The organism is Ideonella sp. BN130291 (genome assembly GCF_036231905.1).
Classification (GTDB): Bacteria; Pseudomonadota; Gammaproteobacteria; order Burkholderiales; family Burkholderiaceae_C; genus CAMLIZ01.
This window is the reverse complement of the sequence record NZ_JAZARE010000002.1, coordinates 602,303-658,198: the sequence shown is the minus strand read 5'-3', so window position 1 is coordinate 658,198 and position 55,896 is coordinate 602,303. Positions and strand designations below refer to the sequence as shown.

Here is a 55,896-nt window from a genome sequence, read left to right as displayed (position 1 = left end):
GAACCGGAGGTGCCTCTGGCGTCGGACCAGGCGCGCTACTACACGCGGCGAGGGTTGCCAGGATCAGTACCGGGCAGGCGGCAACGGTGGTGCGCATGGTGCCTAACGTTCGACATGAGCGGCAGCCGAAGGCTGTCCGCTCGATGGAGGGGTTAGACGCAGCGGTTGAGCACCATGGAGCGATGGTGGCTTACCACGCCAACCGTCGATGAACTCGGGACCAAAACCGTTGCGCCTCATGGCCGACGAGTTTGCCGCCTCAGCGGACTGCGAGACAAGCCAGCATTCGAGGGAGCAGCGACTTCTTGCCAGACAACGCCAGGTTGCTGCGCGCTCGGGACGCTGCGCGAGGACGAATGCAGTGCACAAGTGGTGAGCCGGCCGCCAGCGGACGGATGGCCCGTGCGGGCCTGGCCTCGAACTCTTGCTCGACCGACCGGGGATGAGCAAGCGCAACAGACCTTGCGTGAAGTGCTATTTGCTCGGGCATGGACCGAAAGCTCGCAACGCCAACATGAACAACCTCGACATGGCCCGGTGCTCGAAGGCGGAGGCGTCTAACGTTCGACATGAGCGGCAGTTGGCGGCTTGCCGACAACTGTCCGCTCGATGGAGGGGTTAGGTGCCGGCTTCATTGCGCCACCTCGGTACCCCAACCGTCATACTCCCCACCTTCCGTTTCGCATAGCGCGGATAGCTGTGCACGCAACTGCAGTAGTTCATCCACCCTTGGAACCATAGCTCGCTTTGCAAGGGTGAGCCAATCGCTATTGCCGCTTGCGGAAGGCTTGACCTCCACCATGAAGCCTTGAGCTTCGAGCTTTGCAGCAACGCGCCGCGCAGCCGCCTCACCTGGCAAGTACAGGAAGAACTCGATGTTGTGTGGTTTGTCCAGATTCGACCCAGCTTGCCGGAGCTGAGACAAAACAGCTCCATCCGGAGCCGGCGCACTACGCGCATTGCGGAGAAGGAGGAAAGCTCCTACTGCAAGGACCAAGACGGCCACGAACACTGCGAGCACTTTGGACGACACGAGGCACCTAACGTTCGACATGAGCGGCATGACCCGGCTTGCCGGGGCATGTCCGCTCGATGGAGTGGTTAGGCGTCTCACTCACGGTGAGCCTTACCCTTATGCAAGTGCGCTTCGCAGCGCACTTTGAAGCTCGGGCGATACGCCAACCCATTCGGTTTGATCTGAGAAGTACAGCTCTTCGTCGCAACTGCTTTGGAGTGTGGCCGCCATGTGTTGCAACAACTCCTCGGGCTTCCACCGAGACGGCTCATAGGCCGACAGCGCACGTTTCACCCGATCCCAGCGTAGACCGTTTGCCTCGCGATAGATGTATTCGTAGCCGACTGGCTCGTCGCACCGTGGACAGACAAGCAGCGCTCCGGACGGCTCGAGGATGACTTTCGCGATGGCACGCTGCCGCATGAGACGCCTAACGTTCGACATGAGCGGCATGACCCGGCTTGCCGGGGCATGTCCGCTCGATGGAGGGGTTAGGTTCTGCTATTCGCACGACAGGCCGTACTGACGCATGAAGGCGGCGGCTTGTTCAAGCGGCTCCTTAGAGAGTAGTGCGCAGGCAGTGAAGTTTCCGACAGTCCTTTTGTTCACCGTGTCGATGTACGTCCAATCGACGACCTGTGCACGACGGAAGATGATGCGCTCACCCAGTTTGTACTTCTTCACCAGACGCGGCTCATTGTTCAGAGTTCCTGTAAACACTTCGCCCTCGCCACTAAAGGCGTTGACCCAGAAGTACTCCGTATTCCGACCGTCGGATATAGCGACTTTCAACGCGTAGCTCGATGTGCCTTCTTTCGGCTTCGCCGCGAGCTCAAGGAATGTGGGCAGCGTCTCCGCGGCTCGCGCAAACGCCTTCCGCATGGCCGGTTCTTCTTGACTCATGTCGATCACTTCATCCTTCGTTGCCTTGTCAGAGATGCTCTGCGCAAGAGCACCGGACGCAATCACGGCGAGCGCGACGGCAAGGAAAGCTTTGTGATGTGACACGGCGACGTATTTCTGCGGGACTGTGAACGGGAGGAACCTAACGTTCGACATGAGCGGCGGCTTCCGGCTTGCCGGAAGACGTCCGCTCGATGGAAGGGTTAGGCCGCACCTGAACTGCGCCTGAATGAACACCTACAAGGATGTGGTGAAGACCAGCTTCAGACTTAGGCAGATAGGTGGTCGACGCGGCGTCGTCGTTGAACATAAGAACCTTGTATGTTGACTCAGGCCCGTGCGCTCTTAGCTTTCTAAGTGCAGATCGCTTCTTAACTTGGAAGAAGGACGGTGCGACATTGAATGCCTCCCCTACGAGCGTCGTATTCCTAGAGGTGGCTCGAATGTCGAAGCCGTTCTTGTTCTCGTTTCCAAACTCCACGGTGTACGAAGAAAAGGGGAAGTGCTCTTCCTTAAGAAGGCCAGCAACGCCTCGAAGAATTACGAGGTCGGACATGATGCGGTTCGCTGCTTCAAAGAGAGAAACCCCGGGATATGGGCCGCCTACCAGCTTGTCCCTCTTTAAGGCCGTGAATAGAGCTACGCCTCTCATGCCATGGATCGATTCGCCTATTGCAGCGAGGCTCTCGATGAATTCATTAGCAATCTCATCGACATTCGCTTGGGTGAGCACTCTTTCGATTTGCTTCATCTTGCGCGCACGTGCGGCCTAACGTTCGACATGAGCGGCAGCCGAAGGCTGTCCGCTCGATGGAGTGGTTGGGCGCCGAAGCGACCCGGCCGCCGACAACCAACGACGCGCCAGTGTGCAGCAATGCGGCAAAGCCAGACAACCCTGAACCGATGGGTGGCCGCCCGCTGCCCCGAGGACACGGAAACGACCCGTGCCGAAGCGAGGACGACAACTGCCCCGCGCTACGCGGCGGAAACCGCTGCTGCTTTTTACGCAACGGACCGACGAGCACCAAGGAACAACCTCACTGACAAACCCGTCGCCCGCTGGCCGCCGCAGGACGGACAGCCCATCTTGGCGTTGCCTTCTTCGCGCACACCCACCCTCACCCACGAGGTGCCCAACGTTCGACATGAGCGGCAGGCGCCGGCTTGCCGGCGACTGTCCGCTCGATGGAGGTGTTAGGCGCCACGGTGTGACGCCCTTAGCTGAGCTGCGACTGCCGCTGCGCCGCTCTGCTCTATGAGTGCCGCGTCAACTGCGCTGGATACTGTGCAACCGGGCGACAAAGCGAGCGTGAACCAAACTTGCTTGTCGCTCCATGGGCTGATTAAGTATCCGTCGCGCACTAGGGCGAGACTAAATTCCATGGTTCTTCGCGCCTCGGAGTGCTGCTCAGTGGAAAGTGCCTTCTTAAGTGCGGGAAGCGCTGGAGTTAAACCAAGACGAAGTACCCAGTCGGCTGCTTTGATTCGGACCTTTGAGCTTCGATCTCCGAGACTCTTGGTTATGACATCAAGTGAAGTTGCTTGGGGCGTTTTCTCTGACAGGCAGAGGATCGCGTTGAATCGCTCCGTGGCCTTTTGACTATTGGAGAGATCAACAAGCAGGTCTATCGCTTGTGGGTCAAACGCCAAGGCATCGGCGAGGACGTAGCTGGCTGTCTCATATAGCAGCGTGCGACTGCTGGACAGCGCCGCTCTAAGGGACGCCAACGCAGAGGAAGAGAGGGGGCAACCCACTGCATTGCTTGACACGGCATCGAGCATGGGGGCTACAAGATCCGGCCACTGCGCCGACAACGCATGAACGCCGCGACGCTGAATGTGCTCAGGGAGTGTCATGGCGCCTAACGTTCGACATGAGCGGCATGACCCGGCTTGCCGGGGCATGTCCGCTCGATGGAGAGGTTAGGTGCCGGCCTCACGCGAGCGCTCCCTGCACGACTGCCGGACCGAAGACAAACGACGCGCTCTGGATAAGCCCTTGCTCGACCAAGTAGATGCAGACGAGCTCAATGTTGCCTGGGCCTTCTGGGAACGTCCGCGTTACGTCCTCGTGGTCGATGACCACACTGCCCATGACCGCACGCTTGATGAGCTTGGCATGCAAATTCAGCTCGGTGAAGCGAGGGGCGGTGCGAGCCCGGATCTCAGCGCGACCGGAGGCGAGCAACTTCCCGGGATGCTCGTATTGCTTTGCGTCCGGCGCGTAGGTTGCGAGCCAGGCGTCAAGGTCTTTGGCGTTGTAGGCGTCGAGCTGACGTTGAACGACGACCTCAGGGGAAGACCAGCTTGGCATCGGAATGCTCGGAGTAACGAGGCTCGGATCGTAGCGCCGACCTGAGGCACCTAACGTTCGACATGAGCGGCAGCCGAAGGCAGTCCGCTCGATGGAGGGGTTAGGAGACCCGTTGGACGGACGCTCCATACGAATTACCTCAATGTTCACAGCGGGATCGCCGCGCACAAGCGCCACGCGCTCAACCGGGCGGAACCCGTACCGCCGATAGAGCGGAGCGGAGTTTCGTGTGGCAACGACCAAAAGTTGACCAACGAACCCCTGGCTTGCTTTGGAAAGGCCTCGCTCGAACAACGCGCGACCGAAGCCGCGCCCGGAGTGCACGGGATCAACGAAGAGCAAGGTGACCTCACCAGGGATTGCGCCAACAAAGCCGACTACTTGCCCGGCGATGCAGGCTACCTCAATCTCGCCGCTGGAAAGGCCGGATTGATAGATGTCTGGCGAGCGCCCGAAGAACCAAGCACTGAGCTCAATTTCCGAATACGCGTGGCGACATAACTGGAACACAGAAGCCTTGTGTAACGCATACATCGCCTCGGCATCGGCTCCAACAGCCTGGCGGAACTTGATGCTCTCGGGTGGCACTGGTCTCCTAACGTGTTGTAGACGCCGCTGTCCATAGACAGCGACATCCCAGACTAGTGTCCATTCCTGTGTCCCCTTTCCCCGCCGGAGTTCGCTAAGTCATTGTCAGCGAATATCAGACGCCGGCGAACTCCCCCGTTAGTGGGACAGCGAAAGTGGACAGTGGGGTGTTTGCAAAGTGGACGGTGTCCAGGAAGTTGTGGCCCTGGCGGTTGGATCGCGGCCTCCGTGGCGTGGCTTGCGCGGCCAACCTGCTCCACTGCTGCGGGCCGCGCAGATGCCAAAAAAAGGGCCTGACGCGAGTCAGGCCCTTGTTCATTGGTGCCGGTGAAGAGAGTCGAACTCCCGACCTTCGCATTACGAATGCGCTGCTCTACCAACTGAGCTACACCGGCATTGCCACGCTGGCGTGGCAAAACCGGCATTCTAGCAGCGGATTTGCGCGCCCTGAGCGCCTGCCCGGTGGCGCCGCCCGGCGCCCGCGTGGGCACCCGCTTGCGGATAAGCTCGCCGGTCCGCCTTGTCTGCAACCTGCATCGTCCGCATGAAATTCGCCTTCCTTGCCTCCGCCCTTGCCGCGCTCGCCGGCTGCGCCACGCCAGCGCCGGTGTCCGTTCCCGACGAGGCCCTGAACCCGGATGTCACCCCACAGACCCTGGAGCGGACGATCTGCGTTCCGGCCTATGCCAACCAGGCGCAGGCATCGGCGACGTGGCGAGAAGCGCTGAAGCTGCAGATGATGCAGCGCAGCGGCATCGAGGCCACCATGTCGCCCTATTACGAACTGGACCAGGTGGTGCCGGTGGAGCTGGGCGGCCACCCTACGCACACGGTGAACCTGAAGCTTCAGGAGATGGAGGGTGAGTACGGCGCCAAGCGCAAGAACGTGCTCGAACGGCGGCTGCGCCTGATGGTGTGCGACGGCAAGATCGGCCTGCGGGAGGCGCAGGCGGAGATCTACAAGGACTGGCAGGGCGCGTACCGCCGCTACGTCAACCCGTAACGGCGGCAGACCTGCCGTTCAGGCGGCCTGGGCCGGCTGGGAGGCGGCTTCCGCCCCGGTGTCGCGGTGGTAGTCGGTGACCCGCTGCACCTCGTTCTTGGAGCCCAGGATCACGCTCACGCGTTCGTGCAGCTTGCCCGGCTGCAGATCCATGATGCGGTCGTGCCCGTTGGTGGCCATGCCCCCGGCCTGTTCCACCAAAAAGGCCATCGGGTTGGCCTCGTACATCAGGCGCAGCTTGCCGGCCTTTTCAGGCTCGCGCTTGTCCCACGGGTACATGAAGATGCCGCCGCGGCAGAGGATGCGGTGCACGTCGGCCACCATGCTGGCGATCCAGCGCATGTTGAAGTCCTTGCCGCGCGGGCCGTCCTTGCCCGCCAGGCATTCCTCGATGTAGCGCTTCACCGGCGGCGCCCAGTGGCGCAGGTTGCTCATGTTGACCGCAAATTCCTTGGTGTCCGCCGGAATCTGCACGTTCTCTTCGGTCAGCACGAAGCTGCCGGTCTCGCGGTCCAGCGTGAACATCGCCACGCCATCGCCCACCGTGAGCACCAGCGTGGTCTGCGGGCCGTAGATGCAGTAGCCGGCGGCGGCCTGGAAGCGGCCCGGCTGCAGGAAATCCTGCTCGCTCACGCCGTGGTGGTGGCCCACCTTGCGCAGCACGCTGAAGATCGTGCCGATGCTCACGTTGACGTCGATGTTGCTGGAGCCGTCGAGCGGGTCGAACAGCAGCAGGTATTCGCCCTGCGGATAGCGGTTGGGCACCAGGTGGATGGTGTCCATCTCCTCGCTGGCCATGGCGGCGAGGTGGCCGCCCCATTCGTTGGCCTCGATCAGCACCTCGTTGCTGATGACGTCCAGCTTCTTCTGCACCTCGCCCTGCACGTTCTCGGTGTCGGCGCTGCCCATCACGTCGCCCAGCGCGCCCTTGTTCACCGAGATGGCGATGCGCTTGCAGGCGCGTGCCACCACCTCGATCAGCAGGCGCAGCTGGCTGGGGATGCGGCCGTGCTCGCGCTGCTGCTCGACCAGGTACTGGGTGAGGGAAATGCGTTTCACGGGCGGCATGTCAGTCCTCCAGTGCGCGTGAGACGATCTCGCGCACGTCGTTGCTCAGGTCGGGCTTGGCGGCGACGCGGCTGATGGCCTCGCGCGCCGCGCTGCGATACGGCTCCGCCAGCTTCTTCCAGCGGTCCATCACACGCGCCAGCCGTGAGGCCACCTGCGGGTTGATGGCATCCAGCTCCAGCACACGGTCGGCCCAGAACACGTAGCCGGCCGCATCGGCGCGGTGGAAGCCGGCCGGGTTGTACATCGTGAAGCTGAAGATCAGGCTGCGCGCGCGGTTCGGGTTCTTCATCGAGAAGTCGGGGTGCTGCATCAGCGCCTTCACCCGCTGCAGGCTGCGCCCTGCGCCCTGTCGGCCCACCGGCTCCGGTGTGCGGGCCTGCAGCGCGAACCACTTGTCGATCACCAGGTCCTCGCCCTTGAAGATGGCGTGGAAGCGTTCCAGCGCCGGCTGGGTCAGTTCATGTCCGGCGTCCAGCAGTGCGCTGAGCGCGCCCATGCGGTCGGTCATGTTGCCGGCGTCCTTGAAGCGCTGGTAGGCCTTGCCCGGCCACACCGAGTCGCCGCGCGCCTGGGCGTCCAGGCACAGCATGGCGAGCGCCAGGTTGGCCAGCGCGCGCCGGCCGGACGACACCGGGTCGGGCGAATAACCGCCAATCGTCTGGTGCTCGTCCCAGGCCCACACCCAGTCGTCGCGCAGGGCTTGCGCCAGCTGCAGCTTCATCGACTCGCGCGCCGCGTGGATGCGCTGCGGGTCCACTTCCTCCAGCTGCTCGGCGATGTAGGTTTCGCTGGGCAGGGTGAGCACCAGCTCCTTGAAGGCCGGGTCCAGCGTGGGGTGGCGCAGCGCGCCACGCATCGCGTCGATGAAGGCCGGGTCGGCGTCCGGCGTGGAGTCGGTGCGCACCGCGGCCAGCAGGCGGTTCAGCGCGAGGCGCTGGCCGGCCTCCCAGCGGTTGAACGGGTCGGCATCGTGCTTCAGCAGCACCAGCAGTTCAGCATCGCCCAGCCCGTCCACCAGGTTCACCGGCGCGGAGAAGCCGCGCAGCAGCGAGGGCACGGGCTCCGCGTCCACGTTGACGAAGGTGTAGTAGGCGTGTTTTTCGTCCAGCACCAGCACGCGCTCGTTGCCCACGGGCGCGGCTTCGCCTTCCAACTGCAGGGCGATCGCCCGCCCGTCGTGGCCCACCAGGCCCATGGCCACCGGGATGACGAACGGCTGCTTCACCGGCTGGCCGGGCGACGGGTCGCTCTGCTGTTCCAGCCCCAAGGTGTAGGTGCGGCTGGGGGCGTCGTAGCGGCCACGCGCCACCAGGCGCGGGGTGCCGGCCTGGGCATACCAGCGCTTGAACGCGTCCAGCTTCTCGGCCAGCGCGCTGCCCGGGTTGGCATCCGCCACCGCCTGCGCGAAGTCGTCACAGGTGACGGCCTGGCCGTCGTGGCGCTCGAAGTACAGCGTCATGCCGCGTTCGAAGCCGGCGCGGCCCACCAGCGTCTGCATCATGCGCACGACTTCGGCGCCTTTTTCGTAGACGGTGGCGGTGTAGAAGTTGTTGATCTCCACGTAGCTGTCCGGGCGCACCGGGTGCGCCATCGGGCCCGCATCCTCCGGGAACTGCATCTGGCGCAGGCCGCGCACATCCTCGATGCGCTTGACCGCCCGGGCCGACGCGCTGCCGGCCATGTCCATGCTGAATTCCTGGTCGCGGAAGACGGTGAGGCCTTCCTTCAGGCTCAGCTGGAACCAGTCGCGGCAGGTGATTCGGTTGCCGGTCCAGTTGTGGAAGTACTCGTGGCCCACCACGCTCTCGATGCCCGAGTAGTCGGCGTCGGTGGCGGTGGCCGGGTTCGCCAGAACGTACTTCGTGTTGAAGATGTTCAGGCCCTTGTTCTCCATGGCGCCCATGTTGAAGTCGCCCACCGCGACGATCATGAAGCGCTCCAGGTCCAGCGGCAGCTTGAAGCGGGCCTCGTCCCACACCACCGAGGCGATCAGCGAGTTCATCGCGTGTTCGGTCTTGTCCAGGTCGCCGCGGCGCACGTACACCTCCAGCAGGTGCTCCTTGCCGGCACGGGTGCGGATCTTCTGCTGCCGCGCCACCAGGTCGGCTCCCACCAAGGCGAACAGGTAGCTGGGCTTGGGGAAGGGGTCGTGCCACTTGGCGAAGTGGCGGCCGTTGTCCAAGTCGCCCTGGTCCACCAGGTTGCCGTTGGACAGCAGCACCGGGTACTTCTTCTTGTCCGCCTTCAGCGTGACGGTGTAGACGGCCATCACGTCCGGCCGGTCCAGGAAGTAGGTGATGCGGCGGAAGCCCTCGGCTTCGCACTGCGTGAAGAAATTGCCGCAGCTGGTGTACAGGCCGCTCAGCTGCGTGTTCTTCTCCGGCGCGCAGGTGTTGCGGATCTCCAGCGTGAACGTGCCCTCGGGCAGGCTGTCGATCACCAGGCAGCCGTCTTCATGGCGGAAGCTCACGCTCTCGCCGTTGGCCAGCACGCGCAGCAGGTTCAGCTCCTCGCCATGCAGCTTCAGGGGCTGGGGCGCGACCGCGCTGTTGCGCTCCACCTGCATGCGGCTGGCGACGATGGTCTTGGCCGGGTCCAGGTCGAACGTCAGGTCGACGGTCTTGATCCAGTAGGCCGGCGCGACATAGTCCTCGCGGCGGATCAGGGTGGCAGGTCCTTCACGCATCATGGTGTTGTCTCTCTGGTGTTATGGGGTGAGGGCGGAAAGGTCGAGCGCGGTGAAGTCGGGGATCGCCGCGATCAGGTTGTCGAATGATTCGAAGTCAGTGGCGGCCAGCGAGGTGGTGAGCGCCACCGCCTTCATGCCGGCGCGGCGGGCCGCTTCCACACCCAGCGGCGCATCCTCGAACACCACGCAGGCGGCCGCAGGCACGCCAAGGCGGCGCGCGGCCTCCAGGAAGATGTCGGGGTGCGGCTTGCCGCGCAGGCCATCGGCCGGGCTGACGATGGTGTCCACCTGCTGGTCAAGGCCGAAGCGCGCGTTGGCCACGGCGATGTTCTCCAGCGGTGCGGCGGTGCAGATGGCGAGCTTCAGCCCGCGTCCGCGCGCTGCGCTGCGCACGCGCTCGAACCCGGCGATGAGTTCCAGCGACCGCGCCGCAATGTCGCGATACAGGCGCTCCTTCTCGTCGCCCAGCGCCTTCAGTTCCTGCTCGCTGGCGCCGGGCAGCATGTCGGCCAGGATCTCGGCGTTGGTGCGCCCGGCGGTGCGGGCGAAGAAGCTGTCTTCGTCGAAGGGCAGCCCGCGCCGGGCATGCCACTGCGCCCACGCGCTGCCATGGTGCGGCATGCTGTCGATCAGCGTGCCGTCGAGGTCGAACAGCAGGGCCTGCACCGCCATCACAGGCCTTGTTTCAGGCTGGCCGTGATGAAGGCGTCGAGGTCGCCGTCCAGCACCTTCTGGGTGTTGGAGATCTCGACGTTGGTGCGCAGGTCCTTGATGCGGCTCTGGTCCAGCACGTAGCTGCGGATCTGGTGGCCCCAGCCGACGTCGGTCTTGGAGTCTTCCAGCTTCTGCTGTTCGGCCATCTGCTTGCGCATCTCGTGCTCATAGAGCCGGGAGCGGAGCATTTGCCATGCCTCGTCGCGGTTGCGGTGCTGGGAGCGGTCGTTCTGGCACTGCACCACGATGCCGGTCGGGATGTGCGTGAGGCGCACCGCCGAGTCGGTCTTGTTGATGTGCTGGCCGCCCGCGCCGGACGCGCGGAAGGTGTCGGTGCGCACGTCGGCCGGGTTGATCTCGATCTCGATCGAGTCGTCCACTTCCGGGTAGACGAACAGCGATGCGAACGAGGTGTGGCGCCCGCCGGAGGAGTCGAACGGGCTCTTGCGCACCAGGCGGTGCACGCCGGTTTCGCTGCGCAGCAGGCCGAAGGCATAGTCGCCTTCCACCTTGATCGTGGCCGAGCGAATGCCGGCCACGTCGCCCTCGGTCTCTTCCATCACCTCGGTCTTGAAGCCCTTGCGCTCGCAGTACTTGAGGTACTGGCGCAGCAGCATGCTGGCCCAGTCGCAGGCTTCGGTGCCGCCGGCGCCGGCCTGGATGTCGATGAAGCAGTTGCTCGGGTCGGCCGGGTTGCTGAACATGCGGCGGAACTCGAGCTCCTCCACGATGCTGTTCAGCTTGGCCGCCTCTGCTTCGATGGCCATCAGGCCGTCGATGTCGCCGTCGGCCTTGCTCATGTCGTAGAGCTCGGTGTTGTCGGCCAGGTTGCTCTGCAGGTGGTCGATGGTCTGGACCACGGTTTCGAGCGACTTCTTCTCGCGGCCCAGCTCCTGGGCGCGCTTGGGCTCGTTCCAGACGCTGGGGTTCTCCAGCGCCGCGTTCACTTCGTTCAGCCGCAGTGCCTTGCGGTCGTAGTCAAAGATACCCCCTTAGCGCGTCGGTACGCGCTGTCAGATCGGCGAGGGCGGTTCCGATCGCGTTGATGCGTTCGATGTCCATGTGTGTCTTGGGGTCAGAATCCCGGGGAAGCCGCGGATTTTCTCATGTCCCATCCTTCCCCCTTGCGCCTGCTGCTCGTCGACGACCATCCCCTGGTGCGTGACGGGCTGCGCGCCCGGCTGGGCGCCGTGCCCGGCTTCGAGGTGGTGGGCGAGGCGGGTGGGGCGGACGAGGCGGTGGCCCAGGCGGCGGCCTGCCGGCCCGGCATCGTGCTGATGGACGTGGGCATGAAGCAGGTGAACGGCATCACCCTCACCGAGCAGCTGCTGCAGCGCCAGCCCGAGCTGAAGGTGCTGATGCTCAGCATGTACGACAACCCGGAATACGTGCAGCGCGCCTTGTTGGCCGGTGCCCGGGGTTACGTGCTCAAGGACGCGCCCGCCAGCGAGATCGTCGCCGCCATCGAGGCGGTGGCTGCCGGGGGCACCTTCCTGAGCCCGGCGGTGTCGCGCCGGCTCTTCCGCGGGCAGGCGCCCAAGCCGGTGCTGTCCGCACGCGAAAGCGAGATCCTGTCCGCCCTGGGGAAGGGGCTGTCCAGCAAGCAGATCGCCCGTGAGCTCGACCTGAGCGTGCGCACGGTGGAGGCCCACCGCCAGAACATCAAGCGCAAGCTGGAGCTCGAGGGCCAGGCGGAGCTGATCAAGTACGCGGTGGAACACGCGCGCGAACACGGCGGCTGAGCCGCTTCCCCCCGGACGGCGGCCACGCCCGCGCCCCGCGCAGTGCGGGTTATCCATTAAGTGAAGCCGCGTGCCGCAGCACGCACTGCGACGGATGCGGCGGCGGCGCCGGTTGCGCAGACTTCCGGGCAGATCCGGCGGCATGCACGCCGGGCGCCAGCTTCGCAGGAGACACCGTCATGGACATCGTTCGCCGCCACTTGCCGTGGCTCATCGTCGCCATCCTCGGCGCTTTCGGCCTAGCCACCGTGGCGCTCAGCCGCGGCGAAGCGGTCAGCGCCTTGTGGATCGTGGTGGCCGCCGTGTGCGTCTACCTCATCGCCTACCGCTACTACAGCCTGTTCCTCGCGCAGAAGGTGCTCGGCCTGGACGCCAGGCGCCTCACGCCGGCCTGGGCCCACAACGACGGGCTGGACTACGTGCCCACCAACAAGTACGTGCTCTACGGCCATCATTTCGCGGCCATCGCGGGCGCTGGGCCGCTGGTGGGGCCGGTGCTGGCGGCGCAGATGGGCTACCTGCCCGGGCTGCTGTGGATCCTGGCGGGCGTGGTGTTCGCAGGTGCCGTGCAGGACTTCATCGTGCTGTTCATCTCCACCCGGCGCGACGGCCGCTCGCTGGGCGACCTGGTCAAGCAGGAAATGGGCGCGGTGCCGGGCGTGATCGCACTCTTCGGCGCCTTCATGATCATGATCATCATCCTGGCCGTGCTGGCGCTCATCGTTGTGAAGGCGCTGGCCGGCTCGCCCTGGGGCACCTTCACGGTGGCGGCCACCATCCCGGTGGCGCTGTTCATGGGGGTCTACCTGCGCTACATCCGCCCCGGCCGCATCGGCGAGGTGTCGGTCATCGGCTTCGTGCTGCTGATGCTGGCCATCGTGGGCGGGCAGGCGGTGCATGAGAGCCCGGCGTGGGCGCCGCTGTTCACCTTCGACGGCAAGGCGCTCACCTGGATGCTGATCGGCTACGGCTTCGTGGCTTCGGTGCTGCCAGTGTGGCTGTTGCTGGCGCCGCGCGACTACCTCTCCACCTTCCTGAAGATCGGCACCATCCTCGCGCTGGCAGTCGGCATCCTGATCGTCGCGCCCAACCTGGAGATGCCGGCGATCACCAAGTTTGCGCAAGGCAACGGCCCGGTGTGGTCGGGCAACCTGTTCCCCTTCCTCTTCATCACCATCGCCTGCGGCGCGGTGTCGGGCTTCCATGCGCTCATCTCCTCCGGCACCACGCCCAAGATGCTGGAGAACGAAACCCACGCCCGCTTCATCGGCTACGGCGGCATGCTGGCCGAGAGCTTCGTGGCGGTGATGGCGCTGGTGGCGGCCTCCGTCATCCAGCCGGGCGTGTACTTCGCGATGAACGCACCGGCCGCGCTGGTGGGCAGCACGCCGGAGGCGGTGGCGCACACGCTCTCCACCTGGGGCTTCGTGGTCACGCCCGAGGTGCTGATCCAGACCGCCAAGGACGTGGGCGAGAACACCATCCTCGCGCGTGCCGGCGGCGCGCCCACGCTGGCCGTGGGCATGGCGCACATCCTGCACCAGGTGATCGGTGGCAAGGCGATGATGGCCTTCTGGTACCACTTCGCCATCCTGTTCGAGGCGCTGTTCATCCTGACCGCGGTGGACGCCGGCACGCGCGCCGGCCGTTTCATGCTGCAGGACCTGCTGGGCACCTTCGTGCCCGCGCTCAAGCGCACGGAATCCTTGCCCGCCAACCTGATCGCCACCGGCCTGTGCGTGGCCTTCTGGGGCTACTTCCTCTACCAGGGTGTGGTCGATCCGCTGGGGGGCATCAACACCTTGTGGCCGCTGTTCGGCATCTCCAACCAGATGCTGGCCGCGGTGGCGCTGATGCTGGGCACGGTGGTGCTGTTCCGCATGAAACGCGAGCGTTATGCCTGGACCACGATGTTGCCGGCCGCCTGGCTGCTGGTGTGCACGCTCACCGCCGGCTGGCAGAAGATCTTCTCGCCGGATGCCAAGGTCGGCTTCCTGGCGCATGCCACCAAGTACGCCGATGCGCTGGCGCAGGGCCAACTGCTGGCGCCGGCCAAGACACCCGAGGCCATGAGCCGCGTGATCTTCAACGATCGGCTGGACGCGGCGTTGTGCGCCCTGTTCATGCTGGTCGTGGTGAGCGTGCTGGTCTATGCGGTGCGCGCGGTGCTGTCGGCGCGCAGCGCCCAGCGCCCCACGGCCAACGAGACGCCCTTCGCGCCGCTGCCGGAGGGCGCGCGGTGAAGCCGGCCCGGCTCACCGCCCAGGTGGGCCAGGCCGGCCGCTATGTGGCGCAGTCGCTGCGCCTGATGGTGGGCGTGCCGGACTACGGCGCCTACCTGCGCCACATGCAGGCCACCCACCCGGCGCAGCCGCCGCTGAGCTACGAAGCCTTCTTTCGCGAGCGCCAGCAGGCGCGTTACGGCAGCCGCACCGGCCGCTGCTGCTGAGCCCGCCCGCGCTCCGGGCCAACGCGGCGCGGCGGACAATGGCGCGATGCGACTCAAGGCCAAGCTGCTGATCCTCGCGGCGGTGCCGCTGCTGCTGTCGCTGGCGCTGATTGCCGCGGCCGTGCTGCACCAGCAACGCGAACTCGCGCTGCGCGAGCACCAGCTGGTGGAGCGCGAGTACATGGCCGCGCGCCGGGCGGAGCTGCGCCACTACGTGGAACTGGCGGTCAGCACGGTGCGCCCGCTGTACGAGGCGGGCGCTGACGAGCCCACCCGCGCCCAGGCCATGGCCCGCCTGTCGTCCCTGGACTACGGCAGCGACGGTTATTTCTTCGTCTATGACCTGCACGGCACGGTGCTCATGCATTCGCGCCAGCCCGAGCTGGTGGGCCGCAACCTGTGGGACCTGCGCGATCCCAAGGGCCGGCCGACCATCCAGCAGCTGATCGCCCAGGCGCGCAACGGCGGCGGTTACGTGGACTACCTGTGGCGCAAGCCCTCCACCGGCCAGCTGGCGCCCAAGCTGGGCTATGTGGTGGCGCTGCCCAAGTGGAACTGGATGGTGGGCACCGGGCTGTACCTGGACGACATCCAGGCCACCGTGGCGCAGGTGGACCGGCAGGTGGCTTCCAACATCGAGACCACGCTGCTGTGGATCGCCGGCATCGCCTTCGGCGGCGTGGCGCTCATCAGCGTGAGCGGCCTGTGGCTGAACCTCAGCGAGCACCGCGTGGCCGACGCCAAGCTGCGCCTGCTGGCACGCCAGGTGGTGCAGTCGCAGGAGGACGAACGTGCCCACCTCGCGCGCGAGCTGCACGACGGCACCAGCCAGACGCTGGTGTCCGCCAAGCTGCTGGTGGAGTCGGCGGTGGACCAGATGGAGCGTGAACAGACTCGTACACCCGCCTCGCTGGCCAAGGCGCTGGCACGGCTGAATGAATCGCTCACCGAAGTGCGCCGCATCTCGCACCGGCTGCGCCCGGCGATGCTGGACACCCTGGGCCTGCCGGCCGCCTTGCAGCTGCTGGGGCGCGAGTTCGGCGAGGACGGTGGTGCGGACGTCAACGTGGCGGTGCAGGGCGTGGCGGTGGAGCTGCCGGAGGAGGTGAACACGGTGCTGTTCCGCGTGGCCCAGGAGGCGCTGGCCAACATCGCCAAGCATGCGGCGGCGCGCGCCGTGCGCGTGGTGCTGGGTTTTGGCGCCGGCGGCGTGACGCTGCGCATCGAGGACGATGGCCGCGGCTTCGACCTTCAGGCGGTGCAGCTCGATCCACGGCGCGGCATCGGGCTGCGCAACATGCGCGAGCGCCTGGGCTCCATCGGCGGTCGCTTCGAGGTGCAGGCCGCGCCCGGGCAGGGCACGCTGCTGTCCGCCCAGGTGCCGGCTGAAGCGCTCGAGCGCTTCAGCGCAGGAACGCGGTGATCAGCGCGGCCAGCGCTTGCGGCTGGTCGTGGTGCAGCATGTGGCCGCACGGGGACAGCGTGTGGCGCTCCACCTTGGGCACCACCGCCAGGCGCGCTTCGAAGTCACTGCGGGGGTAACGGTCGCCCCACCACTTGGTGACGTCGGTCTGGTCGCCCTCCACCCACAGCAGCGGCGCAGTGATCAGCTGCCAGCACGCGAGCGCTTCTTCCTTGCGGTAGAGGATGGGGTTGGCGCGCTTGTGGGCCGGGTCGCCCAGGATGTGCCAGCGGCCGTCGTCACCCTGGCGTGACCAGTGGGCGCTGAGCCAGGCCGCCTTGTCGGCTGGCAGCAGCGGGTTGGTCTTGCGCAGGCGCGCGGCCACCTCGGCCAGGCTGTCGTAGGTCTTGAGCGCCACCGGCTCCTTCAGCTCGTCCAGCCACTGCCGGAAGCGCCTGGGCGCCTGCTCTGGCCGGGTGGCCGGCATGCCGAAGCCCTCCAGGTTGACCAGGCGGCGGATGCGTTCGGGCCGCACGCCGGCATAGAGCATCACCACGTTGCCACCCATGCTGTGGCCCAGCAGGTCGATGGCGTGGCCGGGGACCACGGCGTCCAGCAAGGCATCCAGGTCGCCCAGGTAGTCGGAGAACCAGTAGGTGTCTGCGGCCGGCGTGTCGGTGAGGCCGAACCCGCGCCAGTCCGGCGCGATGACGTAGCGGTCCTCGTGCATCGCATCGACCACGAACTGGAAGGACGCGCCCACGTCCATCCAGCCATGCACCATCACCAGCGGCGGGCGCTCGGGTGTCACCAGCGAGGGGTCACCCCAGACGTTGAGGTGGTAGTTCAGCCCCCGGATCCTGAGGAACTGGCTGCGCGCCTGGCGGCGGGCGGCATAGGCTGGGGCGTGGGAGACGGAATGGCTCATGGCAGCACTGTAGGGGAGCCCCGCGATTTGCGCTGTCGGGGCGGTGACAGAATCGGCCGCATGACCATTGCTGAACCCTTGCTGCGCGCTGCCGAGCCGCGGGACGTGCCGGCCATCGTGAGCCTGATCACCGAGCTGGCCGAGTTCGAAAAACTCACCCACCTGCTGCAGGTGACCCCCGAAACGCTGCACCCGCACCTCTTCGGCCCCCGGCCGGTGGTGGAGGCCCAGGTGGCGGAGGTGCGCGGCGAGGTGGTGGCCTTTGCGCTGTACTTCACCAACTTCTCCACCTTCCTGGCCAAGCCCGGGCTCTACCTCGAAGACCTGTACGTGAAGCCGGCGCACCGCGGCAGCGGGCTGGGCAAGCGGCTGCTGCGCCGCCTGGGCCGCATCGCCGTCGAACGCGGTTACGGCCGCTTCGAGTGGAGCGTGCTGGACTGGAACGTCAACGCGATCCGCTTCTACGAGCAGATGGGCGCCACCGTGATGCCGGACTGGCGGATCTGCCGGGTCACCGGCGAGGCGCTGCAGGCCTTTGCCGCTTGAGGGCGCGGCGGGCGGAGGAACCATGCACGACCGCTACGACGAGATCTACCGCAACTTCCGCTGGCATGTGCCCGAGCGCTTCAGCCTCGCCGAGGTGTGCTGCGCCCGCTGGGCGCGCGACGAGCCTGAGCGGGTGGCCATCCGCTACGAGCACGAGGACGGCCGCATCGAGACCCTGAGCTACGGCGCGCTGCAGCAGCAGGCCAATCGCCTGGCCCACGCCCTGCAGCGCCTGGGCGTGGCACGCGGCGACCGGGTGGCCATCGTGATGCCGCAGCGCTTCGAGACGGCCATTGCGCACATCGCGCTGTACCAGCTGGGTGCGGTGGCCATGCCCTTGTCCATGCTGTTCGGGCCGGACGCGCTGGAGTACCGGCTTCAGCATGGCGAAGCGCGGCTGGCGATCGCCGACGAAACCGGCATCAACAACCTGCTGGCCGCGCGCAAGACCTGTCCGGAGTTGCAGACCATCATCGCCGTGGGCAGGGCCGCCGGGCAGGGCGACATCGACTGGACCGCCGCGCTGCAGCGCGAGTCGGCCGAGTTCACCGCGCTGGCCACCCATGCCGACGACCCCGCGGTGCTGATCTACACCAGCGGCACCACCGGCCCGCCCAAGGGCGCGCTGATCCCCCACCGCGCACTCATCGGCAACCTGACCGGCTTTGTCGCCAGCCAGAACTGGTTTCCCCAGGACGACGCGGTGTTCTGGTCCCCCGCCGACTGGGCATGGACTGGCGGGTTGTGGGACGCGCTGATGCCCACCCTGTACTTCGGCCGCACCATCGTGGCGTACCAGGGGCGCTTTGGCGCGGAGAAGGCCTTTGAGTTGATGCAACGCCACCGGGTCACGCACACGTTTCTTTTCCCGACCGCGCTCAAAGCCATGATGAAGGCAGTGCCGCATCCGCGCGAGGGCTACGACCTGGCCCTGCGGGCCATCATGAGCGCGGGCGAAGCGGTGGGCGACGCGGTGTTTGCCTACGGCGAGCGCGAGCTGGGCGTCACGATCAACGAGATGTTCGGCCAGACCGAGATCAACTACGTGGTGGGCAACTGCGCGCTGCACTGGCCGGCACGCCCCGGCAGCATGGGCCGCGCCTATCCCGGCCACCGCGTGGCGGTGATCGACGACGGGGGCAAGGAATGCCCGCGCGGCACGCCGGGCGACGTCGCAGTGCACCGGCGCGACATCCATGGCCATCCCGACCCGGTGTTCTTTCTCGGCTACTGGAAGAATCCCGAGGCCACACGCGCCAAGTTCACCGGCGACCCGGCCGACTCGTGGTGCCGCACCGGGGACACCGCGATGATGGACGAGGACGGCTACCTCTGGTACCAGGGCCGCAGCGACGATGTGTTCAAGGCCGCGGGCTACCGCATCGGCCCGAGCGAAATCGAGAACTGCCTGGTCAAGCACGAGGCGGTGGCCAATGCCGCGGTGGTGCCCAAGCCGGATGCCGAGCGGGGCGCCGTCGTCAAGGCCTATGTGGTGCTGGCCCCGGGCTTCGAAGGCACGGCCGCGCTGGTGGAGCAGCTGCAGCGCCATGTGAAGGGCCAGCTCGCGCCTTATGAGTACCCCAAGGAGATCGAGTTCATCGAGGCCCTGCCGATGACCACCACCGGCAAGGTCCAGCGCCGCGTGCTGCGGCTGCAGGAGGAAGAGCGCGCCCGCGGCACGGCCGCCGGCTGAAGGCAGCCCCTGACTGCGTGAACGGCTGCCCGGTTTCAGGGAACTCACCGACCTGTGCGGCCGGGGCGGCAGGTCACACTCGCCCTCGTTGATGAAGCCGCCACCCCCCATCGCCGAATCACCGGCCGCCGACGCCTTGCCGGGCGGCGTGTGGTCCGCCCGTCCTCGCGAGCCCCTGCCGGCCGAGCCACCTGCGGTCTTGCCCGAGAGGCTGCCCCTGGGCGACGGCGCACCGGCGGTCCAGGTGTCGGCGCCCTTCCTCGGCATCGGGCGCCGCCTGCTGCTGGCGATCCTGCTGGTGAGTTCCGCGGTCACCGTGCTGCTCACCGCGCTGCAGCTGTACGTGGACTACGAACGCGACGTCGGCGCCATCGAAGCCCGTGTGCGCGAGATCAGCAGCGGCTACCACGACAGCCTGGCGCGCAGCCTGTGGAACGTGGACGCCGAGCAGATCCGGGTGCAGCTCGAAGGCATCATGCGCCTGCCCGACCTGCGGGCAGCCAGCGTGGTGGAGACCACACAGCCGGGCGTGAAGACGCCGGTGCGCGTGGCGCTGGGCCAGCCCGACAGCGGCGCCCCGCTGGTGTGGCGGGTGCCGCTCGTCTACACCGACCGTGGCGGCGCGCGCACGCTCGGCGTGCTCACGCTCGAGGCCACGTTGGACGAGGTGTACCGCCGCCTGCGCGACAAGGTGCTGGTGATCCTGGTCACGCAGGCGATCAAGACCTTCATCGTCTCGCTGTTCATCCTGTTCATCGTGCACCGCCTGGTCACGCGCCACCTGATGGCACTGGCCACGCACCTGGATTCGCTGGATCCGCGCCGCGCCATGGCGCGGCTGCAGCTGAAGCGCCGCACGCCGTCCGCGCCCGACGAACTGGACCGCGTGGTCGGCGCGGTCAACGGCATGGTGGGCCAGCTGGAGCGCAGCTATGACGAGCTGCGCGAGGTCAACCTGGCGCTGGAGCGCGACATCGCTGCGCGCCGGAGCGCCGAAGCGGAAGCCGCGCGCCTGGCCTTCCACGACGCACTCACCGATCTGCCCAACCGCCGCCTGCTGCTGGACAGGCTGCAGCAGGAGGTGACCATGGCGGCCCGCCTGGAACGCCATGGCGCGCTGATGTTCGTGGGGCTGGACCATTTCAAGCAGCTCAACGATGCGCTCGGCCATGCGGTGGGCGATGCGCTGTTGCTGGAGGTGGCGCGGCGGCTGCAGCGCGCGGTGCGCCGCACCGACCTGGTGGCCCGCCTGGGCGGGGACGAGTTCGCGGTGCTGCTGCTCGGCCTGGGCCGCGACAGCCCGGCGGCAGCCCGGGGAGCACTCGACATGACCGACAAGCTTGCCGAGTCGCTGCGGGCGCCCTACGACATCGCGGGCCAGCGCCTGCACGTCACCGTCAGCATCGGCGTCACCCTGTTCCCGGCCGACGAAGCCGAAGGCGAGGCGCTGATGCGCCATGCCGACACCGCGCTGCACCATGCCAAGGCCGAGGGCCGCAACTGCGTGCACTTCTTCCAGCCCGCCATGCATGCGGCCGTGCTGTCGCAGCATGAGCTGGAAAGCGACCTGCGCCAGGCGCTGGTGGAGCAGCAGTTCTCGCTGGCCTACCAGCCTTTGGTGGACGGGCACGGCGGCCTGGTGGGCGCCGAGGCGCTCCTGCGCTGGCAGCATCCGCTGCGCGGTGCCGTGTCGCCCACGCAGTTCATCCCGGTGGCCGAGGCATCCAGCCTGATCCTCGATGTGGGCGACTGGGTGCTGGCCGCCGCGGCGCGCCAGCTGCGCGCCTGGTCGGAGAAGCACACGCTGGCCGACGGCTTCTACCTGTCGGTCAACGTCAGCCCGCGCCAGTTTCAGCAGCAGGACTTCGTGCAGCGGGTGCGGCGCATCTTCGAAGGGGCCGGTGCGGACCTGCGCCGCCTGGTACTGGAGATCACCGAAGGCGTGCTGGTGCGCGACACCGCCGCCGCCAGCGCCAAGATGCAAGGCCTGCGAGAGCTGGGCGTGCGGTTTTTCATCGACGACTTCGGCACCGGCTATTCATCCCTGGCCTACCTGAAGCGCCTGCCGGTGGACGGCCTGAAGATCGACCAGTCCTTCGTGCGCGACCTCTCCACCGACCCCAACGATGCCGCCATCGTCGAAACCATCCTGGTGATGGCACGCCGCTTCGGGCTGGAGGTGGTGGCCGAAGGCGTGGAAACGCCCGAGCAGCTGGCCTATCTGCAAGGGCACGACTGCCGCTACTTCCAGGGCTTCCACTTCAGCCGGCCGGTCGAGGCGGGGCAGTTCGCCGGGAAATACCTCGCCTGAACCCAGGCCTCAGTCGCAGGACTTCGCCGCCCCCGGCCATTTGGGGCCGTAGGGGTCGATGGTGCTGGCACGCGAATCCATCACGATGGTGCAGGAGCTCCCCTTGCGGATGATCCTGCCGCCTTCGATCTGGGTCACGCGCTCGGTGAGGTCGGTGCCCAGCGTGGCGGCAAAGCGCTCGGAGTAGGTCTGGCGGGTGTTGCTGCGCGGGTCGTTGAGCGCGCTCTCGCGCATGGCGCGCGGCGCGGAGGCGGCCTGCGGTGGCAAGGTCAGTACCAGCGGGCCCGGCGTGCCGGGGGGAGCTGGTGGCGATGGTGCGGCCGTGCCAGTGGCAGCCTCCGGTGCTGGGGTGCTGACGGCTGCGGGCGGCGCGGCGGGCGCTGAGCGCAGCGATGGCACGGCCACCGCGCCGGGCAGCGCCACCGGTTTGTCTGGCGGCGGTGCGATGCGCGGCTGCACCGCAGGCCACAGCAGCCGCACCAGCAGCGGCGGGCGTTCCGCGGCCGCTGGTGCGCGCCGGGGCAGGCCTTGCGAACGCAGCAGCAGGAACACGCCCAGGTGCAGCAGCAGCACAAGCGTGAACCAGCCCAGCGCGCGCGGGTCACGCCGCTGGATCATCGGCCTCGCTCTCGTCGCCGGGCCGCCACTCCAGCAGGTCACCTGGCTGGCACTGCAGCACCTCGCAGATGCGCGACAAGGTGTCGAAGCGCACGCCGCGCACCTTGCCGGACTTGAGCAGAGAGATGTTCTGCTCGGTGATGCCCACGCGCTCGGCGAGTTCGCGCGAGCGCATCTTGCGCTTGGCCAGCATCACGTCGAGGTTGACCACGATCGCCATGTTCCCAGCCGCCTACACGAACTCGGCGTGTTCTTCAGCCACCCGCACCGCTTCGGCCATCACCGTGGCAATGGCCAGCAGCACGGCGCCCAGCAGCAGGTTCATGTAGTCGTCCCACGACACGCCGATCACCAGCATGCGCTGGCCGGGCGGGTTGCCGAGCGACAGCACCAGCACCAGCAGCGTGCGGGTGATCGGCGCCACGGCGGCAGCCGCGAGCACGCCCAGCGCGAAGCCGCGCAGGTGCCGTTGTGCCCTGCGGCTGAACACGCTGCCGTCGGCGTACTGGCCGAACAGCCGCCACAGCTGCCACAGCGTGAACAAGCCCACGCCCACCGGCAGCAAGGTGACCGCGGCGCCCAGCCACATGGCCCGCTCGTCCACGGTGAGCATGCCGCCGGCGCCGGGCACGTTCTGCACCAGCGAACGCACCCGTTCGGCCGAACTCCACATCCAGACCGGCACGGCGGTGAGCACCACCGCGCCCACGCCGATGAGCACCTGCACCAGCAGGCACAGGCGCCGCAACGCAGGGGACACGAGGCCGGGGGCAGGGTGGGGCAGCGGCAAAGGCGTCATGAAAAGAAGTGCTTGCAGGACATGCAAAACTTAATGTAAAACAATAAATAATGAACGTCAACAAATCATCCCTCTACATGGCGACACTGATTGCCTCGGTGCTGGCGGTGTCGGTGCTGCTGATGCTGTCGGGTTGCCACGGCGTCGCGCTCTGAGCCGCTTGCGGCACACTCGGCGCACCCATGTCCGCCATCGCCTTCGACCTGAAATCGCTCGAGGTCTTCGTGGCCATCGTCGAGGCCGGCGGCATGACGGCGGCGGGCCAGCGCCTGGGCATGACGCAGTCCGCGGTGTCGCAGAGCGTGGCCAACCTGGAGCAGCAATTACGCGTGCAGTTGCTGGACCGCTCGCAGCGCCCGCCCATGCTCACGCCGATCGGGCGCCAGTTCTACGCCCGCGCCACCGGCCTGCTCGATTCGGCGCGCCAGGTGAGCCTGGACTTCCGGCGCCAGGAGCGCACGCTGCTCAAGCATGTGCGCATCGCGATGGTGGATTCGCTGGCCACCAGCGTGGGCCGCGAGCTGATCGACGTGGTGCGCGGGCGCACGGCGCACTGGTCGCTGGTGACCGGCCGCTCGCATGAACATGCCGAAGCCCTGCTCGCGCGCAAGTTCGACATCGTCATTTCCGACGACGCAGTGGCCAACCACCCTGAGCTCTACCGCCGCCGCATCCTGCGCGAGCCTTTCGTGCTGGTGGTGCCCAAGGGCTTCCAGGGCCCGACCGACAGCCTCAAGGCGCTGAGCGGCGCGGCCGACTTCATCCGCTACAGCCAGGGCACGGTGATCGGCTCGGTGATCGAGCGCCAGCTCTCGGCCTGGAACATCAACCCGCCGCTGCGGGTGCAGCTGGACAACTCCTTCGCGGTGCTGTCCCTGGTGATGGCCGGCGCCGGCTGGTCCATCACCACCCCGCTGTGCCTGCTGCAGGCCGGTGTGCTGGACGGCGAGGCCGAGTGCCTGAAGATCGCCGAGGGCGACTTCCACCGCGAGCTCACGCTGGTGGCCCGCGCCGACGAACTCGGCAGCCTGCCCGCACAACTGGCCGACGACACCATCCAGGTGCTCAAGTCGCGCTGCCTGCCGCAGCTGCAGGCGCGCGCGCCGTGGCTGGCCAATTCGATCGAACTGGGCGCCTGAGCAGGGCTGAACCCCTGGCGCCAGCACGCTGCGCCGGCCGCGCTTATCCTGCGCGCTCGTCTGGTCCACAACGAAAGAGTTGATCCATGAGCGTCATCGATTCGAAGGTCGCCAACATCCATGAGCTGGCCCTGGAGCATTCGGCGCAGGGCGAGCGCTACGAGAGCCGGTCCGTGCGCATCGGCAGCTTGCTCGGTGCCAAGGACCTCGGTTATTCCTATGACGTGGTGCCGCCGGGCAAACGGTCATGCCCCTTCCACAGCCACCGCGGTGAAGAGGAGATGTTCTTCATCGTGCGCGGACGCGGCTCCTTGCGCTACGGCAACGAGACACGCGCCATCCGCGCCGGCGACGTGATCTGCTGCCCCACCGGCGGGCCGGAGACTGCGCACCAGATCGTGAATGACTCCGACGAGGAGCTGGCCTACCTGTCGGTGAGCACCATGATGCCGGTGGAGGTCTGCGAGTACCCGGACTCCGGGAAGATCGGTGCCTATGCCGGCGAGCTGCGCCACATGACGCGGCCGGGCGACGCGGTGGACTACTGGGTGGGCGAGGCTTGAGGCCAGCACCGCGCGGCCGCGCGGCGTGCGCTGTGCGGCCGGCTCAAGAAACCGCGCCGCGGGCCGATATGGGGCGATGGACCGCTTTGCCTTGTTCGCACCCGAACGCACCGTGCCGGGCGAGGCCCCCGCGCTCAAGCTCTCCGAGCTCATCGGCTCGCTCAGCCATGCGCTGGACATCACCGAAGGCCAGCCCAGGGGCCATTGCATCCGCGTGTGCTGGATCGGCATGCACCTGGGCCAGGCGATCGGCCTGGACATGCGCACGCTGCGCGAGCTGTACTACACGCTGCTGCTCAAGGACCTGGGCTGCAGCAGCAATGCCGCGCGCATCTGCGAGCTCTACCTCACCGACGACCTGAGCTTCAAGCGCGACTTCAAGCGGGTGGGCGACAGCCTGCCGCAGGTGCTGCGCTTCGTGTTCAGCCACACCGGGCTGCATGCCGGCCTGTCCGACCGCCTGCGCGGCGTGGTGAACATCCTGCGCAACGGCACCCAGATCGCGGACGAACTCATCCAGACCCGCTGCACCCGGGGCGCGGACATCGCGCGCCAGCTGCGCTTCGGCGATGGCGTGGCCAATGGCATCGCCAGCCTGGACGAACACTGGAACGGGCACGGGCGGCCGCAAGGCCTGAAGGGCGCTCACATCCCGGTGCTGGCGCGCATCGCCTTGCTGGCCCAGGTGGTGGACGTGTTCCAGCTCACCGGCGGCCCGGCGGCGGCGCTGGCCGAGGCGCAGGCGCGCGCCGGCACCTGGTTCGACCCTGAACTCGTTGCCGCGCTGCACGGCGTGGCCCGCGCGCCGGAGTTCTGGCAGACGCTGGCGTCGCCGGCGGTGGAGCCCCGGGTGTTCGCAATGGCACCCGGCTGCGGCGAAGTGGAGGTGGACGAGGACTACCTCGACGACATCGCCGCCGCCTTCGGCCAGATCGTGGACAGCAAGAGCCCCTTCACCAGCGGCCACAGCGCGCGCGTCGCGCAATACGTGGACGCGATCGCCCACACCCTCGGCCTGTCGCAGCCGCGCCGGCGCTGGCTGCGGCGCGGCGCCTTGCTGCACGACGTGGGCAAGCTGGGCGTGAGCAATTCGGTGCTGGACAAGCCCGGCAAGCTCGACGCGCAGGAGTGGGCCCAGGTGAAGCTGCATGCGCAGTACACCGAGGACATCCTCTCGCGCATCGGCGCCTTCGCCGAGCTGGCGCGCGTGGCCGCCGCGCACCATGAGCGGTTGGATGGTGGGGGCTATCCGCGCGGTCTGGCGGCCGACCAGATTGCGCTCGAAACCCGCATCATCACCACGGCCGACATCTTCGACGCCATTTCGGCGCAGCGCCCGTACCGCGGCGCCGTGCCGGTGGAGCAGACCCTGGAGATGATGGCCGGGACGGTGGGCACGGCGCTCGATCCGGTGTGCTTCGACGCGCTGAAGCAGGCGATCGAGGCGGCCTGAAGCGAACCGCCGGTCGCTCGCACCGCGGCGCTACGATGCACGCTTTGCACATCGAAAGGCGGGCAACATGGCAAGCGTGCGAGAAGGCAACCAGGGCGTCCTCGTGGTCGTCGATGTGCAGGTCGGCGTGATGCGCGGCACCTGGGACACGGCCCGCGTCATCGCCAACGTGGCACGCACCGTGGCGCGGGCGCGCGCGCAGGGCGTGCCCGTGTTCTGGGTGCAGCACAACGACAAGGACCTGCCGATGGACAGCGCCGACTGGCAGTGGGTGCCCGAGCTGGTGCCGGCGGCCGGCGATGTGCGGGTGCACAAGCGCTTCGAGTCCTCCTTCGAGCAGACCTCGCTGGAGCAGGAGCTGCAGGCCCGGGGTTCCACGCACATCGTGCTCGCGGGCGCCGCCACCAACTGGTGCATCCGCGCCACCGCCTATGGCGCGCTGGACCGCGGCTACGACCTCACGCTGGTGAAGGACGCGCACACCACCAAGCCGATGGACCTGGGCCAGGGCGAGCAGGTGGCCGCGGCCGGCATCGTGCATGACCTCAATACCGTGATGACGTGGATCAGCTACCCCGGCCGCACCAGCGGCACGGCCACCGCGGCCGAGGTGGATTTCGGCGTGCCCGGCGGCAGCCGCTGACCCTGGGGCCGCAGCAGGCGGCCCGCCCCCGCCATGCCGGCCAGCATTCGCCGCGCCCATCGCCACCATTAGCCGCGACGATGTTCGTTGCGTGAGGCCCGTCACCGGCCGATAGTCGCTCGCCACACCACCGGAGGCGGACGATGACGGAGCGGGTCAAGCGCGAACTCAAGCGGTCTCTCAAGACGATCCACCTCTGGGGCATCGCCGTCGGGCTGGTGATCTCGGGTGAGTACTTCGGCTGGAGCTATGGCTGGAGCAGCGCCGGCACGCTGGGCTTCCTGGTCACCGCGCTCGTGATCGCGGCGATGTACACCACCTTCATCTTCAGCTTCACCGAGCTGACGACCTCCATTCCCCACGCGGGCGGCCCTTTTGCCTATGCCTGCCGCGCCTTCGGGCCCAGCGGCGGCTACATCGCCGGCATTGCCACGCTGGTGGAGTTCGTGTTCGCGCCACCGGCCATTGCGCTGGCGATCGGTGCTTATCTCAACGTGCAGTTTCCGGCGCTCAACGCCAAGCATGCGGCGGTGGGCGCGTATGCGGTGTTCATGGTGCTCAACCTCATCGGCGTGTCGATCGCTGCGACTTTCGAGCTGCTGGTCACCTTGCTGGCGATCTTCGAGCTGCTGGTGTTCATGGGCGTGGTGGCGCCCGGCTTCTCGTGGGCCAACTTCGTGGCGCACGGCTGGGCTGGCAACGACAGCTTCACCCCCGCGGCCTTCAGCGGCATGTTTGCCGCGGTGCCGTTTGCGATCTGGTTCTTCCTGGCGATCGAAGGCGCTGCCATGGCGGCCGAAGAAGCCGAGGATCCGCGCCGCACCATCCCCAAGGCCTACATCGCGGGCATCCTCACGCTGGTGGCGCTGGCCATCGGCGTGATGGTGGCGGCCGGCGGCGTGGGCGACTGGCGCAAGATCAGCAACATCAACGACCCGCTGCCGCAGGCGATGAAGATCGTGGTGGGCGAAGACTCCGGCTGGCTGCACATGCTGGTGTGGATCGGCCTGTTCGGCCTGATCGCCAGCTTCCACGGCATCATCATGGGCTACTCGCGCCAGATCTATGCGCTGGCACGCGCGGGCTACCTGCCGCATGCGCTGGCTGCGGTGAACCACCGGTTCCAGACGCCGCACTGGGCCATCCTCACCGGCGGCGCCATCGGCATCCTGGCGATCTTTTCCGACGAGGCGGTGAGCTACAACAACAGCTCGCTCACCGCCAACATCGTGACGATGTCGGTGTTCGGCGCGATCGTGATGTACATCGTGTCCATGGCGGCACTGTTCAAGCTGCGGCGCAGCGAGCCGGCGCTGGACCGGCCCTACCGGGTGCCGTTCTATCCGCTGTTTCCCGCCGTCGCGCTCGGCCTGGCCGGCGTGGCCCTGGCCGCGATGATTTACTACAACACGGTGCTCTTCGGGGTGTTCGCGGCCATCGTGGGGATCGGCTATGTCTACTTCCGTTTGACCAAGGGCGCCCGCGACGACGCGCCCCTCGACGAGATGCTGCAGGTGGGCGGCAGCGTCGTTGCTGAGTGAGAGGGACGAGCATGAACATCACACCATTCGGCAGGCGCTGGGCTGCGCGCTGCTTGGCCTTGCTGTGCCTGGCCGCGCTGCAGGCGCAGGCCGCGCCGGCATTGCGGGAGGACCTGGCCTGGCACGGCGACAACCGCGCCAGGCTCAACGAGATGCTGGCCCAGCACGGCCGCGGCAGCCCGGGTTACCGGGCGAGCGCGCCGCCCGTGGCGGTGTTCGACTTCGACAACACCACGATCAAGAACGACGTGGGCGATGCGCTGGTGTTCTGGATGCTCGCCAACAACAAGGTGCTGCAGCCGGCGGCGCGCGACTGGAAGGGCGTGAGCCCGCTGTTGACCGACGCCGCCGCGGCGGCGATCAAGGCCGCCTGCGACGGCCAGGGTGATCCTGGCCAGCCGCTGCGCACCGACGACGGCAGCGCGGCCTCGCGCGCCTGTGCTGACGAACTCGTGGCGGTGTACGACACCGACAAGACGGTCGCCGGCCAGCCGGCCTGGACGCGCGGCGCCGACGACTTCATCAACCCGGCCTACGGCCTGGCGGTGCAGTTGCTGGCTGGCTACACGCCGGACGACGTGCGCGTGATGGCTGGTGCCGCCATCGACCAGAACCTGGCTGCTCCCGTGGGGGCCAAGCAGCGCGTGGGCAACCGCAGCGTCAATGGTTATGTGCGCCGTTATGAGCAGATCGACGACCTGATGCGCAACCTGCGCCTGGCCGGCTTTGACGTGTGGATCGTGTCGGCCTCGCCGCAGCAGCCGGTGGAGGTGTTCGGCGGCTATTTCGGCGTGCCGCCGCAGCGGGTGGTGGGCGTGCGCTCCGTGCTGGACAGCACCGGCCGGCTCACGGCCCGTTTCCAGGGCGCGGGCCGGTTTGCCGAGGGCAATGCCGAGCTCATCACCTACCGCGACGGCAAGCGCTGGTGGATCAACAAGGTGGTGTTTGGCGAGCGCGATCCGGCACGCCAAATGCTCCGAACGCCGGAGGTGACCGACCGCCTGGTGTTCGTGGCGGGTGATTCCGACACCGACCTGTCGATGCTGAAGGACGCCAAGGTGAAGCTGGTGCTCAACCGCAACAAGGCCGAGCTGATGTGCAACGCCTTCCACAACGACGGCGGCAGCGGCCAGTGGCTGGTCAACCCGATGTTCATTGAACCGCGGCCCCGCAAGGAAACGCCTTACGCCTGTGGCAAGTGGAACCTGCCCGACCAGGCCGACAAGGTGCACTGAGCGCGCCGCAGCAAGCACCGAGGAGCGACATGCGAGCACGCGACATCCGCACGCCCGAAGAGGCGCTGGGCCTGATCCAGGACCGGGGCCTCACGCACATCAAGATCGGCCTGTCCGACATCGACGGCATCCTGCGCGGCAAGTACCTGCGGCGCGACAAGGCCGCCGGTGTGATGAAGGACGGGCTGGGTTTCTGCAACGTGGTGCTGGGCTGGGATTCCAGCGACCAGCTCTACGACAACATCCAGTACACCGGGTGGCACACTGCCTACCCCGATGCCTGGGCCCGCGTGCTGCCGCACACCTGCCGCGAGCTGCCGCTGGAGCAGGCCAACGGCCACAACATGCTGTTCTTCCTGGCGGAGTTTGCCGACGAAAAGTCGGCCCAGATCTGCCCGCGCCGGCTGCTGCAGCGCGTGATCGCCAAGGCGGAGGCGATGGGCTACGACCCGTATGCCGCGCTGGAGTACGAGTTCTTCGTGTTCGAGGAAACGCCGCACTCGGTGCGCGAGAAGGGCTATCGCAACCTGAAGCCCTGGACGCCGGGTTATTTTGGTTATTCGGTGCTGCGCTCCACCGTGAACGCGGACTTCTATCAGCAGCTGATGGACCTGTCCGAGCAGATGGACATGCCGATCGAGGGCCTGCACACGGAGACGGGGCCCGGCGTGCTGGAAGCCGCACTGGGTTTCGACCGGGCTGCCGACATGGCGGACAAGGCGATCCTGTTCAAGACCTTCACCAAGGCGCTGGCGCAGAAGAATGGCCTGATGGCGACCTTCATGGCCAAGTGGTCGCACGAGTATCCGGGGCAAAGCGGCCACATCCATGTGTCGCTGAAGGACAAGGCCACCGGCAAGGGCGTGTTCTACGACGGGGACGCGCCGTACAAGATGAGCGCGGTGCAGCGCCAGTTCATGGGTGGCGTGCAGCGCTATCTGCCGGAGTTCTTTGCGATGTTCGCGCCCACGGTCAACAGCTATTCACGGCTGGTTCCGGGGTACTGGGCGCCGCTGGACGCCACCTGGGGAGTGGAGAACCGCACGACCGCGTTGCGGCTGATTCCGGGGTCGGAGAAGTCGCAGCGGGTGGAGGTGCGCATCGGCTCGGCGGATGCCAACCCGTACCTCGCGGTGGCGGCGGCGCTGGCGGCGGGGTTGCTGGGCATTGAGCAGAAGCTGGATCCGCTGCCTATTGTCGAAGGCAATGCGTACACGCAGAAGTTTGATGAGGCGCTGCGGTTCCCGGCGACGCTGTGGGATGCGGCGCAGCGGCTGAAGGGTTCTGAGGCTGCGCGGCAGGTGTTTGGGGTGCCGTTTGTGGAGCACTTTGCTGCGACGCGCGAGTGGGAGGAGCGGGAGTTCCGGCGGCATGTGACGGACTGGGAATTGGCTCGGTATTTCGAGATCATTTGAGGCTCGCTGATGTTGTTGTCGTGCGAAGTGGGGGGCTTGCAAAGGTGTGGACGGGCAGCCGTCGGCGCTTCATCTGCTCGCCCTCGCTGCGCGAGGGTGCCCTGCGATGCTCGGCATTGCGGCTCCGTGGCTCAACTCGCTGCGTTCACTTCGTTCACTGCGCTCAAACAGTCGCCACGAGTCAGTTCACGAAGCGCGCTGAAGCGCGCAGCCGCAATGCCTGCGCTTCTCGGCTTCGCAAGGCGCGCCGCCGTCTGCCCGCCCACACCTTTGGCGACACGCTCGTGGTGTTCATGGAATGCAAACGCCTTGGCTTTGAACAACTGATATGACACAGCAGATCACCCTCAGCCCTATCGACGGCAGCGAGTTCGTGCGCCGGGATCTTGCGACTGCCGAGCAACTGGCGGCTGCGGTGGCCCGGGCGGGCAAGGCGCAGATGGGGTGGCGCGAAATGGCGCTGTCGGAGCGCTGCCGCCTGGTGTCCGCGGGCGTGGACCGCTTCGTGGCCAGCAAGGCGCCCATCGCGGAAGAGCTGACCCGGCAGATGGGCCGGCCGCTGCGCTACACGCCTGGCGAGGTCGACGGCTTCGCGGCCCGTGCGCGCCACATGCTGTCGATTGCCGAGGAGGCGCTGGCGCCGATCAAGCCCGCGCCCGTCAGCGGCTTCACGCGCTACATCGACAGGGAGCCCTGGGGTACCGTGCTTGTGGTCGCACCCTGGAACTACCCGCTGCTCACGGCGGTGAATGCGGTGGTGCCTGCCCTGGTGGCGGGCAATGCCGTATTGCTCAAGCATTCCGCGCAAACGCCGCTCGCCGCCGAGCGCATGGTGCAGGCGTTCACCGAGGCGGGTGTGCCAGCGGACGTGTTCCAGTTCATCCATTGCGACCACGATGCCACCCAGCGCCTGATCAGCTCGGATGGCATCGACTTTGTCTGTTTCACCGGCTCCGTGCAGGGTGGCGCGGCGGTGGAGCGTGCTGCCGCCGGGCGCTTCATCGGCGTGGGGCTGGAGCTGGGCGGCAACGACCCGGCCTATGTGCGGGCCGATGCGGATTTGAAGCAGGCGGTCGAGACTGTTGTGGACGGAGCCTTCTTCAACTCCGGCCAGAGCTGCTGCGGCATCCAGCGGGTGTATGTGGAGCGCTCGCGCTATGACGAATTCGTGGAGGCTGCGGTCGCCTTGACAAACCAGTACGTGCTGGGCGATCCCTTGCAGGCGGACACCACGCTGGGCCCGCTGGTGCGAGCCGCGGCGGCCGACGCGGTGCGCGCGGTGGTGGACGAAGCGGTGAGCCAGGGTGCGCAGCCGTTGATCGACGTGCGCCGTTTCGAGCGTGACCGTGCCGGCACACCCTACATGGCGCCGCAGATCCTGCGCAACGTCAACCACTCGATGCGCGTGATGGCCGATGAGTGTTTCGGGCCCGTGTTCGGCGTGATGCCGGTGGATGGCGACGAGCAGGCGCTGCAGCTGATGAACGACAGCCCCTATGGCCTCACCGCGGCCATCTTCACGCGCGACGAAGGCGCTGCCGCCTCGCTGGGCCGGCGCCTGCAGACGGGCACCGTGTTCATGAACCGATGCGACTACCTGGACCCAGCCTTGGCCTGGACCGGCGTCAAGCACACCGGGCGCGGCGCCACCTTGTCGGTGCTGGGTTATGAGCACCTGACGCGGCCCAAGTCCTACCACCTCAAGCACCTGTGAGGCCCACCGTGACCGACACGCTCGCCCGCTACACCGTCAACTGGAACTACCCCACCGCCGTGAAGTGCGGCGTGGGCCGCATCGCGGAGCTGCCCAAGTGGTGCGCCTCGCTGGGCATGAAGCGGCCCCTGCTGGTCACCGACCCCGGCCTGGCCGAGCTGCCGATGGTGCGCGATGCCATCGCCTCATGCGAAGCGGCCGGGCTGCCAGCACAAGTGTTCAGCCGCATCAAGGGCAACCCCACCGGCCGCAATGTAGACGACGGCGTGGCGGCCTACCGGGCGGGCGGGCACGACGGGGTCATCGCCTTCGGCGGCGGCTCGGCCCTCGACGCCGGCAAGGCGATCGCGCTGATGGTGGGCCAGGAGCGGCCGCTGTGGGACTTTGAGGACATCGGCGACAACTACCTGCGCGTCAAGGTGGAGGGCATGGCGCCGGTGGTGGCGGTGCCCACCACCGCGGGCACTGGCTCAGAAGTGGGCCGTGCGTCTGTCATCACCGACGAGGGCGCGAAGTTGAAGCGCATCATCTTCCACGCCCGCATGTTGCCCGCCGTGGTGATCCTGGACCCCGCGCTCACCACCGGCCTGCCGGCCAAGCTGACGGCGGCCACCGGCATGGATGCGCTGTCGCACAACCTCGAGGCTTATTGCTCGCCGTTCTTCCACCCGATGGGCGCGGGTATCGCGCTGGAGGGCATGCGCCTGGTGAAGGACTGGCTGCCCCAGGCGGTGAAACACGGCGACGACCTAGCCGCGCGCACCGAGATGCTGGTGGCGTCCGCCATGGGGGCCACCGCTTTCCAGCGTGGCCTGGGTGCCATGCATGCGCTGGCCCATCCGCTGGGGGCGCGCCACGACGCCCACCACGGCATGCTCAACGCCATCCTCATGCCCTATGTGCTGGACGCCAACCGCGAGGCGATCGAGCCGCAGATCGCGGCGGCCGCGCGTTACCTCAACCTGCCCAGCCCCTCGTTCAAGTCTTTCCTCGACTGGGTGCTGCACCTGCGGGAGGAGATCGGCATCCCGCACACGCTGGCGGCCATCGGCATCGACGCCGCCGAAGCCCAGCTGATCGGCGAGATGGCGGTGGCTGATCCATCGCACGGCACCAACCCGATTCCCTTCACCTCCGCGCAGTACCACGCGATCTTCGAACGCGCCGTCTCCGGGCAGCTGTAGGGGCAGCGGCCACAAACCAAGCCATGGCCCGCATCGGCATCGCCGGCCTCCAGCACGAGACCAACACCTTCGCCGACAGCCGGGCACGGTTCTGCGACTTCGTGCTGGCCGATGCCTGGCCGGGGCTGCTGTGGCGCGGCGACCTTCCGGCCGGCTTGCAGGGCACCCAGCTGCCTGCCGCCGGCATGCTGCAGGCGCTGCAGGCTGCCGGCCATGAAGCGGTGCCGCTGCTGTGGGGCAATGCCAACCCCAGCGGCCCGGTGACCGAGGACGCCTTCGAAGCACTCTGGTGGCTGTTCGAGCGTGCGCTGGCCGAAGCCGGCCCGCTGGACGCGCTGCTGCTGGAGCTGCACGGTGCGATGGTCACCGAGCACCTGCCTTCGGGTGACAGCGAATGGCTGCGCCGCACGCGTGAGCGCGTGGGCGAGCGGCTGCCCATCGTGGCGGTGCTGGACTTCCATGCCAACCTCACGCCCGCCATGGCCGACCAGCTCGACCTGGCGCTGGTGTACCGCACCTATCCGCACACCGACACCGCGCAGTGCGGGCGGGAGGCGGTGCACCAGCTCGCGCCGCTGCTGGCGGGCGCGCGTTACGCCCGCGCGCTGCGCCAGCTGCCCTTCCTGATCCCGCTGCCCTGGCAGAGCACGCTGGCCTCGCCGATGCGCGAGCTGATGGCGCAGGCGGTGGCCGCTTCCGGCGGTGAGGTGGTGCATGTGTCGCTGGCCGGCGGCTTCCCGATGGCGGATGTGCCAGACAGCGCACCGTCGGTGCTGGTCTATGCGCACGACCAGGCGGCGGCCGACCGCGCGGCCGACACGCTGACGCAGGCGGTGCAGGCGGCGCGCAGCCAGTTCGGCGGCCGCCTCTGGCCCCCGGGCGATGCGGTGGCGCATGCGCTGGCCGTGGGGCGGCCGGGCGCGCCGGTGGTGCTGGCCGACACGCAGGACAACCCTGGCGGCGGCGGCGATGGCGACAGCACCGGCGTGCTGCAGGCGCTGCTGCAGGCGCGGGCGGCGGGTGCCTGCCTGGGTTTGCTGTGTGATCCCGAGGCGGCCGCAGCGGCCCATGCGGCAGGCGTGGGCGCCTGGATCAGCGTGGCCCTGGGTGGCAAGCGCGGCCGCCACTCCGGCGAGCCGGTGGCCGGGCCATGGCGGGTGGAAGCCTTGGGTGACGGCCGCATTCTGGGCACCGGCCCCTTCTACGGCGGCTCGCAGATGGCGCTGGGCGCTATGGCGCGGCTGTCGCAGCATGGCGTGCAGGTGCTGGTGAGCAGCCGCAAGCAGCAGGCCGCCGACCAGGCGATGTTCCGCCACCTGGGCATCGAGCCCGCGCAATGCGCGCTGCTGGCGCTCAAGAGCTCGGTGCACTTCCGTGCCGACTTCGGGCCGCTGGCGGCCGAGGTGCTGGTGGTGGAAAGCGAGGGCGCCAACATCGCGGACCTGCACCGGCTGCACTACCGCCATTGCACGCGGCCGCCGGCCTGAGCCGCGCCTGAGCCGTTTTATGCTTGCGGCCACCATGGCCCGCAGCAAACCCCACGTCAGCGAAACCCCCGCCACCCAGTTCCTGCGCCAGCAGGGCGTGGCCTTCACCGAGCATGTGTACGACTACGTCGAGCACGGCGGCACCGCCGAATCCTCGCGCCAGCTGGGCGTGCCCGAACACGAGGTGATCAAGACCCTGGTGATGCAGGACGACAAGGCCCAGCCGCTGATCGTGCTGATGCACGGCGACAAGCAGGTCAGCACCAAGAATCTGGCCCGCGCCATCGGCGCCAAGAGCGTGGAGCCGTGCAAGCCCGAGGTGGCCCAGCGTCACAGCGGCTACCTGGTGGGCGGCACCTCGCCCTTCGGCACGAAAAAGGCGATGCCGGTGTACGTGGAGGCCAGCGTGCTGGCGCTGCCGCGCATCTGCATCAATGGCGGGCGCCGCGGCTATCTGGTGGGCATCGCGCCCGCCTTGCTGACGCAGCTGCTGCAAGCGCAGCCGGTGCAGTGCGCCATCGACTGAAATGCAGCACTGCCACCGCAGGGAACGGAGCTTGCTGCCAGCGTGGGAGTGACCCATCCCTGCGGAGAGACAGCCATGCCCGCCCTGACCGATTCTGACCTGCAACGCCTGCAGCAACAGCTGCGTGAGCGGGAAGCGACCTTGCGTGCCGAGGTCAAGGCCGCCCGCGAAGAGGAGGCCGAGCGGCCCAGCGCAGTGGCGCGCAACCAGAACGAGGACCTGGGCGAGCAGGGCGAGGAGAACATCCGCGGTGCGGTACGTTATGCCGAGCAGGAGAGGGACATCCAGGAGCTGCGCGACATCGAGGAGGCCACCGAGCGCATCACCGCCGGCACCTACGGCGAATGCGTGGATTGCGGTGCTGACATCCCGCTGCAGCGCCTGCAGGCCCAGCCCAGCGCCAAGCGCTGCATTGCCTGCCAGGAAACGTTCGAGCGCACGCATCCGGCGCTGCCGCGGTTCCCGTCGAGCTTGTAGCCGACCCGACGATGGCCCGGCGGCCGGGCCGAGCTGGGCCGCGTTTCACTGCCTCGGCACGATGGCGAATTGCGGGCCCGTACCGTAGTCGGGCTTGACGCTGCGGTTGATGAACATGCTCCACGCCTGCGCGGCTTGCGGGATGCCCGAGTCGGCTGCAACCGCCAGCGCGGGTTGCATGTTGGAGGGGTAGCCCGAATCCGAGCTCGCATAGCCGGTCATCTCGCCCGCCTTCCAAGCGGAGCGGCTGGCATGGTTGTCCATGTCCAGCCGTGTCAGCCAATCGGCCTGGGCCTGGCTGGCGCACGGCTGGTCCAGGTACTTGGCGCCGGTGCTGTTGACACGCGGCACCGGCATGCCGTTGGCATCTGTCGATCGCATGGTCGCCTGGTAGGCCTCTGCAAACGTGCCGTAGGGGGCCGCGGTCGCTGACGGCCGCACGGCCAGCGCGTAGGTGGCGCCGTCGATCCAGCAGTAGCCGGGGGCGGTCATGCGCCCGACCGGGAACTTGGCCTTCCAGGCCAACAGGGGCGCCGCGTCCTGGAAGCCCAGCTCCACCAGATAGCCAACGCTCCAGGTGAAGAAGTCGTCCTGCCAGGGCGCCATGCCGGTGTTCGCGCCGGATGCGGTTGTATAGACAATCGCCTGGAAGCCGTCCACGCCGGTGCCACCCAGGAACCCCAGCGCGTTTGGCTGCGCGGCCACGAAGGTCGAGGTGTACCAGTTGATGTTGTTGTGCACCATCTGCACGAAATGCGACTTCAGCGGGTGGTTGTCGGGCGTGATGTAGGCCGCCTGGCCCAGGGTTCTCAGCGACCATGCCTGGGCGCGCACCTGGTCGGACTTGAGCAGCCCCTGCTCGCGCATGCGGTAGCCGGGGTTGTCCTTGAAGGTGTTGTAGTTGGTCCAGAAGTGCAGCTCTTCCAGGTAGTAGTGGTCGCCCGTGATCAGGTAGGGCAGGTAGGCCAGCGAGGGCTGGTGGGCGGAGTCGGGCGAATACTGGTACGGCTCGGTGGTGCAGATGCCTCCGCACGCGGGAAAGGCCTCGCTCTTCTTGGTGACCGGGTTGTTCGTGTCGCCCGGGCGGCCCAGCAGCGTCATGTAGGGATAGTCGGCCACCGTCACCGGCAGGTCGGTCGCCTGGTTGCGGTAGTGGATGGGCCAGCTGCCGGCCAGGTCGCCGGTGCCCAGCACGGTGGCCTTGGCCGTGCGGTCCATGGTGAGCACATAGGTGGCGCTCCACTGCGGCAGTGGCCCGATGTCGGGGCGGCCGCCGGTGGTAGGCATGTAGGTGACAACCAGGCCCGGGGCCATCAGCCCCTTCTTGGCGCTGGCCCAACGGTTGGCCAGCGCGGCAAGCTGGTCGGTGGTGACCGTCACGCTGCGGTCGTAGTTGGGTATGGCCCTGGTGGCCATCAGGTAGGCGTTGTCGTGCCGCAGATGCACTTGCGGCTCGCTGCCCCACCACAGCGTCTTGCGCCAGCGCGCATGGTGATAGTGCACCACGCTGTCCTGCGTGAAGGCCGGCGAGCCGCCCACGTCGATGACCGCCTTGTAGGTGAAGTTCTGCGGCGCGGGTTCGTAGGCCCAGTTGTTCTCCACGATCACGTCCACGCGCGCCTTGTCGAGGCCGGCATACGCGCGCACGGCAAAGCGGGCCATGAGGTGCGGGTGGGCTGTGCCGGCCGCTGTCCTGAAGGGCACCGCGAGCAGCCATTCGGTGGCGATCGGCCCGGAGAGCCATTCAATGCGCGATGCGCCCAGCAGTGCTTCGTCCGCCGATGCCCGGTAGGTCTGGCCACCGAGTTCGATGGTCACGGCGGCACGAAAGCCTGCGGCGACGAGCGCCTGGGGGGTGATCGCCGGCCCCGCGGTTGCCGCGGAACTGCGGCCCAGGCTCAACGTGCGGCTTTCGTTGGCGCCCACCGCGGGCAGCACACCCGACAAGATGGCATGGCGGATGGAACCGTCCGCATGCGTGGCCTTCACATCCGCCTGTAGCGGCACGACGGTGCCGTTGTTGTCGCGGCCGGCGATGAAGCTGCCTGCGGGCAGGTCCCCAGGGGCAAACGCCTGGCCGAAGGTCACCGGAACCTTGTCTTCAGCGCTGCTCGCCAGATGCTCGACCACCACGCTGGTGACCGTGGCCGACGGCCCGGGGGAGGGATCGGGCGTGGTGCTGGTGGGCGGTGGCGAGCCGTCACCTGAATCTGCACCGCCGCACGCGCCCAGCAAGCACCACAGGGGAGCCATGGCGAGCAGTGCGAGCCGCTGAAGGCGTGTCGATGTGCGGAGCATGGTGAGTCTTCTTCTTGGTGGATGGGGGCCCGCCACGCCACGAGGTCCGCGGGAGCTCACGTCCTGTCCTCCAGGTCAGGGCGCGAAGAAGATTGTGCTGAAGCTTCGCGTCATGCGATGTGGCGCCCGTCACGCTCCAACCTCCGTTGGTCGTGGCTATGCGCCGACCCATTAACTGACTGTTACGCGACGTGATGCCTGGTTGCAGTTGGTGCGGTGAGGTGCCGTTGAAGCGCGCTGCAGACCTGGCTTGCAACGCCCCGCGTGCTGCCATGGCCCATGGCATCCCTTCAGCACGCTAGGGCTTGCTTGCGCGCTGGCGTGGCCGCCTCGCGGGCGCTCGAGCCTGCGCCAGGAGCTGCTCCGCAACAGCCCGACCTTCGAGCACAAACTCCGCGGCCAGACCCGCTCTTTGCAGCCCGGAGGGCAGTGCGATCGCAAAGCGATGCTCGATTCGGGTTGCCAAGGGCTTCAAGACGATCCCGCGCCCCGCAAACTGTGCGGCAAGCAGCTCTGGCAACACCGAGACGCCCAAGCCATTTGCCACAAAGCCGCATATCGCGGTCGCCGAGTGGGTGTCGAGGCGGATGTTTGGCAGTCGGCGAGCCGCCCTGAACAGGGTGTTGAGTTCACTCCGCCAGACGGTGTCGCGCCCAAGCAGAACCAAGGGTTGGTCGGCGAGGGCGGCGACGGTGATCTCGCTGTGTTTCGCCAGCGCATGCCCCTGCGGTAGCAGACAGACGGTGCCCGTATCGACGAGAGGCTGAGCCGAAATGCCCTCATGCGGCACAGGTTCCTTGAGGACACCGATGTCCACAGCGCGCTTGGCCACCATCGAGGCGATCGTTTCGTACGTACCGAACTCGACCGCATAGCGCAGGTTCCGGTGGCTTGCCGCCAAGCGCGCGATGACCCTGGGCAGGAAGACCTCACCCAAGGCGTGCGGGGAGGCGATGCGTAGAACGCCCGTGTCATGACCGCGCAATCGGCTTGCCAGATTGAGAACCCGGTCGATGCCTGCAAAGGCAAAGGTCACTTCGTCGTACAGCGCAATGGCGTTCGCCGTTGCGCGCAACTTGCCTGCACTTCGCGCAAACAGATCGAGGCCGAGCTCGCGTTCGATCTGCGCAAGCTGCCGGCTCACCGATGGCTGCGAGATGCCGAGCCGGCTGGCCGCCGCGGTTGCCGATCCGCAGTCCATGAGTGCACGAAAGACCTCCAGTTGCCGGTAGTTCATCGCGAGCCATGCACCAGGGGTATGAGGCGATGCGGCATCTGAAACTCGTTTGCTTGCAGCCCCCGGGTACAGACAATTCGTTCACTCGGCCACGTCATGCAAACCCAGAGGCGGTGGCCATCCCCCTTGCACCGAAACGAGATCTCCATGAAGCGCACTCTCCAGCTTCTTCTTGCGGGCGTCACAGCCGTCAGCGTGCCAGCGGCCGGCGCCGCCGACTTTCCGGACAAGCCCGTGAGGATCATTGTCCCCTTCTCGGCCGGGGCCGCTGCCGATGCCGTTGCCCGTCCCTTGGCCGCCAAGCTCACCGAGTATTGGGGAAGGCAGGTCCTCGTCGACAACCGGGCGGGCCTCACCATCGGCGCACAGACGGCCGCCACATCGCCGCCCGACGGCTATACGCTCCTACTCGGCGCCACCTCCACCATGGTGACGACACCTCTCACGGTGCGCAAGCTACCCTACGACGTGGAGCGCGACTTCGTGCCGATCACGCGAGTCGTGACCTTGTCGCCCATCCTCACGGTGAACGCTTCGCTGGGGGTCAGGAGCCTGAAGGACCTGATCGCGCTCGCCAAGGCCAGACCGGGTCAACTCAATTACGCATCGAGTGGACTGGGCGCCCCCAACCATCTGGGCATGGAGCAATTGATGTCGATGACCGGCATCAGCATGACCCACGTGCCGTACAAGGGGGCTGCTCCCGCGGTGGTGGACCTGATCAGCAACCAGGTCCAGGTCGGTTTCAACACCATCCCGAGCGTGCTGCAACACATCAAGTCGGGCAAGCTGACGGCGATCGCGGTGGGGAGCACCAAGCGGTCCCAGGTCGTTCCAGCGGTGCCTGCCATCGCCGAGACGGTGGCTGGCTTCGACTACGGCGCGTGGTACGGGCTGTTTGCGCCAGCCAAGACCCCTCCTGCGATTCTTGAAAAGATCAGGGCCGATGTGCGGCGCGTGCTCGTGACGCCCGAGTTCAACCAGCTTCTGCTTTCCGAGGGCAGCGAGCCCGCGCCCAGCTCCGGCGAGGAACTCGCGCAGCTCATGAAGCATGAGACAGCGCTGTGGTCGAAGGTCATCAAGGACCGCAAGATCAATGTCGAGTGACCGGAACACGCTTGGTCCCGCGTCCATGCACGGCAGGTCGATGACATCCATGCCAACTTTGGAGCCAGGCTGCGCCTACCGGATCCTCGGCGAGGCGGTCGATGCGGCAAGCCCTATCGTGATCGACTCACCTCACAGCTTTCGCGACTGGCCTGGCCACGGTACCCCGACGATTGCCCCTGAAGAGGCGCTGCTCACGAGTTGGGACGCATGGGTCGACGAGTTGTGGGCAGAGGCATCCGCAGGCATGGCGCCGACCCTGGCCGCAGGATTCCATCGCGCCTATATCGACGCCAATCGCGCACGAGACGATATCGACCCGCAGCTGCTGGACTCCGCGTGGCCCGAGCCCTTGCGGCCGACGCCCAAGTCCCGCGCCGGCATGGGCTTGATCCGTCGCCTCGCGCTGCCCGGGGTCCCGCTGTATGACCGCCTTCTTTCGGTCGACGATGTCCGGTCGCGGATCGCGCACTGCTACGACCCGTACCACCGCGCGCTGTCTCGGCTGGTGGACGCTGCGCACGCCCGCTTCGGCTTGAGCTGTCACATCGACTGCCACTCGATGAAGTCGATCGGGAACGCGATGAACGAGGACAGCGGTCGACCGCGCCCGGACATCGTCGTCAGCGACCTTGGCGGGATGAGCGCCAGCCCGCTCCTCGTCCGCTGGTTCGCTTCGAACTTCGGGGACCTGGGCTACCGCGTGCAGGTGAACGAGCCGTACCGGGGCGCAGAGTTGATCCGCCGCCATGGCGACCCCTCGAACAGCCGCCACAGCGTCCAGGTGGAGATCAATCGAGCCCTGTACATGGACGAACGGCGCTTCGTCAGAAACGACGGTTATGGCGCGCTCGCTTCGAGCCTCGCGACGCTTTTCGGCCGCCTTGTCGCGGCGCTTGCCGGGGACCTCGGCGACCAGCTGCGAGACAGCACTCGTCGCTCTCGACGCGTGATGACGCCCTAGACAGCCGCCCGGCCCCTCAACTCACGCATCCATCACGAGGCACTTGTGCCTTGTGAGGGCCCACCACGTCCCATCACAAATCCACCCGGAGGATCGTTTTCATGAAGAACCCATCGTGCGGCCCGATGCTCGCCGCGGCAGCACTCGCCCTGAGCCTCGCTCCCGCCATCGCGCAAAACAATGTCGCGGTCTACGGCCAGATCCGGCTCACGGCCAACAGCATCAAGACCGGCAGTGCCAGCGATCTGAAGGAGCTGCGCGACAACGCGTCGCGGCTCGGCTTTCGCGGCACCGAAGACCTGGGCGGTGGCATGAGCGCGCTCTTCGGCCTTGAAATGGGGGTCAGCGCCGATGATGGGACGGTTCCGGCCCCTGCTTATCGCCACAGCTTCGTGGGTCTGCGCGGCGCCTACGGCACGGTTGCCCTGGGCCGGCTGGACTCGGCCAACCCGACGGGCTCGCCCTTGTACTCGCAGGTCACGGCGATCACCAGCTTTGCGCCCAATGACGCCGGCGCCACGGCCATCGGCACGTCCGTTCTGAACGCGCGCAACCGCACCTCCAACTCGATCGGCTATCAGAGCCCCAACGTCGGCGGCTTCGATGTCCGCGTCCGCGGCTACCTCCGCGGGGCACCGGCTGCGCCGGACAACGAGAACGGGGCGAAGTCCGTGGACATCGGCCTGAACTACGCGACCGGGCCGCTGAAACTCGCGTTTGGCGTGGCCAGGGATGAGCGACCCGGCGGGCTCCTCGGCAACGAGTTCGACAACAAGGTGCAGTTCGGTGTGCGCTATGACTTCGGCAGCGTCCAGCCCTATGCCTTGCTCGGCAGGGACCGGTACAAGAACACGGCAACGACACGCCGTGAGGTCGACTACTGGATCGTCGGCACGAAGTGCATCCAGGGCGCGCATACCGTCGTGCTGAACGCGATGCAGCGAGCGGTGCAATCCAATCTCATCGGCCAACGAAGGCGCCAGCAGGTGTCCTACCAGTACGCGCTGTCCAAGCGCACCGAACTGCAGGCGTTCGTCGACCGGGACGGCGTCGACTCGTCGAAGCGCGATGTGCGCGTTCGTGCCATCGGCGCCGGCATTCGGCACGACTTCTGAACCGGGTTCAAGGCGCCCCGCCAGCGCCTCATTCGCCGTCCAGCTGCCGATGCAGCCGGCGCATGAACAGCGTCACCACCAGCACCACCGGCGCCACGCTCAGGCCCACCACCAGGTCCGGCTGGATGTGCAGCGCCTCCCAGGCCGGCACGGTCTTGGCGGCCTTGGCCAGGTAGCCCACCAATCCGAGCAGGTAATAGCTGATCGCCACCACCGACAGGCCTTCCACCGTCTGCTGCAGGCGCAGCTGCAGCGCCTGCCGGTGCGCCAATGCCTTGAACACCTGCTGGTTGGTGGACTCCCGGTGCATCTCCACCCGCACCCGGGCCAGGCCCACCGCGCGGCTGATGCGGTCGGCCACGTCGGTGAGGCGCGCGTCGGTGCTTTCGCAGAAGGCCATGGCCGGCGCGAAGCGGCGGCCCAGGAAGCCGGACAGCGTCTGCACGCCATCGAGCCGGCGCTCGCGCAGGTCGGCCAGGCGGCGCTGCACGATCTGGTGGTACGCGCGGGTGGCGGAAAAGCGGTAGCGCGTGCGGGCGGCGCTGTGTTCCACCTCGGCGGCCAGGCGGGTGAGGGTGTCGAAGGCCTGCTGCTGGTCGTGGCCGGCGTCGTTGGCCATCGCGTCCACCGTCTGCTGCAGGCTGCGCTCCAGCGCACCCAGCGACTGGGCCTCGCGCTGCGCCACCGGAAAGCCCAGCATGGCCAGCATGCGGTAGGCCTCGATCTCGCACAGGCGCTGCGCCTCGCGCGCGGCCTGGTCGGCGGCCAGGCCGAAATCGAGCAACACCAGGCGGGTGAAGCCGTCGCCATGCACCCGCAGGTCGGTGAGCACCGCGGCCTTGTCGTCGGCGATCCAGGCGCCCAGCAGCGGCGTGCTGTCGTCGGCCGGCCCGCCGTGGTCGCCGAGATCGGATGACATCAGCGCCCGGCTGCGCGGCAGCAGGAATTCATCGTTGCAGCGCACCAGCACCACATGGGTGGCGGCCAGCATGCGGCCCGCGCCTTCCGCGCGCAACCCGTCGGCAAACGCGGGCGGCAAGGCGTCGAGTGCGCGCTCTTCGCGCAGCAGGCGGGTCAGCGTGGTGTCGTCACAGCTGTCGCCGGGGTCGGGCAGTGGCCGGTTGACCTGCCAGCTGACGAATTCGCCGTGGCGTTCGTACTTCAGCGCAAAGGCCTCGGTCTGCAGCAGGTGGTGCCGGGTGCCCGGCTCCGGCCCTGCGCCGCCGCAGGCGCTGCAGGCGGCGGCCAGTGCGGCTTCGGCGATGGCCGGCTCCATGCCCCAATGCACCCAGTAGGACACCACGCTGGGGCGCTGCACCGCCAGCGCGGGGCGGGCATGCAGCTCGTCGTGCAGGTCCAGGTGGGTCCGCACGGGCCAGCGCAGCGGCACGGTGGCGGGGAAGGCGATCGGCAGAGCGGCCATGGCAACACCAGGGTGAGGTCGACAGCGACGCGAAGCGACAGGCATGCCAGCGATGACAAGCGCATGCCGGTGCGGCGTGCTGCTGGCGTGCGGCCCTGAGGGTGGGGCTCGGGTGGAAGCGGCCGCGCCGGCCGTGGTGCGGCAGCGCGGGACGGCGAGCTTAGCACCGGCGAAGGCGGCCACCCCGGGGCGTACACTGCCGGGCTTCACAACAAGAGGTGACAAGCCGCATGAACCACACCCTGTGGAGCGCGGCGGCCCTGCTGGCCGCCTACCTGGTGGGCTCGCTCTCGTTTGCCGTGATCGTGAGCCGCGCCATGGGCCTGAGCGACCCGCGCAGTTATGGCTCCAAGAACCCGGGCGCCACCAATGTGCTGCGCTCGGGCAACCGCACCGCGGCCATCCTCACGCTGGTGTTCGACGCCCTGAAGGGCTACGTGCCGGTGCTGCTGGTGCTGCTGTTCGGCGAGCGTGTCGGCCTGGGCGAGAACACGGCGGCCTTTGTCGGCCTGGCCGCCTTCCTGGGCCACCTGTGGCCGGTGTTCTTCCGTTTCCAGGGCGGCAAGGGCGTGGCCACGGCGGCCGGCGTGCTGCTGGCGCTGAACCTGCCGCTGGGCGGCCTGGTGCTGATGACCTGGCTGGTGGTGGCCTACCTGTCGCGCTATTCGTCGCTGGCCGCGCTGGCCGCGGCGCTGGCGGCGCCGCTGTACCAGCTGCTGCTGTGGGACGGTGGCACACCCACCATCCCGATCACCGTGATGAGCCTGCTGCTGGTATGGCGCCACACCGGCAACATCCAGAAGCTGCTGGCGGGCACCGAGTCCAAGCTGGGGCAAAAGGGCGCTGCCGCCCACACCGCGGCCGCGACGCGGCCGCATTCACATTCCAAGAGAGGAGCGAAGTGATGGAAGTTCAACGGTTCGACGTGGGCGCACGCCTGTCGGAGATGGCGGTGCACAACGGCACCGTGTACCTGGCCGGCCAGGTGGCCGCCGACGGCAGCAAGGACGCCACGCGCCAGACCGAGCAGGTGCTGGAGGCCATCGACGCGCTGCTGGCCCGTGCCGGCACCAGCAAGGCCAGGATCCTGATGGCGCAGATCTTCCTCGCCGACCTGGCCGACTTCCCCGCCATGAATGCGGTGTGGGACGCCTGGGTTGCCACGGGCAACGCACCGCCGCGTGCCACCGTGCAGGCCAAGCTGGCCAAGCCGGAGTGGAAGGTCGAGATCGTGGTCACCGCCGCGCTCTGAAGCCTGGCATGAAGGCCTCACCGCGATCGCTGCTCGGCCTGGTGGTGCTGGTGCTCGGCATCAGCGCCGGCGTGCAGTGGTGGCATGGTGCGCAGGACGCGCGCCTGGGCGCGGCCATCGCCGAGCGCGCGGCCCCGGGCGACATCCGCATGATCGCCTCCGACACCTGCACCTACTGCGCCCATGCGCGGGCCTGGATGGGGCAGTACCGGGTGCGCTTCAGCGAGTGTTCGATCGAGCGCGACCCCGCCTGCGCGGCCGCCTTCCGCGACAGCCAGGCGCCCGGCACGCCGGTGGTCGTGGTGCGCGGGCAGCGGCAAGTGGGCTTCGACCCGCGGCGCGTGCTGGCCGCGTTGAGCTAGCTCAATCCTCGACCGCCAGCCCCAGCCGCTGCGGGTCGCCGCGGCCCAGGCGCACGATGCGCGGGTCGGCCTCGGTGAGGTCGATCACCGTCGTGGGCTCCATTGGGCAGGCGTGCGCGGCCATCACCGCCTGCACCTGCTTTTCCAGCCGCTCGCGGATCTCCTGCGGGTCGTTCAGCGGCTCGGTCTCGCCGGGCAGGATCAGCGTGGTGGCCAGCAGCGGCTGCCCCAGCTCCTCCAGCAGCGCCTGCGCCACCTTGTGCTCGGGCACGCGCAGCCCGATGGTGCGGCGCGAAGGGTGCGACACCCGGCGCGGCACCTCCTTGGTGGCTTCGAGGATGAAGGTGAAGGGCCCGGGCGTGGCGAGCTTCAGCAGCCGGTACTGCCGGTTGTCCACGCGGGCGTGGTTGGCCAGCTCGCTCAGGTCGCGGCACAGCAGCGTGAGGTGGTGCTTGTCGTCCACCTGGCGGATGCGGCGCAGCGCCTCGGCGGCGGCCTTGTCGTCCAGGTGGCACACCAGGGCGTAGCTGGAGTCGGTGGGGATCGCCGCCACGCCGCCCTGGTGCAGGATCTGCGCCGCCTGCTTGATCAGGCGCGGCTGCGGGTTGTCCGGATGAACGTCGAAATATTGCGACATGTCAGTCGGAGATCGTATCCGCGGTCAGCGCCGCGACGCGGGAGTGCTGTTCCGCCTCGCGGAAGTTGAGCCACACCGACGCCGCGCCGCAGGCGCCGATCACCGCCATGCCGGCCACGCTGATGGCGTCCGGCGCGGCACCCAGCCACACATACGCCACGCCGGTGGCAAAGGCGATCTGGCTGTACATGAAGGGCATCAGCGTGGCCGGGCGGCCCATGCCCAGGGCGAGGATGAGGAACAGGTGGCCCGCGGTGCCCAGTGCCCCCACCATGGTCATCAACGCGAGCCGCGACGCCGGCTGGGCGGCCAGCGTGCCCATCACGTCGATCGGGCTGGCGGCGAGCACGGCGGTGAGCAGCAAGGTGCCGGTGAGCCCGGTGTAGAAGTGGGTGCTGAACGGATCCTCCACGCCGGCCAGCCGGCGCGTCAGCAGCTGGAAGGCCGCATAGGCGCAGGCGCCGGCCAGCGGCATCAGCACGGCCCAGCCGAACAAGCCGCTGCCGGGCCGGATGATGATCAGCGCGCCGATGAAGCCGCCGATCACCAGGGCCCAGCGTGGCCGTGACACCGGCTCATGCAGCAGCCAGCCGGAGAACAGCGTCACGATCACCGGCGTGAGCATGGTGATCGCGGTGTATTCGGCCACCGGCAGGAACTGCACGCTGAAGAAGCTCATCGCGCTGGTGGCCAGCAGCAGCAGGCCACGCAGCAGCTGGAAGCGCGGATGGGCGGTGCGAAACCCTTCGCGCCCGCGTTGCCAGGCCAGCCAGCCCAGCATCGCCAGCGCCTGGAAGGCATAACGCAGCCACAGCATCAGCAGCACCGGCAGCCAGGCACCCAGCACCTTGATGGTGGTGTCCATGGTGGCGAAGCAGGCCGCCATCACCACGATCAGCAGCACGCCGGTGACTTGGGCGCGGGCGCCCTGCAGCTGCGGCCGCATGGCCGCCGGGACCGTGGCCTGCCGCGCCGCCGTCACGGCCGCTGCACGCGGTGCGCCACCGCCTCCCACACCGGCGTCAGCGACCCCGGCAGCAGGGGCAGGGCGCCCAAGTCGGTGTGGCTTTCATCGGGGGAGTGGAAGTCGCTGCCGCGCGAGGCCAGCAGGCCGAACTCACGCGCCATGTCGGCGTACTTCACGTAGTCGGACGGATGGTGGCTGCCGGTGATCACTTCCACCCCCAGGCCGCCATGCGCCTTGAATTCGGAGAACAGCGCGTACTCCTCGTTGGGCGTGAACTTGTACCGGCCGGGATGGGCGATCACCGCAATACCGCCGGCCGCCGTGATCCAGCGCACGGCATCACCCAGCGCGGCCCAGCGGTGGGGCACATAGCCCGGCTTACCATCCGTGAGGAAGCGGCGGAACACCTCGTGGGTGTCATGGCAGATGCCGCTGTCCACCAGGAAGCGGGCAAAGTGAGTGCGAGAGATCAGGTCCGGGTTGCCCACGTACTGCAGCGCGCCTTCGTAGGCGCCGGGAATGCCGGCCCGAGCCAGCCCGTCGGCCATGTCGTGGGCGCGGCGGTCGCGCCCGCTGCGGGTGGCGGCCAAGCCGTCGCGCAAGGCGGCGTCCGCGGGGTCGAAGCCCAGGCCCACCACGTGCACGGTTTCGCCGGCGAAGGTGACCGACACCTCCGCCCCGCTCAGGTACGGCAGGCCCAAGGCGGCGGCCGCCACCGCAGCACGCTGCTGGCCGGCCACTTCGTCATGGTCGGTCAAGGCCCACAGCTGCACGCCATTGGCATGCGCGCGTGCCGCCAGAGCTTCAGGGTCCAGGGTGCCGTCGGAGACGTTGGAGTGGGAATGGAGATCGGCGTTGAGCGCCGCAGGGGAGGGGGACATCACCCCTGCATTGTAAAAAGCGCGCCGTTCCACCCGCCTCGAAGGGTTGCTGCCGCCTTCAGTCGGCTGCCCGAACGGCCGATATGCAAACACAGGGTGCGCCCGCCGCAGGCGCACTGGATCTCTTGACAAGTGATGTGTCCCATGGGTGAGCCTTTCCGCGCGCCGGCCTGCCCGGTGCCGCTGCGGCGTGCCGTCGTGGCGCTGGCCTGGGCCTGCGCGGCGATGGCGCCGGTGTTCGCCGCTACGCCGACGGACCCCGAGCGCGCCGAACAGCTGGCCGCGCTGCCGCTGGACGCGCTGCTGGACATGGAGGTCACCGGCGCCTCGAAGTTCAGCCAGCGCATGAGCGAGACGGCCGCGTCGGTCACGGTGATCACCGCCGCCGAGATGCGGGCCCTGGGTTATCGCAGCCTGGCCGACGTGCTGCGCTCGGTGCGCGGCCTCATGGTCACCAACGATCGCTCCTACAGCTACCTGGGCGTGCGCGGCTTTTATGCACCCGGCGACTACAACACCCGCGTGCTGCTGCTGGTGGATGGTTATCGCACCAACGACGTGGTGTACGACCAGGCCTACATCGGCGGCGAGTTCCCGCTGGACTTCGACCTGGTGGACCGGGTGGAATTCGTGCCCGGCCAGGGCTCGGCGGTGTACGGCGCCAATGCCTTGTTCGGCGTGATCAACGTCATCACGCGCAAGCCGGGTGGCGCCGGCACCGACGGTGCGGCGCTCAGCCTGGGCAGCGCCGGGCTGCGCGAGCTGCGCGTGGGCGACAGCCGCGTGCTGGCCGACGGCACCGCGCTGCAGTGGTCCGCCTCGCGCCGGCTGGTGCGCGGCACGGAGGTGGTGCTGCCCGAGGGTGTGGCGACCGCGGGCGACTACGAGCGCCGCTCCAGCGTGTACCTGCGCGTGCTCAGCGGTGAGGTGAGCGCCAGTGCGCTGCATGCCGAGCGCCTCAAAGGCGCGCCTGCCTTGCTGGACACGATTGCGGGCGACCCGCGCACCAACAACCGCGACGAACACTCGATGCTGGACCTGAGCTGGCGCCATGCGCTGGGCCAGCACGACGAGCTGACCGCACGCTGGTTCATCGGCCACTACCGCTTCGAAGGCCGTTATGCCTATGACTACCCACCGGTCACGGTGGCGGCCGACGACGTCACCGGCCAGTGGTGGGGCCTGGAAGCGCGCTGGTTCAGCACCCGCTGGCAGGACCACAAGCTGGTGCTGGGCAGCGAGCTGCAGGTGGCCACCCACCTGCGCCAGAAGACCTTCGACGTGGACCCCGCCGTCACCTACCTCGACGACCGGCGATCGGCCCACCGGGTGGGCCTGTTCATGGAGGACCAGGTCGAGCTGTCACCCGCCTGGAGCTTCACCGCCGGCGCCCGCTGGGACCACAACAAGGGCTACCGCGGCCAGTTCAGCCCCCGCGTCGCGCTGGTCTGGCGGCCGCAGGACGAGCTGGTGCTCAAGCTCATCCGCGGCAGCGCCTTCCGGGTGCCCAATGCCTTCGAGGCCTACTACCAGGTGGACACGGTGGGCGGCTACAAGCTGAACCCGGCGCTCACGCCCGAGCGCGTGACCGGCACCGAGCTGGCCCTGGAATGGCGGCCCACGGTGCACGACCGCGTGAGCCTTTCGCTGTTCGACAACCGCGCGCGCAACCTGGTCGTGCAGACCCTGGACCCGGCCGACGAACTGTTCGTGTTCCAGAACCTGGGCAGCGCACATGCACGCGGCCTGGAGGCGGAGTTCGAACGCGCCTGGAGCGGCGGCGCACGGCTGCGCGCCAACCTCACGCTGCAGACGGTGCGCGACAGTGCCTCTGTGATGCCGCTGGCCGCGTATGCGCCGCGCCGCATGGGCAAGCTGGCGGCCATCGTGCCGCTGGGCGGCGACTGGAGCGCGGGCCTGGAGTGGCAGGGTGTGCCGCGCCGCGGCGGCGCCGCCGGTTACGGGGTGAACAACCTCACCGTCTCGCGGGCCTTGCCGCTGCATGGCTGGTCGGTGTCGGCCAGCGTGTTCGACCTGTTCGACCGTTACCGCACCGACCCCGGCACCGACCTGGAACGCCAGCCCACCATCGCCCAGCCCGGACGCACCGTCACGCTGCGGCTGGACCTGGTGTTCTGAGCGCGGTGCGGACCATGCGCCTGCTTTCCGTTCCGCGTTGCCTCGCGCTGCTGTGCGCCGCGCTGGCCTGCGCCTGCGCGCAGGCGGTGGAGCGGGTGGAGCTGGAGGCGGCCATCGTCTACAACATCCTGCTGTTCGTGGAATGGCCCGCCGATGCCGGCCTCATTGCCGGTGGCCCGCTGGTGCTGTGCGTGGATGCCCTCAGCCCGCTGAGCGCGCCGCTGAAGTCGCTGGCCGGCCGGCCGGTGCGCAGCCACCGGCTCGAGCCGCGCGACCTGCCCGCCAACGATGCACGCGGCTGCCATGCGGTGGTTCTGGACGCGGCAGCGGCCAAAGGGGCGCCGGCACGGCGTGCGCTCAAGGGCCTGCCGCTGCTGGTGATCGCCGGTGAAGCGGTGGATGACGACAGCGCGGCCATCCGGCTGGCCCATGCCGCGGGCCGCATCGCCTTCGACGTGGACCTGGGCGTGGCGCGGCAGTCGCGCCTGCAGATCAGCTCGCGCCTGCTGCGGCTGGCGCGCAAGGTGAGCGAATGAAGCCGGACGCCCCGCCCCGCCCGGTGGTGCCCGGCCAGGCGCGCCACCGCCTGGGCCTGCGCCTGACACGCGCGGCGGTGGCGGCCGCCGGCGTGGCGCTGCTGGTCACCGGCCTGGTGCTCAATGCCTTTCTTTTCTTTTCGTCGCGCTCGGCACTGCACGAGGACATGCAGGCGCAGGCCCGCATGGCGGGGGACAACAGCGCCGCAGCCCTGCTCTTCGGCGATGTGCCCACCGCCAACGAGATCCTGGCGTCGCTGCAGGCCTCCAGCGTGGTGCTGTCGGCCACCTTGTTCGACGCACGTGGCGAGCGCTTTGCCGCCTACCAGCGGCCCGGCGTGGCGCCCGCCGCGCCGCTGTCGGACGCAGAGCGCGCCGCCGCCCTGGCCGGCCCGCTGTTCCGCGATGGCCAGCTGGTGGTGATCCGGCCCGTGCGGCAGGACACCCGCGCCGTGGGCCGCATCGAGCTGGTGGTCAGCCTGCAGGCGCTGGAGCGGCGGGCGATCGACTTTGCCTTCATCAGCGCCGCGGCGGCGCTGCTGGCGCTGGGCATCGCCTACCTGCTGGCCGTGGGCATCCGGCGCGACATCGACCGCACCGAGGCCCGCCTGGACGAGCTGGCCTTCGTGGACCCGGTGACCCGGCTGTACAACCGCCATGCCGCCAATGAACACCTGCAGGCCATGGTGGCGGCCGCGCGCCGCAGCGGCGCGGGCTTCACCCTCATGCTGCTGGACCTGGACGATTTCAAGCTCGTCAACGACACCCTGGGCCATGCGGTGGGCGACGACGTGCTGCGCCTGATGGCCGAGCGCCTGCGCGCCGGGCTGCGCCTGTCCGACCTGGTGTTCCGCTTCGGCGGGGACGAGTTCGTGGTGGTGTGCGACGGGCCGGTGCGCGAAGGCGCGAGCGAGCGCCTGGGCGCGGCTGCCGTGGCCTGCCTGCAGCCGCCGCTGCAGGTCGGGCGGCACGAGATCTATGTGCGCGGCAGCGTGGGCATCGCGCAGTTCCCGAACGACGCCGACGACGCGCAGGAGCTGCTGCGGGCGGCCGACACCGCGATGTACGGCGCCAAGGCAGCCGGCAAGAACACCTATGCGGTGTTCCACCCCGACATGGCGCAGAGCAGCCACTCGCGCCTGCGCATCGACACCGAGCTGCGCCACGCGATCCAGCGCAACGAGCTGGTGCTGCACTACCAGCCCATCGTGGCCCTGCCCGACGGCGACGTGCTGGGCGTGGAGGCGCTGGTGCGCTGGCAGCATCCGCTGCGCGGGCTGCTGCAGCCCGCGGAGTTCATCGACGTGGCCGAGAGCACCGGCCTGATCGTCGAGCTGGGCGCCTGGGTGCTCGACGCCGCCACCCGGCAGCTGGCGCGCTGGCAAGCGGCCGGGCTGGGGCACCTGTACATCGCGGTCAACGTGTCGGGCCGGCAGATCAAGCGCGCGGTGCTGCTGCCGCAGGTGCAGGCCGCGCTGAAGGCCAGCGGCGCCAACCCGCGCCGGCTGCAGATCGAGATCACCGAGCACACGCTGGTGGAGGATGTGAACGCCAGCGTGCAGACGCTCACCGCGCTGCGCGACATGGGCGTGCGCATCGCGATCGACGACTTCGGCACCGGCCTGTCGTCGCTGGCCTATCTGAAGCGCCTGCCGATCGACAAGTTCAAGGTCGACCGCAGCTTCGTGCGCGAGCTGCCGGAAGCGGCCGGTGACGCGGCCATCGTCACCGCCGTGGTGTCCATGGCCCACGCGCTGGGTCTGCAGGTGGTGGCCGAAGGGGTGGAAACACCCGCGCAGCGCGAGTTCCTGGCGCGCCTGGGCTGCAACCATGCGCAGGGTTTCCTCTTCGGCAAGCCCGCGCCGGCCGACCAGTTGCACTGGCTGCCCGCCGTGGGTGAGGCGGGCAGCGTGGTGGCCTGATCGCGTCAGCGCAGGCTCAGGTCTGCGCGCAGCGGGCAGTGGTCCGACGCGCCGGTGTGCGCGGGCAGCAGCCGGGCCCCGGCTTGGCCACTGGCCGGCAAGGTGTACCCAGCCAGGCGCGAGCGCAAGGGTGCGCTGAGCGCCAGCTGGTCCAGGTCACGATGGCAGCGGTGGCGTGCGCCGCGCCGGTCCACCCGCACAAAGTCAATGCCGCGCCACGGGGTGCGGGCATCCGGCTTGCGGTTCCAGTCGCCCACGATCGCAAAGGCGCTGCCGCGCATCGCCTGGCCCTCGATCCAGGCCTGCAAGGCCTGCCGCTGCTGCTGCCAGGTCTGGCAGGCGCGCGGGCTGCCGGCATCGATGGCACCGAAGGCGCAGCCGGCCTTCAGGTGCAGGTTGAGCAGCACCACGGCCCGGCCACCGGCCTGCACCGTGAGCTCCAGGCCGCGGCGCAAGGCATGCGGCACCGTGTCGTCCTCCAGGCCGAGCGAGGCGATCTCGCGGCAGGTGGGCGCAAGCCGGGCCGCCTCTCGCACCACGAAGGCCAGGTTCTGTGCCGTGCGGCCTTGGGTGATGCAGGCCAGGCGATAACCGGGCGGCAGCACCGCCTGCACCGCCGCTGCGTTCTGCACCTCCTGCAGCGCCAGCACGTCCATGCCTTCGTCCGCCAGGCTGGCCAGCGTGCTGCGCAGGGGCGCTAGCTTGTGTTGCGCGTAGGCGGCTGCGTCGGCGATGTTGTGCCGGCTGTAGGCATCGCAGGGCGGCATCGGCACGGCGGCGTGGGGCGCCTGTACGCATTCGGTCCAGTAGCGCGCCTGGGCCAGCAGGGTGGGATCGGCCAGCCACTCGGCATTCCACGACACCAGGCGCAGCCGTGCCGTGGCTTCGGCGCTGCCGCACAAGGCCGGCAGCAGCAGGCCCAGCAGCGCGATGCCGGCGCGCCAGCGCCTCACTGCGCTGACAGGGCCTTGGCGCGGCTGCCTTCGACCACCGCGCCCAGCTCGATCACGGCCAGCGCGTAATAGCTCGACCAGTTGTAGCGGGTGACCGCGTAGAAGTTCTGCGTGCCGGCGATGTAGCTGGGCGCGGCATCGCCGTTCTGCAGCTCCACCAGTGCCAGCAGGCCGGTGTGCTGGCGTCCGGCTTCGGACAGCACCGCGCCGCGTTCGGCGAACTCCGCCGCCGTGAAGCTGGGCACGATGTCCGGCCCCAGCAGCAGGGCGCGGTCCCGGCTGTCCACCGGCGGTGCCACGTCGTAGTGCGTGGGCAGGCCGCGCTCCCAGCCCTTGGCCGCGAGGAAGCTGGCCACGCTGCCCACCACGTCGGCCGGGCTGCCGAGCAAATCGATGTGGCCGTCAGCATCGAAGTCCACCGCATGCTGGTTGATGCTGCTGGGCATGAACTGCGGCAAGCCCATCGCGCCGGCATACGAGCCCTTGAACGAGGCGCAGTCGCGCTGCTCGCGCCGGCACATGAAGAGGAAGTTCTCCAGCTCCTCGCGGAAGAAGGGCGTGCGGTCCTTGCGCCCGGTGGGGAAGTCGAAGGACAAAGTGGCCAGTGCATCCAGCACGCGGAAGTTGCCGGTGATGCGGCCGTAGAAGGTTTCCACACCGATGATGCCCACGATCACCGAGGCGGGCACGCCGTACTGCGCTTCGGCGCGCGCGAGGGCATCGGCATTCGCGTTCCAGAACTGCACACCGGCGTTCACCCGCTGCGGCTCGATGAAGCGGGCGCGGTAGGCGGCCCAGCTCTTGGCCGTGCCGGCCGGCGGCGGCATGATCAGCCGCGCCACCGTGGGCACGAAGCGGGCCTGTGCCAGCTGGGCCTGCACCCATTCGGGCTCCCAGCCGCGGCGCTCGGCCAGCTCGGTGGCGAACCGCATCACGTCCTCACGCCGGCCATAGGTGACCACGTCGGCGGCATCGTCGCTGCGCGGTGCGGCATGGGGCTTCTTGCGTGCGGCTTCGGCATCGTCGGCGGTGGTGGCGCAGGCCACCAGCGTGAGGGCCAAGGCACCAGCCAGCGCGCTGCGGGAAGGGGGGCGTGCAGCCCGGGTGAAGTTCATCGGGCCATTATCGCGAGCGCATCCGGGGCCCCGGCTTCGCGGGGCGCTGCGCTTGCAGGCGCGCAGCCTCGCGTGCAAAACCGCGCCACCAGGCCGGCTGCGGCCGCTGCACCGCGCCGGGCGCATAACGCAGGCGGTCCAGCGCGTCGAGCTGCAGCGACAGCACCGTGCCGGCTTCGCCCAGGGCTTGGCGCACCTGGCTGGCCAGCGTGCGTGGCGGATGGTGCGGCTCGGCCGGCACGTCCAGGCGGCGCAGGCGCTGCAACACACGCGACTGCAGGCGCTGCCACGGGTCCTGCCGATGCCTGTCCCACAGGGCCCAGAGCGCGCCGGCCAGCGCGGCGGCGCTGCCCAGCCAGATGAGCACCAGCCCGAGGTCGGCCCAGCTGGGGGAGCGCACGCCCATGCGTTCCATCAGGCTGAACTGCTGGGTGCGCGAATAACCCAGCACCCACTGGTTCCAGCGGTTGTTCATGCCCTCCCACATACGGCGCAGGCGCGCCAGCGTTTCCGGGCTCATGTTGCTGATGGCGTCGGCCACCAGGCCGCGGCTGGGCTCCAGGCTGCGGCTTTGCACCACGCGCTCGGGCGCCACGGCGGCGGTGGGGTCGGTGCGCACCCAGCCGCGCCCGGGCTGCCAGTATTCGGCCCAGGCATGGGCATGGCTCTGGCGCACGATCCAGTAACCGTCCACCGGCGCCGGGTCCATGCCCTGGTAGCCGGTGACCACGCGGGCCGGAATGCCGAGTGCGCGCATTGCGACCACGAAGGAGGCGGCGTAGTGCTCGCAGAAGCCGATGCGCCGGTCGAACCAGAACTCGTCCAC

General features: G+C 68.3%; 51 protein-coding genes and 1 tRNA gene (1 of these 52 running past the window's edge). 29 read left to right on the top strand and 23 right to left on the bottom strand.

The features are described from left to right. Positions 1–631: 631 nt before the first annotated feature. The 6 genes from VPH43_RS06430 to VPH43_RS06410 form a co-directional block, all read right to left on the bottom strand. Complete coding sequence (locus VPH43_RS06430) at positions 632–1,033, bottom strand: ribonuclease E inhibitor RraB (RefSeq protein ID WP_328576825.1); 402 nt, start codon at positions 1,031–1,033, stop codon at positions 632–634. 483 nt (positions 1,034–1,516) lie between these two features. Then, complete coding sequence (locus tag VPH43_RS06425; protein WP_328576824.1) at positions 1,517–2,023, bottom strand: YegJ family protein; 507 nt, start codon at positions 2,021–2,023, stop codon at positions 1,517–1,519. Between the two features lie 37 nt (positions 2,024–2,060). Continuing rightward, complete coding sequence (locus VPH43_RS06420; RefSeq protein ID WP_328576823.1) at positions 2,061–2,669, bottom strand: hypothetical protein; 609 nt, start codon at positions 2,667–2,669, stop codon at positions 2,061–2,063. Positions 2,670–3,112: 443 nt separating this feature from the next. Further along, positions 3,113–3,700 (bottom strand): HEAT repeat domain-containing protein, encoded by a 588-nt coding sequence (locus VPH43_RS24625; RefSeq protein WP_442909226.1) that lies wholly within the window; start codon positions 3,698–3,700, stop codon positions 3,113–3,115. A gap of 154 nt (positions 3,701–3,854) precedes the next feature. Further along, the gene (locus VPH43_RS06415) at positions 3,855–4,820 is read right to left on the bottom strand and encodes a GNAT family N-acetyltransferase (protein ID WP_328576822.1); all 966 of its coding nucleotides are present in this window, start codon (positions 4,818–4,820) and stop codon (positions 3,855–3,857) included. A 319-nt stretch (positions 4,821–5,139) separates the two neighbouring features. Beyond that, a tRNA-Thr gene (locus VPH43_RS06410) sits at positions 5,140–5,215 on the bottom strand. A gap of 149 nt (positions 5,216–5,364) precedes the next feature. Here VPH43_RS06410 and VPH43_RS06405 point away from each other — a divergent pair. After that, the gene (locus VPH43_RS06405) at positions 5,365–5,823 is read left to right on the top strand and encodes a hypothetical protein (RefSeq protein ID WP_328576821.1); all 459 of its coding nucleotides are present in this window, start codon (positions 5,365–5,367) and stop codon (positions 5,821–5,823) included. 18 nt (positions 5,824–5,841) lie between these two features. On the opposite strand, the gene VPH43_RS06400 is transcribed toward VPH43_RS06405, so the two are convergent. The 4 genes from VPH43_RS06400 to prfB all read right to left on the bottom strand — a co-directional run bounded on the left by VPH43_RS06400 (position 5,842) and on the right by prfB (position 11,359). Beyond that, entirely contained in the window at positions 5,842–6,882 is a 1,041-nt protein-coding gene (locus tag VPH43_RS06400) for a class 1 fructose-bisphosphatase (RefSeq protein ID WP_442909218.1), read from the bottom strand. Between the two features lie 10 nt (positions 6,883–6,892). Further along, positions 6,893–9,580, bottom strand: coding sequence for an aminopeptidase N (gene pepN / locus VPH43_RS06395; RefSeq protein ID WP_328576819.1), 2,688 nt, complete (start codon positions 9,578–9,580; stop codon positions 6,893–6,895). Positions 9,581–9,601: 21 nt separating this feature from the next. Then, the gene (locus VPH43_RS06390) at positions 9,602–10,255 is read right to left on the bottom strand and encodes an HAD family hydrolase (protein ID WP_328576818.1); all 654 of its coding nucleotides are present in this window, start codon (positions 10,253–10,255) and stop codon (positions 9,602–9,604) included. Beyond that, positions 10,255–11,359 (bottom strand): peptide chain release factor 2 gene (prfB, locus tag VPH43_RS06385; protein WP_328576817.1). Its coding sequence is split into 2 segments (ribosomal slippage): positions 10,255–11,277 and positions 11,279–11,359, totalling 1,104 coding nucleotides; the frame shifts between segments, so codons are not numbered across the junction. Before prfB ends, VPH43_RS06390 begins: the two co-directional genes overlap by 1 nt. 44 nt (positions 11,360–11,403) lie before the next feature. Here prfB and VPH43_RS06380 point away from each other — a divergent pair. The 4 genes from VPH43_RS06380 (at position 11,404) to VPH43_RS06365 (ending at position 15,911) form a co-directional block, all read left to right on the top strand. Then, on the top strand, positions 11,404–12,039 hold the full coding sequence (locus tag VPH43_RS06380) for a response regulator transcription factor (protein WP_328576816.1): 636 nt from the start codon (positions 11,404–11,406) through the stop codon (positions 12,037–12,039). A 179-nt stretch (positions 12,040–12,218) separates the two neighbouring features. Beyond that, the gene (locus tag VPH43_RS06375; RefSeq protein WP_328576815.1) at positions 12,219–14,282 is read left to right on the top strand and encodes a carbon starvation CstA family protein; all 2,064 of its coding nucleotides are present in this window, start codon (positions 12,219–12,221) and stop codon (positions 14,280–14,282) included. A 65-nt stretch (positions 14,283–14,347) separates the two neighbouring features. Further along, positions 14,348–14,488: a YbdD/YjiX family protein gene (locus tag VPH43_RS06370; protein ID WP_442909225.1), complete on the top strand. Its 141-nt coding sequence runs from the start codon at positions 14,348–14,350 to the stop codon at positions 14,486–14,488. 46 nt (positions 14,489–14,534) lie between these two features. Beyond that, entirely contained in the window at positions 14,535–15,911 is a 1,377-nt protein-coding gene (locus VPH43_RS06365; protein WP_328576813.1) for a cache domain-containing protein, read from the top strand. Here the strand turns inward: VPH43_RS06365 and VPH43_RS06360 are convergent. Beyond that, a complete protein-coding gene (locus tag VPH43_RS06360; protein WP_328576812.1) occupies positions 15,892–16,818 on the bottom strand; it encodes an alpha/beta fold hydrolase in 927 nt (308 codons plus the stop codon). The two genes, VPH43_RS06365 and VPH43_RS06360, sit on opposite strands and share 20 nt — an antisense overlap. A gap of 60 nt (positions 16,819–16,878) precedes the next feature. Between VPH43_RS06360 and VPH43_RS06355 the strand changes: the two genes are divergently transcribed. From VPH43_RS06355 to VPH43_RS06345, 3 genes are all read left to right on the top strand, one after another. Next, positions 16,879–17,364 (top strand): GNAT family N-acetyltransferase, encoded by a 486-nt coding sequence (locus tag VPH43_RS06355; RefSeq protein ID WP_328576811.1) that lies wholly within the window; start codon positions 16,879–16,881, stop codon positions 17,362–17,364. Between the two features lie 22 nt (positions 17,365–17,386). Next, positions 17,387–19,057 (top strand): acyl-CoA synthetase, encoded by a 1,671-nt coding sequence (locus VPH43_RS06350; protein WP_328576810.1) that lies wholly within the window; start codon positions 17,387–17,389, stop codon positions 19,055–19,057. A 91-nt stretch (positions 19,058–19,148) separates the two neighbouring features. Next, the gene (locus tag VPH43_RS06345; protein ID WP_328576809.1) at positions 19,149–21,368 is read left to right on the top strand and encodes a putative bifunctional diguanylate cyclase/phosphodiesterase; all 2,220 of its coding nucleotides are present in this window, start codon (positions 19,149–19,151) and stop codon (positions 21,366–21,368) included. Between the two features lie 9 nt (positions 21,369–21,377). Here the strand turns inward: VPH43_RS06345 and VPH43_RS06340 are convergent, their stop codons facing one another. From VPH43_RS06340 to VPH43_RS06330, 3 genes are read right to left on the bottom strand one after another with little or no spacing between them, the layout of a single operon-like run. Then, positions 21,378–21,986 carry a hypothetical protein gene (locus VPH43_RS06340; protein ID WP_328576808.1) on the bottom strand — a complete coding sequence of 203 codons (609 nt, stop codon included), beginning with the start codon at positions 21,984–21,986 and terminating at the stop codon, positions 21,378–21,380. Next, a complete protein-coding gene (locus tag VPH43_RS06335; RefSeq protein WP_328576807.1) occupies positions 21,970–22,206 on the bottom strand; it encodes a helix-turn-helix domain-containing protein in 237 nt (78 codons plus the stop codon). Before VPH43_RS06335 ends, VPH43_RS06340 begins: the two co-directional genes overlap by 17 nt. 12 nt (positions 22,207–22,218) lie before the next feature. Further along, on the bottom strand, positions 22,219–22,785 hold the full coding sequence (locus tag VPH43_RS06330; RefSeq protein WP_328576806.1) for a DUF2975 domain-containing protein: 567 nt from the start codon (positions 22,783–22,785) through the stop codon (positions 22,219–22,221). Between the two features lie 182 nt (positions 22,786–22,967). Between VPH43_RS06330 and VPH43_RS06325 the strand changes: the two genes are divergently transcribed. The 12 genes from VPH43_RS06325 to VPH43_RS06270 all read left to right on the top strand — a co-directional run bounded on the left by VPH43_RS06325 (position 22,968) and on the right by VPH43_RS06270 (position 36,162). Then, positions 22,968–23,924, top strand: a complete 957-nt coding sequence (locus VPH43_RS06325) for a LysR family transcriptional regulator (RefSeq protein ID WP_328576805.1) — start codon at positions 22,968–22,970, stop codon at positions 23,922–23,924. Positions 23,925–24,010: 86 nt separating this feature from the next. Beyond that, positions 24,011–24,487, top strand: coding sequence for a cupin domain-containing protein (locus VPH43_RS06320; protein WP_328576804.1), 477 nt, complete (start codon positions 24,011–24,013; stop codon positions 24,485–24,487). 76 nt (positions 24,488–24,563) lie between these two features. Next, complete coding sequence (locus VPH43_RS06315; RefSeq protein WP_328576803.1) at positions 24,564–25,940, top strand: HD-GYP domain-containing protein; 1,377 nt, start codon at positions 24,564–24,566, stop codon at positions 25,938–25,940. A gap of 67 nt (positions 25,941–26,007) precedes the next feature. Further along, the gene (locus tag VPH43_RS06310) at positions 26,008–26,583 is read left to right on the top strand and encodes a cysteine hydrolase family protein (protein ID WP_328576802.1); all 576 of its coding nucleotides are present in this window, start codon (positions 26,008–26,010) and stop codon (positions 26,581–26,583) included. A gap of 143 nt (positions 26,584–26,726) precedes the next feature. Further along, positions 26,727–28,124, top strand: coding sequence for an ethanolamine permease (eat, locus tag VPH43_RS06305; RefSeq protein ID WP_328576801.1), 1,398 nt, complete (start codon positions 26,727–26,729; stop codon positions 28,122–28,124). A gap of 11 nt (positions 28,125–28,135) precedes the next feature. After that, the gene (locus tag VPH43_RS06300) at positions 28,136–29,359 is read left to right on the top strand and encodes a hypothetical protein (protein ID WP_328576800.1); all 1,224 of its coding nucleotides are present in this window, start codon (positions 28,136–28,138) and stop codon (positions 29,357–29,359) included. Positions 29,360–29,388: 29 nt separating this feature from the next. Next, positions 29,389–30,774, top strand: a complete 1,386-nt coding sequence (locus tag VPH43_RS06295) for a glutamine synthetase family protein (RefSeq protein WP_328576799.1) — start codon at positions 29,389–29,391, stop codon at positions 30,772–30,774. Positions 30,775–31,102: 328 nt separating this feature from the next. Further along, positions 31,103–32,488: an aldehyde dehydrogenase family protein gene (locus VPH43_RS06290; RefSeq protein ID WP_328576798.1), complete on the top strand. Its 1,386-nt coding sequence runs from the start codon at positions 31,103–31,105 to the stop codon at positions 32,486–32,488. An 8-nt stretch (positions 32,489–32,496) separates the two neighbouring features. Further along, positions 32,497–33,672 carry an iron-containing alcohol dehydrogenase gene (locus tag VPH43_RS06285; protein WP_328576797.1) on the top strand — a complete coding sequence of 392 codons (1,176 nt, stop codon included), beginning with the start codon at positions 32,497–32,499 and terminating at the stop codon, positions 33,670–33,672. Positions 33,673–33,695: 23 nt separating this feature from the next. Further along, entirely contained in the window at positions 33,696–35,159 is a 1,464-nt protein-coding gene (locus VPH43_RS06280; protein WP_328576796.1) for a M81 family metallopeptidase, read from the top strand. Positions 35,160–35,193: 34 nt separating this feature from the next. Further along, complete coding sequence (gene ybaK, locus VPH43_RS06275; protein WP_328576795.1) at positions 35,194–35,685, top strand: Cys-tRNA(Pro) deacylase; 492 nt, start codon at positions 35,194–35,196, stop codon at positions 35,683–35,685. Between the two features lie 75 nt (positions 35,686–35,760). Beyond that, positions 35,761–36,162 (top strand): TraR/DksA family transcriptional regulator, encoded by a 402-nt coding sequence (locus VPH43_RS06270; protein WP_328576794.1) that lies wholly within the window; start codon positions 35,761–35,763, stop codon positions 36,160–36,162. 45 nt (positions 36,163–36,207) lie between these two features. Here the strand turns inward: VPH43_RS06270 and VPH43_RS06265 are convergent, their stop codons facing one another. After that, complete coding sequence (locus VPH43_RS06265) at positions 36,208–38,415, bottom strand: hypothetical protein (protein WP_328576793.1); 2,208 nt, start codon at positions 38,413–38,415, stop codon at positions 36,208–36,210. A 343-nt stretch (positions 38,416–38,758) separates the two neighbouring features. Next, complete coding sequence (locus tag VPH43_RS06260; RefSeq protein ID WP_328576792.1) at positions 38,759–39,697, bottom strand: LysR substrate-binding domain-containing protein; 939 nt, start codon at positions 39,695–39,697, stop codon at positions 38,759–38,761. Positions 39,698–39,844: 147 nt separating this feature from the next. Here VPH43_RS06260 and VPH43_RS06255 point away from each other — a divergent pair, with 147 nt between their 5' ends. The 3 genes from VPH43_RS06255 (at position 39,845) to VPH43_RS06245 (ending at position 42,883) form a co-directional block, all read left to right on the top strand. Next, the gene (locus tag VPH43_RS06255) at positions 39,845–40,804 is read left to right on the top strand and encodes a Bug family tripartite tricarboxylate transporter substrate binding protein (protein ID WP_328576791.1); all 960 of its coding nucleotides are present in this window, start codon (positions 39,845–39,847) and stop codon (positions 40,802–40,804) included. A 49-nt stretch (positions 40,805–40,853) separates the two neighbouring features. Further along, the gene (locus tag VPH43_RS06250; RefSeq protein WP_328576790.1) at positions 40,854–41,768 is read left to right on the top strand and encodes an N-formylglutamate amidohydrolase; all 915 of its coding nucleotides are present in this window, start codon (positions 40,854–40,856) and stop codon (positions 41,766–41,768) included. A 101-nt stretch (positions 41,769–41,869) separates the two neighbouring features. Further along, positions 41,870–42,883: a porin gene (locus VPH43_RS06245; RefSeq protein WP_328576789.1), complete on the top strand. Its 1,014-nt coding sequence runs from the start codon at positions 41,870–41,872 to the stop codon at positions 42,881–42,883. A 28-nt stretch (positions 42,884–42,911) separates the two neighbouring features. Here VPH43_RS06245 and VPH43_RS06240 read toward each other — a convergent pair whose 3' ends face one another. Next, on the bottom strand, positions 42,912–44,306 hold the full coding sequence (locus VPH43_RS06240) for a DUF3422 domain-containing protein (protein WP_328576788.1): 1,395 nt from the start codon (positions 44,304–44,306) through the stop codon (positions 42,912–42,914). Between the two features lie 230 nt (positions 44,307–44,536). Here VPH43_RS06240 and plsY point away from each other — a divergent pair, with 230 nt between their 5' ends. Genes plsY through VPH43_RS06225 form a run of 3 tightly spaced genes read left to right on the top strand, consistent with a single transcriptional unit; the run spans position 44,537 to position 45,920 of the window. Further along, on the top strand, positions 44,537–45,211 hold the full coding sequence (gene plsY / locus VPH43_RS06235; protein WP_328576787.1) for a glycerol-3-phosphate 1-O-acyltransferase PlsY: 675 nt from the start codon (positions 44,537–44,539) through the stop codon (positions 45,209–45,211). Next, complete coding sequence (locus tag VPH43_RS06230) at positions 45,211–45,558, top strand: RidA family protein (RefSeq protein ID WP_328576786.1); 348 nt, start codon at positions 45,211–45,213, stop codon at positions 45,556–45,558. Before plsY ends, VPH43_RS06230 begins: the two co-directional genes overlap by 1 nt. Positions 45,559–45,566: 8 nt before the next feature. Then, positions 45,567–45,920, top strand: a complete 354-nt coding sequence (locus VPH43_RS06225) for a glutaredoxin family protein (RefSeq protein ID WP_328576785.1) — start codon at positions 45,567–45,569, stop codon at positions 45,918–45,920. 1 nt (position 45,921) lies between these two features. On the opposite strand, the gene VPH43_RS06220 is transcribed toward VPH43_RS06225, so the two are convergent. From VPH43_RS06220 to VPH43_RS06210, 3 genes are read right to left on the bottom strand one after another with little or no spacing between them, the layout of a single operon-like run. Continuing rightward, positions 45,922–46,557, bottom strand: coding sequence for an L-threonylcarbamoyladenylate synthase (locus VPH43_RS06220; protein ID WP_328576784.1), 636 nt, complete (start codon positions 46,555–46,557; stop codon positions 45,922–45,924). Position 46,558: 1 nt separating this feature from the next. Further along, positions 46,559–47,503 (bottom strand): DMT family transporter, encoded by a 945-nt coding sequence (locus VPH43_RS06215; protein ID WP_328576783.1) that lies wholly within the window; start codon positions 47,501–47,503, stop codon positions 46,559–46,561. Positions 47,504–47,535: 32 nt separating this feature from the next. Beyond that, positions 47,536–48,405 (bottom strand): 3',5'-nucleoside bisphosphate phosphatase, encoded by an 870-nt coding sequence (locus tag VPH43_RS06210; protein ID WP_328576782.1) that lies wholly within the window; start codon positions 48,403–48,405, stop codon positions 47,536–47,538. A gap of 144 nt (positions 48,406–48,549) precedes the next feature. Here VPH43_RS06210 and VPH43_RS06205 point away from each other — a divergent pair, with 144 nt between their 5' ends. Genes VPH43_RS06205 through VPH43_RS06195 form a run of 3 tightly spaced genes read left to right on the top strand, consistent with a single transcriptional unit; the run spans position 48,550 to position 53,002 of the window. Next, entirely contained in the window at positions 48,550–50,544 is a 1,995-nt protein-coding gene (locus VPH43_RS06205) for a TonB-dependent receptor plug domain-containing protein (RefSeq protein ID WP_328576781.1), read from the top strand. A 14-nt stretch (positions 50,545–50,558) separates the two neighbouring features. After that, the gene (locus tag VPH43_RS06200) at positions 50,559–51,080 is read left to right on the top strand and encodes a YfiR family protein (RefSeq protein WP_328576780.1); all 522 of its coding nucleotides are present in this window, start codon (positions 50,559–50,561) and stop codon (positions 51,078–51,080) included. Next, positions 51,077–53,002, top strand: a complete 1,926-nt coding sequence (locus VPH43_RS06195) for a putative bifunctional diguanylate cyclase/phosphodiesterase (protein ID WP_328576779.1) — start codon at positions 51,077–51,079, stop codon at positions 53,000–53,002. Before VPH43_RS06200 ends, VPH43_RS06195 begins: the two co-directional genes overlap by 4 nt. A gap of 5 nt (positions 53,003–53,007) precedes the next feature. On the opposite strand, the gene VPH43_RS06190 is transcribed toward VPH43_RS06195, so the two are convergent. The 3 genes in view from VPH43_RS06190 to VPH43_RS06180 are tightly spaced (at most 7 nt apart) and all read right to left on the bottom strand, a layout consistent with a single transcriptional unit that may run on beyond the window. Then, a complete protein-coding gene (locus tag VPH43_RS06190) occupies positions 53,008–53,955 on the bottom strand; it encodes an endonuclease/exonuclease/phosphatase family protein (protein WP_328576778.1) in 948 nt (315 codons plus the stop codon). Beyond that, complete coding sequence (gene mltB / locus VPH43_RS06185; RefSeq protein WP_328576777.1) at positions 53,952–55,070, bottom strand: lytic murein transglycosylase B; 1,119 nt, start codon at positions 55,068–55,070, stop codon at positions 53,952–53,954. Before mltB ends, VPH43_RS06190 begins: the two co-directional genes overlap by 4 nt. A gap of 7 nt (positions 55,071–55,077) precedes the next feature. Further along, a protein-coding gene (locus VPH43_RS06180) for a transglutaminase family protein (RefSeq protein WP_328576776.1) crosses the window boundary here: on the bottom strand, positions 55,078–55,896 show its end. The gene runs 1,320 nt beyond the window's last position; 819 of the gene's 2,139 nt are visible here — the last part of the coding sequence; its start codon lies beyond the right edge, outside the window — the gene reads right to left on this strand; the stop codon is at positions 55,078–55,080.

Excerpts from the sequence above, each read along its gene's own strand:
- VPH43_RS06420 (WP_328576823.1), bottom strand. The coding sequence starts at position 2,669 with ATGAAGCAAATCGAAAGAGTGCTCACCCAAGCGAATGTCGATGAGATT.
- VPH43_RS24625 (WP_442909226.1), bottom strand. The coding sequence starts at position 3,700 with ATGCTCGATGCCGTGTCAAGCAATGCAGTGGGTTGCCCCCTCTCTTCC.
- VPH43_RS06405 (WP_328576821.1), top strand. The coding sequence starts at position 5,365 with ATGAAATTCGCCTTCCTTGCCTCCGCCCTTGCCGCGCTCGCCGGCTGC.
- pepN (WP_328576819.1), bottom strand. The coding sequence starts at position 9,580 with ATGCGTGAAGGACCTGCCACCCTGATCCGCCGCGAGGACTATGTCGCG.
- VPH43_RS06390 (WP_328576818.1), bottom strand. The coding sequence starts at position 10,255 with ATGGCGGTGCAGGCCCTGCTGTTCGACCTCGACGGCACGCTGATCGAC.
- VPH43_RS06380 (WP_328576816.1), top strand. The coding sequence starts at position 11,404 with ATGTCCCATCCTTCCCCCTTGCGCCTGCTGCTCGTCGACGACCATCCC.
- VPH43_RS06375 (WP_328576815.1), top strand. The coding sequence starts at position 12,219 with ATGGACATCGTTCGCCGCCACTTGCCGTGGCTCATCGTCGCCATCCTC.
- VPH43_RS06370 (WP_442909225.1), top strand. The coding sequence starts at position 14,348 with ATGGTGGGCGTGCCGGACTACGGCGCCTACCTGCGCCACATGCAGGCC.
- VPH43_RS06365 (WP_328576813.1), top strand. The coding sequence starts at position 14,535 with ATGCGACTCAAGGCCAAGCTGCTGATCCTCGCGGCGGTGCCGCTGCTG.
- VPH43_RS06360 (WP_328576812.1), bottom strand. The coding sequence starts at position 16,818 with ATGAGCCATTCCGTCTCCCACGCCCCAGCCTATGCCGCCCGCCGCCAG.
- VPH43_RS06355 (WP_328576811.1), top strand. The coding sequence starts at position 16,879 with ATGACCATTGCTGAACCCTTGCTGCGCGCTGCCGAGCCGCGGGACGTG.
- VPH43_RS06350 (WP_328576810.1), top strand. The coding sequence starts at position 17,387 with ATGCACGACCGCTACGACGAGATCTACCGCAACTTCCGCTGGCATGTG.
- VPH43_RS06345 (WP_328576809.1), top strand. The coding sequence starts at position 19,149 with ATGAAGCCGCCACCCCCCATCGCCGAATCACCGGCCGCCGACGCCTTG.
- VPH43_RS06340 (WP_328576808.1), bottom strand. The coding sequence starts at position 21,986 with ATGATCCAGCGGCGTGACCCGCGCGCGCTGGGCTGGTTCACGCTTGTG.
- VPH43_RS06335 (WP_328576807.1), bottom strand. The coding sequence starts at position 22,206 with ATGGCGATCGTGGTCAACCTCGACGTGATGCTGGCCAAGCGCAAGATG.
- VPH43_RS06330 (WP_328576806.1), bottom strand. The coding sequence starts at position 22,785 with ATGACGCCTTTGCCGCTGCCCCACCCTGCCCCCGGCCTCGTGTCCCCT.
- VPH43_RS06325 (WP_328576805.1), top strand. The coding sequence starts at position 22,968 with ATGTCCGCCATCGCCTTCGACCTGAAATCGCTCGAGGTCTTCGTGGCC.
- VPH43_RS06320 (WP_328576804.1), top strand. The coding sequence starts at position 24,011 with ATGAGCGTCATCGATTCGAAGGTCGCCAACATCCATGAGCTGGCCCTG.
- VPH43_RS06315 (WP_328576803.1), top strand. The coding sequence starts at position 24,564 with ATGGACCGCTTTGCCTTGTTCGCACCCGAACGCACCGTGCCGGGCGAG.
- VPH43_RS06310 (WP_328576802.1), top strand. The coding sequence starts at position 26,008 with ATGGCAAGCGTGCGAGAAGGCAACCAGGGCGTCCTCGTGGTCGTCGAT.
- eat (WP_328576801.1), top strand. The coding sequence starts at position 26,727 with ATGACGGAGCGGGTCAAGCGCGAACTCAAGCGGTCTCTCAAGACGATC.
- VPH43_RS06300 (WP_328576800.1), top strand. The coding sequence starts at position 28,136 with ATGAACATCACACCATTCGGCAGGCGCTGGGCTGCGCGCTGCTTGGCC.
- VPH43_RS06295 (WP_328576799.1), top strand. The coding sequence starts at position 29,389 with ATGCGAGCACGCGACATCCGCACGCCCGAAGAGGCGCTGGGCCTGATC.
- VPH43_RS06290 (WP_328576798.1), top strand. The coding sequence starts at position 31,103 with ATGACACAGCAGATCACCCTCAGCCCTATCGACGGCAGCGAGTTCGTG.
- VPH43_RS06280 (WP_328576796.1), top strand. The coding sequence starts at position 33,696 with ATGGCCCGCATCGGCATCGCCGGCCTCCAGCACGAGACCAACACCTTC.
- ybaK (WP_328576795.1), top strand. The coding sequence starts at position 35,194 with ATGGCCCGCAGCAAACCCCACGTCAGCGAAACCCCCGCCACCCAGTTC.
- VPH43_RS06270 (WP_328576794.1), top strand. The coding sequence starts at position 35,761 with ATGCCCGCCCTGACCGATTCTGACCTGCAACGCCTGCAGCAACAGCTG.
- VPH43_RS06265 (WP_328576793.1), bottom strand. The coding sequence starts at position 38,415 with ATGGCTCCCCTGTGGTGCTTGCTGGGCGCGTGCGGCGGTGCAGATTCA.
- VPH43_RS06260 (WP_328576792.1), bottom strand. The coding sequence starts at position 39,697 with ATGAACTACCGGCAACTGGAGGTCTTTCGTGCACTCATGGACTGCGGA.
- VPH43_RS06255 (WP_328576791.1), top strand. The coding sequence starts at position 39,845 with ATGAAGCGCACTCTCCAGCTTCTTCTTGCGGGCGTCACAGCCGTCAGC.
- VPH43_RS06250 (WP_328576790.1), top strand. The coding sequence starts at position 40,854 with ATGCCAACTTTGGAGCCAGGCTGCGCCTACCGGATCCTCGGCGAGGCG.
- VPH43_RS06245 (WP_328576789.1), top strand. The coding sequence starts at position 41,870 with ATGAAGAACCCATCGTGCGGCCCGATGCTCGCCGCGGCAGCACTCGCC.
- VPH43_RS06240 (WP_328576788.1), bottom strand. The coding sequence starts at position 44,306 with ATGGCCGCTCTGCCGATCGCCTTCCCCGCCACCGTGCCGCTGCGCTGG.
- plsY (WP_328576787.1), top strand. The coding sequence starts at position 44,537 with ATGAACCACACCCTGTGGAGCGCGGCGGCCCTGCTGGCCGCCTACCTG.
- VPH43_RS06230 (WP_328576786.1), top strand. The coding sequence starts at position 45,211 with ATGGAAGTTCAACGGTTCGACGTGGGCGCACGCCTGTCGGAGATGGCG.
- VPH43_RS06225 (WP_328576785.1), top strand. The coding sequence starts at position 45,567 with ATGAAGGCCTCACCGCGATCGCTGCTCGGCCTGGTGGTGCTGGTGCTC.
- VPH43_RS06220 (WP_328576784.1), bottom strand. The coding sequence starts at position 46,557 with ATGTCGCAATATTTCGACGTTCATCCGGACAACCCGCAGCCGCGCCTG.
- VPH43_RS06215 (WP_328576783.1), bottom strand. The coding sequence starts at position 47,503 with ATGCGGCCGCAGCTGCAGGGCGCCCGCGCCCAAGTCACCGGCGTGCTG.
- VPH43_RS06210 (WP_328576782.1), bottom strand. The coding sequence starts at position 48,405 with ATGTCCCCCTCCCCTGCGGCGCTCAACGCCGATCTCCATTCCCACTCC.
- VPH43_RS06205 (WP_328576781.1), top strand. The coding sequence starts at position 48,550 with ATGGGTGAGCCTTTCCGCGCGCCGGCCTGCCCGGTGCCGCTGCGGCGT.
- VPH43_RS06200 (WP_328576780.1), top strand. The coding sequence starts at position 50,559 with ATGCGCCTGCTTTCCGTTCCGCGTTGCCTCGCGCTGCTGTGCGCCGCG.
- VPH43_RS06195 (WP_328576779.1), top strand. The coding sequence starts at position 51,077 with ATGAAGCCGGACGCCCCGCCCCGCCCGGTGGTGCCCGGCCAGGCGCGC.
- mltB (WP_328576777.1), bottom strand. The coding sequence starts at position 55,070 with ATGAACTTCACCCGGGCTGCACGCCCCCCTTCCCGCAGCGCGCTGGCT.